The organism is Dactylosporangium sp. CA-152071, from assembly GCF_050936335.1.
Lineage (GTDB): Bacteria > Actinomycetota > Actinomycetes > Mycobacteriales > Micromonosporaceae > Dactylosporangium > Dactylosporangium maewongense.
Genome location: NZ_JBNJMZ010000001.1, coordinates 6815832 through 6871300, shown reverse-complemented (window position 1 = coordinate 6871300; position 55469 = coordinate 6815832). Strand labels below are relative to the sequence as shown.

Annotated in this window: 60 protein-coding genes and 1 pseudogene (2 of these 61 cut by a window edge); 5 read left to right on the top strand and 56 right to left on the bottom strand. The window is 69.8% G+C overall.

From position 1 onward, the window contains the following. From ACQEVZ_RS30985 to ACQEVZ_RS30975, 3 genes are all read right to left on the bottom strand, one after another. A protein-coding gene (locus ACQEVZ_RS30985) for an NAD(P)H-hydrate dehydratase (protein ID WP_433372982.1) crosses the window boundary here: on the bottom strand, nucleotides 1–1376 show its 5' portion. The gene continues 58 nt to the left of window position 1, outside the view; only the first 1376 of its 1434 coding nucleotides appear in the window; the start codon lies at nucleotides 1374–1376; its stop codon lies beyond the left edge, outside the window. 34 nt (nucleotides 1377–1410) lie between these two features. After that, complete coding sequence (gene glmS / locus ACQEVZ_RS30980; RefSeq protein ID WP_344501807.1) at nucleotides 1411–3276, bottom strand: glutamine--fructose-6-phosphate transaminase (isomerizing); 1866 nt, start codon at nucleotides 3274–3276, stop codon at nucleotides 1411–1413. A gap of 135 nt (nucleotides 3277–3411) precedes the next feature. Continuing rightward, nucleotides 3412–4170, bottom strand: a complete 759-nt coding sequence (locus ACQEVZ_RS30975) for an SDR family oxidoreductase (RefSeq protein WP_344501808.1) — start codon at nucleotides 4168–4170, stop codon at nucleotides 3412–3414. Between the two features lie 377 nt (nucleotides 4171–4547). Here ACQEVZ_RS30975 and ACQEVZ_RS30970 point away from each other — a divergent pair, with 377 nt between their 5' ends. Further along, the gene (locus ACQEVZ_RS30970) at nucleotides 4548–5828 is read left to right on the top strand and encodes an IS110 family transposase (protein WP_433370761.1); all 1281 of its coding nucleotides are present in this window, start codon (nucleotides 4548–4550) and stop codon (nucleotides 5826–5828) included. Between the two features lie 67 nt (nucleotides 5829–5895). Here ACQEVZ_RS30970 and glmM read toward each other — a convergent pair whose 3' ends face one another. The 5 genes from glmM to ACQEVZ_RS30945 form a co-directional block, all read right to left on the bottom strand. Further along, nucleotides 5896–7248 (bottom strand): phosphoglucosamine mutase, encoded by a 1353-nt coding sequence (gene glmM / locus ACQEVZ_RS30965; protein WP_433372979.1) that lies wholly within the window; start codon nucleotides 7246–7248, stop codon nucleotides 5896–5898. Nucleotides 7249–7355: 107 nt separating this feature from the next. Next, a complete protein-coding gene (gene rpsI / locus ACQEVZ_RS30960) occupies nucleotides 7356–7844 on the bottom strand; it encodes a 30S ribosomal protein S9 (protein ID WP_344501919.1) in 489 nt (162 codons plus the stop codon). Nucleotides 7845–7888: 44 nt separating this feature from the next. Then, nucleotides 7889–8332 (bottom strand): 50S ribosomal protein L13, encoded by a 444-nt coding sequence (gene rplM, locus ACQEVZ_RS30955; protein ID WP_344501810.1) that lies wholly within the window; start codon nucleotides 8330–8332, stop codon nucleotides 7889–7891. A 161-nt stretch (nucleotides 8333–8493) separates the two neighbouring features. Beyond that, nucleotides 8494–9846 carry a nitrate/nitrite transporter gene (locus ACQEVZ_RS30950; protein WP_433372975.1) on the bottom strand — a complete coding sequence of 451 codons (1353 nt, stop codon included), beginning with the start codon at nucleotides 9844–9846 and terminating at the stop codon, nucleotides 8494–8496. 131 nt (nucleotides 9847–9977) lie between these two features. Continuing rightward, nucleotides 9978–10688, bottom strand: coding sequence for a hypothetical protein (locus ACQEVZ_RS30945; protein WP_433372972.1), 711 nt, complete (start codon nucleotides 10686–10688; stop codon nucleotides 9978–9980). A gap of 203 nt (nucleotides 10689–10891) precedes the next feature. Between ACQEVZ_RS30945 and nirB the strand changes: the two genes are divergently transcribed. The 3 genes from nirB to ACQEVZ_RS30930 are packed head-to-tail and all read left to right on the top strand — an operon-like array spanning nucleotide 10892 to nucleotide 14831. Then, entirely contained in the window at nucleotides 10892–13342 is a 2451-nt protein-coding gene (gene nirB / locus ACQEVZ_RS30940) for a nitrite reductase large subunit NirB (protein WP_433372969.1), read from the top strand. Next, nucleotides 13339–13692 carry a nitrite reductase small subunit NirD gene (gene nirD / locus ACQEVZ_RS30935; RefSeq protein ID WP_433372966.1) on the top strand — a complete coding sequence of 118 codons (354 nt, stop codon included), beginning with the start codon at nucleotides 13339–13341 and terminating at the stop codon, nucleotides 13690–13692. Before nirB ends, nirD begins: the two co-directional genes overlap by 4 nt. 29 nt (nucleotides 13693–13721) lie before the next feature. After that, a complete protein-coding gene (locus ACQEVZ_RS30930; protein WP_433377091.1) occupies nucleotides 13722–14831 on the top strand; it encodes a uroporphyrinogen-III synthase in 1110 nt (369 codons plus the stop codon). A gap of 24 nt (nucleotides 14832–14855) precedes the next feature. Here ACQEVZ_RS30930 and ACQEVZ_RS30925 read toward each other — a convergent pair whose 3' ends face one another. Genes ACQEVZ_RS30925 through ACQEVZ_RS30910 form a run of 4 tightly spaced genes read right to left on the bottom strand, consistent with a single transcriptional unit; the run spans nucleotide 14856 to nucleotide 18272 of the window. Next, entirely contained in the window at nucleotides 14856–15101 is a 246-nt protein-coding gene (locus tag ACQEVZ_RS30925) for a DUF2630 family protein (RefSeq protein WP_344501816.1), read from the bottom strand. 28 nt (nucleotides 15102–15129) lie between these two features. After that, complete coding sequence (gene thiD / locus ACQEVZ_RS30920; RefSeq protein ID WP_344501817.1) at nucleotides 15130–15933, bottom strand: bifunctional hydroxymethylpyrimidine kinase/phosphomethylpyrimidine kinase; 804 nt, start codon at nucleotides 15931–15933, stop codon at nucleotides 15130–15132. 56 nt (nucleotides 15934–15989) lie between these two features. Continuing rightward, on the bottom strand, nucleotides 15990–17642 hold the full coding sequence (locus ACQEVZ_RS30915; protein ID WP_344501818.1) for an ABC-F family ATP-binding cassette domain-containing protein: 1653 nt from the start codon (nucleotides 17640–17642) through the stop codon (nucleotides 15990–15992). 3 nt (nucleotides 17643–17645) lie between these two features. Beyond that, nucleotides 17646–18272, bottom strand: a complete 627-nt coding sequence (locus tag ACQEVZ_RS30910) for a class I SAM-dependent methyltransferase (RefSeq protein ID WP_433372961.1) — start codon at nucleotides 18270–18272, stop codon at nucleotides 17646–17648. A gap of 1094 nt (nucleotides 18273–19366) precedes the next feature. On the opposite strand from ACQEVZ_RS30910, the gene ACQEVZ_RS30905 reads away from it, so the two are divergent. After that, nucleotides 19367–21553, top strand: a complete 2187-nt coding sequence (locus ACQEVZ_RS30905) for a hypothetical protein (protein ID WP_433372958.1) — start codon at nucleotides 19367–19369, stop codon at nucleotides 21551–21553. Nucleotides 21554–21606: 53 nt separating this feature from the next. On the opposite strand, the gene truA is transcribed toward ACQEVZ_RS30905, so the two are convergent. The 44 genes and pseudogenes from truA to ACQEVZ_RS30685 form a co-directional block, all read right to left on the bottom strand. Then, nucleotides 21607–22413, bottom strand: a complete 807-nt coding sequence (gene truA, locus ACQEVZ_RS30900; protein WP_433377088.1) for a tRNA pseudouridine(38-40) synthase TruA — start codon at nucleotides 22411–22413, stop codon at nucleotides 21607–21609. A gap of 76 nt (nucleotides 22414–22489) precedes the next feature. Next, on the bottom strand, nucleotides 22490–23038 hold the full coding sequence (gene rplQ, locus ACQEVZ_RS30895) for a 50S ribosomal protein L17 (RefSeq protein WP_344501821.1): 549 nt from the start codon (nucleotides 23036–23038) through the stop codon (nucleotides 22490–22492). A 29-nt stretch (nucleotides 23039–23067) separates the two neighbouring features. Continuing rightward, nucleotides 23068–24093, bottom strand: coding sequence for a DNA-directed RNA polymerase subunit alpha (locus ACQEVZ_RS30890; RefSeq protein WP_033357644.1), 1026 nt, complete (start codon nucleotides 24091–24093; stop codon nucleotides 23068–23070). Between the two features lie 85 nt (nucleotides 24094–24178). Then, on the bottom strand, nucleotides 24179–24805 hold the full coding sequence (gene rpsD / locus ACQEVZ_RS30885) for a 30S ribosomal protein S4 (RefSeq protein WP_033357645.1): 627 nt from the start codon (nucleotides 24803–24805) through the stop codon (nucleotides 24179–24181). Nucleotides 24806–24807: 2 nt separating this feature from the next. Next, nucleotides 24808–25218 carry a 30S ribosomal protein S11 gene (gene rpsK / locus ACQEVZ_RS30880; RefSeq protein WP_033357646.1) on the bottom strand — a complete coding sequence of 137 codons (411 nt, stop codon included), beginning with the start codon at nucleotides 25216–25218 and terminating at the stop codon, nucleotides 24808–24810. A 41-nt stretch (nucleotides 25219–25259) separates the two neighbouring features. Beyond that, nucleotides 25260–25640 carry a 30S ribosomal protein S13 gene (gene rpsM, locus ACQEVZ_RS30875; protein WP_344501822.1) on the bottom strand — a complete coding sequence of 127 codons (381 nt, stop codon included), beginning with the start codon at nucleotides 25638–25640 and terminating at the stop codon, nucleotides 25260–25262. A 181-nt stretch (nucleotides 25641–25821) separates the two neighbouring features. Next, nucleotides 25822–25938, bottom strand: a complete 117-nt coding sequence (rpmJ, locus tag ACQEVZ_RS30870) for a 50S ribosomal protein L36 (RefSeq protein ID WP_014687778.1) — start codon at nucleotides 25936–25938, stop codon at nucleotides 25822–25824. A 75-nt stretch (nucleotides 25939–26013) separates the two neighbouring features. Next, nucleotides 26014–26235 carry a translation initiation factor IF-1 gene (gene infA / locus ACQEVZ_RS30865; protein WP_007073013.1) on the bottom strand — a complete coding sequence of 74 codons (222 nt, stop codon included), beginning with the start codon at nucleotides 26233–26235 and terminating at the stop codon, nucleotides 26014–26016. Nucleotides 26236–26422: 187 nt separating this feature from the next. Then, nucleotides 26423–26944, bottom strand: coding sequence for a DUF1707 SHOCT-like domain-containing protein (locus ACQEVZ_RS30860; protein WP_344501823.1), 522 nt, complete (start codon nucleotides 26942–26944; stop codon nucleotides 26423–26425). Between the two features lie 237 nt (nucleotides 26945–27181). Next, nucleotides 27182–28021, bottom strand: coding sequence for a type I methionyl aminopeptidase (gene map / locus ACQEVZ_RS30855; RefSeq protein ID WP_344501824.1), 840 nt, complete (start codon nucleotides 28019–28021; stop codon nucleotides 27182–27184). 2 nt (nucleotides 28022–28023) lie between these two features. Further along, nucleotides 28024–28677: an adenylate kinase gene (locus ACQEVZ_RS30850; RefSeq protein WP_344501825.1), complete on the bottom strand. Its 654-nt coding sequence runs from the start codon at nucleotides 28675–28677 to the stop codon at nucleotides 28024–28026. Continuing rightward, entirely contained in the window at nucleotides 28677–30014 is a 1338-nt protein-coding gene (gene secY / locus ACQEVZ_RS30845; protein ID WP_344501826.1) for a preprotein translocase subunit SecY, read from the bottom strand. Before secY ends, ACQEVZ_RS30850 begins: the two co-directional genes overlap by 1 nt. A 259-nt stretch (nucleotides 30015–30273) precedes the next feature. Then, entirely contained in the window at nucleotides 30274–30735 is a 462-nt protein-coding gene (gene rplO, locus ACQEVZ_RS30840; RefSeq protein ID WP_344501827.1) for a 50S ribosomal protein L15, read from the bottom strand. Nucleotides 30736–30739: 4 nt separating this feature from the next. Beyond that, entirely contained in the window at nucleotides 30740–30922 is a 183-nt protein-coding gene (gene rpmD, locus ACQEVZ_RS30835) for a 50S ribosomal protein L30 (protein ID WP_033357651.1), read from the bottom strand. 2 nt (nucleotides 30923–30924) lie between these two features. Next, on the bottom strand, nucleotides 30925–31548 hold the full coding sequence (gene rpsE / locus ACQEVZ_RS30830) for a 30S ribosomal protein S5 (RefSeq protein ID WP_344501828.1): 624 nt from the start codon (nucleotides 31546–31548) through the stop codon (nucleotides 30925–30927). 14 nt (nucleotides 31549–31562) lie between these two features. Then, nucleotides 31563–31958 (bottom strand): 50S ribosomal protein L18, encoded by a 396-nt coding sequence (rplR, locus tag ACQEVZ_RS30825; protein ID WP_425552181.1) that lies wholly within the window; start codon nucleotides 31956–31958, stop codon nucleotides 31563–31565. Continuing rightward, nucleotides 31955–32497, bottom strand: coding sequence for a 50S ribosomal protein L6 (gene rplF, locus ACQEVZ_RS30820; RefSeq protein WP_344501829.1), 543 nt, complete (start codon nucleotides 32495–32497; stop codon nucleotides 31955–31957). Before rplF ends, rplR begins: the two co-directional genes overlap by 4 nt. Nucleotides 32498–32510: 13 nt before the next feature. Then, nucleotides 32511–32918, bottom strand: coding sequence for a 30S ribosomal protein S8 (rpsH, locus tag ACQEVZ_RS30815; protein WP_033357654.1), 408 nt, complete (start codon nucleotides 32916–32918; stop codon nucleotides 32511–32513). A 64-nt stretch (nucleotides 32919–32982) separates the two neighbouring features. Beyond that, nucleotides 32983–33168, bottom strand: coding sequence for a type Z 30S ribosomal protein S14 (locus ACQEVZ_RS30810; RefSeq protein WP_033342853.1), 186 nt, complete (start codon nucleotides 33166–33168; stop codon nucleotides 32983–32985). 13 nt (nucleotides 33169–33181) lie between these two features. Further along, nucleotides 33182–33745 carry a 50S ribosomal protein L5 gene (gene rplE / locus ACQEVZ_RS30805; RefSeq protein WP_344501831.1) on the bottom strand — a complete coding sequence of 188 codons (564 nt, stop codon included), beginning with the start codon at nucleotides 33743–33745 and terminating at the stop codon, nucleotides 33182–33184. Continuing rightward, nucleotides 33745–34059, bottom strand: a complete 315-nt coding sequence (gene rplX / locus ACQEVZ_RS30800) for a 50S ribosomal protein L24 (protein ID WP_033357656.1) — start codon at nucleotides 34057–34059, stop codon at nucleotides 33745–33747. Before rplX ends, rplE begins: the two co-directional genes overlap by 1 nt. Nucleotides 34060–34061: 2 nt before the next feature. Further along, nucleotides 34062–34430, bottom strand: coding sequence for a 50S ribosomal protein L14 (rplN, locus tag ACQEVZ_RS30795; protein ID WP_033357657.1), 369 nt, complete (start codon nucleotides 34428–34430; stop codon nucleotides 34062–34064). Nucleotides 34431–34506: 76 nt separating this feature from the next. After that, nucleotides 34507–34788, bottom strand: coding sequence for a 30S ribosomal protein S17 (rpsQ, locus tag ACQEVZ_RS30790; RefSeq protein WP_033357658.1), 282 nt, complete (start codon nucleotides 34786–34788; stop codon nucleotides 34507–34509). A gap of 2 nt (nucleotides 34789–34790) precedes the next feature. Then, on the bottom strand, nucleotides 34791–35030 hold the full coding sequence (rpmC, locus tag ACQEVZ_RS30785; protein ID WP_344501832.1) for a 50S ribosomal protein L29: 240 nt from the start codon (nucleotides 35028–35030) through the stop codon (nucleotides 34791–34793). Further along, nucleotides 35030–35455 carry a 50S ribosomal protein L16 gene (rplP, locus tag ACQEVZ_RS30780; protein WP_190249381.1) on the bottom strand — a complete coding sequence of 142 codons (426 nt, stop codon included), beginning with the start codon at nucleotides 35453–35455 and terminating at the stop codon, nucleotides 35030–35032. The genes rpmC and rplP overlap by 1 nt, the downstream gene beginning before the upstream one ends. Nucleotides 35456–35458: 3 nt before the next feature. Then, on the bottom strand, nucleotides 35459–36304 hold the full coding sequence (gene rpsC, locus ACQEVZ_RS30775; protein ID WP_344501833.1) for a 30S ribosomal protein S3: 846 nt from the start codon (nucleotides 36302–36304) through the stop codon (nucleotides 35459–35461). 89 nt (nucleotides 36305–36393) lie between these two features. Beyond that, nucleotides 36394–36843: pseudogene (gene rplV / locus ACQEVZ_RS30770) on the bottom strand (50S ribosomal protein L22); the annotation flags it as partial. A 26-nt stretch (nucleotides 36844–36869) separates the two neighbouring features. Then, nucleotides 36870–37151, bottom strand: a complete 282-nt coding sequence (rpsS, locus tag ACQEVZ_RS30765; protein ID WP_203845081.1) for a 30S ribosomal protein S19 — start codon at nucleotides 37149–37151, stop codon at nucleotides 36870–36872. Nucleotides 37152–37163: 12 nt separating this feature from the next. After that, nucleotides 37164–38003 carry a 50S ribosomal protein L2 gene (gene rplB, locus ACQEVZ_RS30760; protein ID WP_344501834.1) on the bottom strand — a complete coding sequence of 280 codons (840 nt, stop codon included), beginning with the start codon at nucleotides 38001–38003 and terminating at the stop codon, nucleotides 37164–37166. Nucleotides 38004–38015: 12 nt separating this feature from the next. Next, nucleotides 38016–38318 (bottom strand): 50S ribosomal protein L23, encoded by a 303-nt coding sequence (gene rplW, locus ACQEVZ_RS30755; protein ID WP_203845079.1) that lies wholly within the window; start codon nucleotides 38316–38318, stop codon nucleotides 38016–38018. Nucleotides 38319–38320: 2 nt separating this feature from the next. Further along, on the bottom strand, nucleotides 38321–38986 hold the full coding sequence (rplD, locus tag ACQEVZ_RS30750) for a 50S ribosomal protein L4 (protein ID WP_344501835.1): 666 nt from the start codon (nucleotides 38984–38986) through the stop codon (nucleotides 38321–38323). Beyond that, on the bottom strand, nucleotides 38983–39654 hold the full coding sequence (gene rplC, locus ACQEVZ_RS30745; RefSeq protein ID WP_344501836.1) for a 50S ribosomal protein L3: 672 nt from the start codon (nucleotides 39652–39654) through the stop codon (nucleotides 38983–38985). Before rplC ends, rplD begins: the two co-directional genes overlap by 4 nt. A gap of 11 nt (nucleotides 39655–39665) precedes the next feature. Further along, the gene (gene rpsJ, locus ACQEVZ_RS30740; protein ID WP_018347762.1) at nucleotides 39666–39974 is read right to left on the bottom strand and encodes a 30S ribosomal protein S10; all 309 of its coding nucleotides are present in this window, start codon (nucleotides 39972–39974) and stop codon (nucleotides 39666–39668) included. Nucleotides 39975–40345: 371 nt separating this feature from the next. After that, nucleotides 40346–41539 (bottom strand): elongation factor Tu, encoded by a 1194-nt coding sequence (gene tuf / locus ACQEVZ_RS30735; protein WP_344501837.1) that lies wholly within the window; start codon nucleotides 41537–41539, stop codon nucleotides 40346–40348. A 130-nt stretch (nucleotides 41540–41669) separates the two neighbouring features. After that, a complete protein-coding gene (gene fusA, locus ACQEVZ_RS30730; protein WP_363397279.1) occupies nucleotides 41670–43769 on the bottom strand; it encodes an elongation factor G in 2100 nt (699 codons plus the stop codon). 47 nt (nucleotides 43770–43816) lie between these two features. After that, the gene (rpsG, locus tag ACQEVZ_RS30725; protein ID WP_033357670.1) at nucleotides 43817–44287 is read right to left on the bottom strand and encodes a 30S ribosomal protein S7; all 471 of its coding nucleotides are present in this window, start codon (nucleotides 44285–44287) and stop codon (nucleotides 43817–43819) included. A 1-nt stretch (nucleotide 44288) separates the two neighbouring features. Next, complete coding sequence (gene rpsL, locus ACQEVZ_RS30720; RefSeq protein WP_033357671.1) at nucleotides 44289–44663, bottom strand: 30S ribosomal protein S12; 375 nt, start codon at nucleotides 44661–44663, stop codon at nucleotides 44289–44291. Nucleotides 44664–45050: 387 nt separating this feature from the next. Beyond that, the gene (locus ACQEVZ_RS30715) at nucleotides 45051–45530 is read right to left on the bottom strand and encodes a hypothetical protein (protein WP_433372937.1); all 480 of its coding nucleotides are present in this window, start codon (nucleotides 45528–45530) and stop codon (nucleotides 45051–45053) included. A 1-nt stretch (nucleotide 45531) separates the two neighbouring features. Further along, nucleotides 45532–45867 carry a hypothetical protein gene (locus ACQEVZ_RS30710; RefSeq protein WP_433372934.1) on the bottom strand — a complete coding sequence of 112 codons (336 nt, stop codon included), beginning with the start codon at nucleotides 45865–45867 and terminating at the stop codon, nucleotides 45532–45534. Between the two features lie 76 nt (nucleotides 45868–45943). Next, the gene (locus tag ACQEVZ_RS30705; RefSeq protein ID WP_344501841.1) at nucleotides 45944–49831 is read right to left on the bottom strand and encodes a DNA-directed RNA polymerase subunit beta'; all 3888 of its coding nucleotides are present in this window, start codon (nucleotides 49829–49831) and stop codon (nucleotides 45944–45946) included. 83 nt (nucleotides 49832–49914) lie between these two features. Beyond that, a complete protein-coding gene (locus ACQEVZ_RS30700; RefSeq protein ID WP_344501842.1) occupies nucleotides 49915–53340 on the bottom strand; it encodes a DNA-directed RNA polymerase subunit beta in 3426 nt (1141 codons plus the stop codon). 513 nt (nucleotides 53341–53853) lie between these two features. Beyond that, a complete protein-coding gene (rplL, locus tag ACQEVZ_RS30695; RefSeq protein WP_344501843.1) occupies nucleotides 53854–54237 on the bottom strand; it encodes a 50S ribosomal protein L7/L12 in 384 nt (127 codons plus the stop codon). Between the two features lie 42 nt (nucleotides 54238–54279). Then, nucleotides 54280–54843 (bottom strand): 50S ribosomal protein L10, encoded by a 564-nt coding sequence (gene rplJ / locus ACQEVZ_RS30690; RefSeq protein ID WP_344501844.1) that lies wholly within the window; start codon nucleotides 54841–54843, stop codon nucleotides 54280–54282. A gap of 247 nt (nucleotides 54844–55090) precedes the next feature. Then, nucleotides 55091–55469, bottom strand: partial view of a hypothetical protein gene (locus ACQEVZ_RS30685; protein WP_354890825.1) — the 3' portion only. Its footprint extends 311 nt past the window's final position; only the last 379 of its 690 coding nucleotides appear in the window; its start codon lies off the right edge, out of view; its stop codon occupies nucleotides 55091–55093.

The following is a 55469-nucleotide window of genomic DNA, read 5'->3' as shown; positions in this document are numbered from 1 at the left end:
ACCGGGCCGGTGGTGGCGGCCAGGCGGCCGGCGAGGCCGTGGGTGAAGGCGGCCCCGACCGCCGCCTGTTCGGCGGGCAGGCCGGCGGCGAGCAGGGAGCCGAGCAGGCCGGCGAGGACGTCGCCGGTGCCGCCGGTGGCGAGGGCGGGGGTGCCGGTCGGGTTGACGTACACGCGGCCGTCGGGGGTGGCGACGATCGTGCGGTTGCCTTTGAGCAGGACGACGCAGTCAATGCGCTCGGCGAGGTGCGCGGCGGCGGCCATGCGGTCGTCGCCGGGGGCGCCGCCGGCGAGGCGCTGGAACTCGCCGTCGTGGGGGGTGACGACGGTCGGGGCGTCGCGGTCGCGGAGCCAGTCCGCCATGCGGGCGTCGACGAGCAGGGTGAGGGCGCTGGCGTCGAGGCAGGCGGGGACGGGCGCGCCGAGGACGGTGCGCAGCTCGGCGTAGGCGCGCTCGTCGGTGCCCATGCCGCTGCCGCACGTCCAGGCCTGGACCCGGCCGGCGTCGGCGACCCGGTCGCTCGCGATGACCGTCGGGTGCTGGGTACGGACGAGTGGGGCCGCGCCGCCGGCATAGCGGACGAGGCCGGCGGGGCCGGCCAGGGCGCCGGCGACGGAGAGGACGGCGGCGCCCGGGTACTCGTCGGAGCCGGTCGCGACGCCGACCACGCCGCGGGAGTACTTGTTGTCGTCGGCGGTGGGGCGGGGCCACCAGGCGGCGACGTCGGCGGCGTCGGGCACGTAGCAGGCGGGGTCGCCGGTGAGGAAGGGCGTCAGGCCGATGTCGACGAGCTCGACGAGTCCGCTGTGGACGGCACCGGCGCCGACGAGCAGGCCGGGCTTGAGGACGCCGAAGGTGACGGTGATGTCGGCGTGGATGGCCATGCCGGTGACGGCGCCGGTGTCGGCGTCCACGCCGGACGGCACGTCGACGGCGATGACCGGGGTGCCGCGCAGCGCGCCGGCGACGTCGGCGACGCGGCTCGCGACCGGTTCGCGCAGGCCGCCGCGGCCACCGATGCCCAGGATGCCGTCCACCACGAGATCGAACCCGCCGGCGAAAGAAGACCCGATGACACCGCTGGCGGCCTGCAGGGCGGCGAGCGCCCCGGTGTGGACGCGGGAGGGGTCCAGGACCAGCGCCGAGACGTGTACGCCGCGGCGGGCGAGGAAGGCGCCGGCGTAGAGCGCGTCGCCGCCGTTGTTGCCCGGGCCGACGAGGAGCAGGACGCGGCTGCCGTACACCTTGGGCAGGGTCTGCGCGCAGCGCCTGGCGAGGCCGGCGGCGGCGCGCTGCATGAGCGCACCGCCGGGCAGGGTCTTCATGAGGGCCTCTTCGGCCGCACGGACTTGCGCCACCCGCCAGGCGGCTCTCATGACACGATCACAGCGCCAAGCCTGTCACATACGCCTATTCGACGGTAACCGACTTGGCCAGGTTGCGCGGCTGGTCGACGTCGTGCCCGCGGGCCGACGCGATCTCGCAGGCGAGGACCTGCAGCGGCACGGTCGTGACCAGCGGCGCCAGGAGCGTCGGGGTGACCGGCACGTGGAAGAGGTGGTCGGCGTAGGGTTCGACCGCCGTGTCGCCGTCTTCGGCGATCACGATCGTGCGAGCGCCCCGCGCCCGTACCTCCTGGATGTTGGAGACGACCTTGTCGTGCAGGACGCCGCGGCCCCGGGGCGACGGCACCACACACACGACGGGGGTGCCTTCGTCGATGAGGGCGATCGGGCCGTGCTTCAGCTCGCCGGCGGCGAACCCTTCGGCGTGCATGTAGGCGAGCTCCTTGAGCTTGAGCGCGCCTTCGAGGGCGACCGGGTAGCTGACGTGCCGGCCGATGAACAGGACGCTCTTGGCGTCGGCGAGCTCCCGGGCGAGCTTGCGGATCGGCTCCATCATCGCCAGGACCTGCTCGACCTTCTGCGGCATCTCCTGCAGCTGCGCGACGACGGCGCCGACCTCGTCGGCGTACTTGATGCCGCGGACCTGCGCGAGGTGCAGGCCGACCAGGTAGCAGGCGACGAGCTGGGTCAGGAACGCCTTGGTCGAGGCGACCGCGATCTCGGGGCCGGCGTGGGTGTACAGGACGGCGTCGGACTCGCGCGGGATGGTGGAGCCGTTGGTGTTGCAGATGGCCAGGACGCGGGCCTTCTGTTCCTTCGCGTGCCGCAGGGCCATGAGGGTGTCCATGGTCTCGCCGGACTGGGAGATGGCCACGACGAGCGTGGAGCGGTCCAGGACGGGGTCGCGGTAGCGGAACTCGCTGGCGAGCTCGACCTCGCAGGGGATGCGGGTCCAGTGTTCGATCGCGTACTTGGCGACCATGCCGGCGTGGTACGCGGTGCCGCACGCGACGATGAAGACCTTGTCGACGTCGCGGAGGTCCTGGTCGGTGAGGCGCACCTCGTCGAGCAGCAGGTCGCCCTGCTCGTTGAGCCGCCCGAGGAGGGTCTCGGCGACGGCGTGCGGCTGCTCGGCGATCTCCTTGAGCATGAAGTAGTCGTAGCCGCTCTTCTCGGCGGCGGAGATGTCCCAGTTGATGTGGAAGTCCTTGCCCTCGGCGGGGTTGCCGAGGAAGTCGGTGATCACGATGGCGTCGCCGGTGATCAGCACGACCTGGTCCTGGCCGAGCTCGACGGCCTCGCGGGTGTGTTCGATGAACGCGGCGACGTCGCTGGCGAGGTAGTTCTCGCCCTCGCCGCGGCCGACGACGAGCGGCGAGTTGCGGCGCGCGCCGACGACGGCGCCCGGGGCCTGGGCGTCGACGGCGAGCAGCGTGAACGCGCCTTCGAGGCGGCGGCAGACGGCCCGCATCGCGTCGGCCAGCCGCTCGGCGGGGTCTTCCACCGAGCTGCGGGAGACCTCGAAGCTCAGCAGGTGCGCCGCGCACTCGGTGTCGGTGTCGCTGGCGAACTCGATGCCCTGCTGCTCCAGCTCGGTGCGCAGCTTCGCGAAGTTCTCGATGATGCCGTTGTGGATGACGGCGACCCGGCCGTCGACGGAGCGGTGCGGGTGCGCGTTGCGGTCGGTGGGGCCGCCGTGGGTGGCCCAGCGGGTGTGGCCGATGCCGGTGGTGCCGGTGTCGAGGCCGTCCTCGCTCTGCAGGGCCTTCTCGAGGTTGGCGAGCTTGCCGGCGCGCTTGGCGGTGCGCAGGACGTCGTCGACGATGGCGACCCCGGCGGAGTCGTACCCGCGGTACTCCAGCCGGCGCAGGCCGTCGAGAACGATGGTCAGGGCCGGACGCGAACCGGCGTACCCCACGATTCCGCACATGTCCCGTACCGTAGCAGACATTCGAGCATGCCCGATGCTCGAAACTGTCGTGATTGCGCACGACGCCTGCGCACAGTGGGACGAAAGCGACGCGTGCCACCCCCGGGCCGGGGGTAGCACGCGTGACAGGCGAGGTCAGGCCAGCGAGGAGCGGATCTGGGCGCCGCCGTCGATGACGAGCGTCTGGCCCGTCATCCAGCGCGACGCCGGCCCGCCCAGGAAGGTGATGACGTCGGCGATGTCGTCGGGTTCGCCGATGCGCCCCAGCGGGAGGTGCTCGCTGAGGTACTGCTCGTTGTTCTCCCACAGCCCGCGGGCGAGCTTGGTGCGCACGATGCCGGGCGCGACGCCGTTGACCCGGACCGCCGGGGCGAGCTCGGCGGCGAGCTGGCGGGTGAGGTGGATGACCGCGGCCTTCGTCGCGTTGTAGTAGCCGATGCCGGGCTCGGTGAGCAGCCCGCCGACGGAGGCGACGTTGACGATCGCGCCGCCCCGGGACGACATCGACGCCTTCCAGGCCAGCTGGCTCCACAGCACGGGGCCGAACTGGTTGAGCCGCGCGGTCTTCTCCGCGCGGACCGGGTCGATGTCCATGAGCGGGCCGAAGTACGGGTTGGTGCCGGCGTTGTTGACCAGGACGTCGATCGCGCCGAACCGGGCCATGGCGGCGTCGACGGCGGCGCCGGCCTGGTCGGGCTCCGCGGCGTGCGCGGCGTGGGCGAGCACCCCCGCGGACGGGTGGGCGGCGCGGATCTCCTCCGCGACGGCGTCGAGCGCCTCCTGGTCCCGGGAGGTGAGCACGACGTTGCAGCCCTGCGCGGCGAAGGCGACGGCGGTCGCCTTGCCGATGCCGCGGGATGCGCCGGTGACGAGAACGGTGCGGGCGTCAGTCATGCGCCGCACGTTACTCCCGGGTAGACCCCTTCATGTCGACCATGGCGGCGTCGGTACGAGACGACCGCCGCCACCGCGCGTGACCCGGAAAGCGAGCTGAGCCGGGGGCTAGTCCCGTTCGCCGGTTGGCGGCCCGTTCCGGGCTGAAAACTGCATTCGTCTCTTGCGGTGTGTGGGTGGTTGGTGGTGCCGTGGTGGGGTCGCCCGCTGACGTCGTGTCTTCTTGGTTCGTTCCAGGCCGTGGGCTAGTCGGATGCTGGTGGTCACGCTGATGGGCCCTTCACTGTTGCTTCGAGCACGAGGACTAGATTCGCTGTCCCTCAGTGGCCGCCGCGGGCGACGCCTTGGCACGGTTCGGCGTGGGCAGGGAGGGCCACGTGTTGGAGGAGACGCAGGAGCGCGAGGAGATCATCGAGCGGATCGCCGCGCTGGACATTGGTAAGGCCACGCTCGTGTGCTGCGCCCGGCTGCCCGACCCGGCCAGGCCGGGTCGGCGGCTGCAGGAGGTCGACACCTACTCGACCATGACGAGGTCGTTGCTGCGGATGGCCGACCGGCTGCGGCAGCTCGGTGTGACGCGGGTGGTGATGGAGGCGACCAGCGACTACTGGAAGCCGGTGTTCTACCTCCTCGAGGCGGCCGGGTTCCAGACGTGGCTGGTCAACGCCCGTGACGTCAAGCATCTGCCGGGACGGCCCAAGACCGACCGGTTGGATGCGGTGTGGTTGTGCAAGGTCGCCGAACGGCAGATGCTGCGGCCCAGTTTCGTGCCACCGCCGGAAATTCGGATGCTGCGGGACCTGACCCGGTACCGGGTCGATCTCGTCGCTGCGCAGACAGCGGAGAAGAACCGGGCCGAGAAGCTGCTGGAGGACGCGCAGATCAAGCTGTCGGTGGTCGCCTCGGACATCTTCGGTGTCTCGGGCCGGGCCATGATGGCTGCACTGATCGCCGGTGAACGCGATCCGGGCCGGCTGGCGCAGCTGGCCCGCTCGACCCTCCGCCGCAAGATCGGCACGCTGGAGGAAGCGTTCGTCGGCCGGTTCAGCGAACATCACGCGTTCCTGCTGGCCAAGATGCTCACCCGGATCGACGCGATCGAGGCCGACATCGCCGACGTCGACGCCCAGATCGAGGTCCGCATCGCCCCTTTCGCGCAAGCGGCGACCCGGCTTGAGCAGATCCCCGGTGTCGGCGCGATCGCCGCCCGGGCGATCATCGCGGAGATCGGGACCGACATGAGCCGCTTCCCGACCCCGGCCCACCTGGCCTCCTGGGCCAGGTTTTCACCCAAGGTCAACGAATCCGCCGGCCGCAAGAAAGGCAGCAGCGCCACCGGACACGGCAACCCCTACCTGGCCCGCACCCTCGGCCAGGCCGCGGTCAGCGCCGCCCGGACCCCGACCTTCCTCGGTGAACGCTACCGTCGCATCGCCCGAAGACGCGGCGCGAAACGGGCCATCGTCGCTATCGGCCGGTCGACCCTCATCGTCATCTGGCACATCCTCGGCGACGCCCAGGCCACCTTCCATGACCTCGGCGCCGACTTCTACGACAGCCGGATCAACCCCGAGCGACGAGCCCGCAACCACATCCGCCAACTCGAAGCCCTCGGCTACACCGTCACCGCCGAACGACCCCAACCACAAGCAGCGTGAAGCAACATACGGCAGGTCCCGGCATCGCCGGGAGCTGCCGCACGCCCACTCACCCTCAGTTTTCGGACTAGACGGGAGAGACGGGAGAGACAGTGCGGACGATGGCGGCGATGCGCTCGGCGGCCTCGCGGGCGATCGCCAGGGTGGACGCCTCGACCATGACCCGGACGAGCTGCTCGGTGCCCGACGGGCGGAGCAGGACCCGGCCGGCGCCGCCGAGCTCCGCCTCGACCTGCTTCGCGGCGTCGAGGACCTGGGCGGCCTTGGCGGCCGCGGCACGGTCGCCGACGGGCACGTTGATCAGGACCTGCGGCAGCCGCTGGACGACGGAGGCGAGGTCGGCGAGGGTCCGGCCGGTGCCGGTCATGCGGCCCATGAGGTGCAGGGCGGTGAGCACGCCGTCGCCGGTGGTCGCGAAGGCGGGCATGACGATGTGCCCGCTCTGCTCGCCCCCGAGGGCGAGGCCCTTCGCGCGGAGCTCGTCGAGGACGTACCGGTCGCCGACGCGGGTCTCGAGAAGCCGGATGCCGGCGTCGGCCATGGCGATCTTCAGGCCGAGGTTGCTCATGACGGTGGCGACGAGCGTGTCGTCCTTGAGGTGGCCGCCGTCGCGCATGGCGAGGGCGAGGACGGCCATGATCTGGTCGCCGTCGACCTCGTCACCGTCGGCGGTGACGGCGAGGCAGCGGTCGGCGTCGCCGTCGTGGGCGATGCCGAGGTCGGCGCCGTGCTCGACGACGGCGGCGCGGAGCTGCTCGAGGTGGTTGGAGCCGCAGTTCTCGTTGATGTTGAGCCCGTCGGGGTCCGCGTTGATCGCGACGACGGACGCGCCGGCCCGCCGGTACGCCTCGGGGGCGGCGGAGGAGGCGGCGCCGTTGGCGCAGTCGACGACGACCTTGAGCTCGACGAGCGGGCCGGGCAGCGACGTCAGCAGGTGCCGGACGTAGCGGTCCTCGCCGTCGTCGAGGTCGGTGACGCGGCCGACACCGGCGCCGGTGGGGCGCACCTTGGTGCCTTCGGTCATGAGCCGCTCGATCTCGTCCTCGACCTCGTCGGGGAGCTTGTGACCGCCGGCGGCGAAGAGCTTGATGCCGTTGTCGGGCATCGGGTTGTGCGACGCGGACAGCATCACGCCGATGTCGGCGGACAGCACGCCGGTGAGGTAGGCGACGGCCGGGGTGGGCAGGACGCCGACGCGGATCACGTTGGCGCCGGCGCTGGTGAGGCCGGCGACGACGGCCGCCTCCAGCATCTCCCCGCTGGCCCGCGGGTCGCGGCCCACGACCGCCAGGGGCGCGTGGGAGTGGTCGCGCTCGAACAGCGCCTGGGTCGCGGCGATGGCGACGGCCATTGCCAGCTCGGGAGTCAGGTCGGCGTTGGCGCGTCCGCGGACGCCGTCGGTGCCGAAGAGTCGCCCCACTGCGATACCTCCGTTGAGCTTTTAGGCCGCGAACCGTCGATCCGAAAGGGCCGCGAACGCAAATCGGCCGGGTACACCTCCAGGGTGCACCCGGCCGCGAAGCTTGGTTAGCGCTTCGAGTACTGCGGAGCCTTACGGGCCTTCTTCAGACCGTACTTCTTGCGCTCGGTGGCGCGGGCGTCACGGGTGAGGAAGCCGGCCTTCTTCAGCGCCGGGCGGTCGTCGGGGTCGTTCTCGACGAGCGCACGGGCGATCGCGAGGCGCAGGCCGCCGGCCTGGCCGGTGGTGCCGCCGCCACGCAGGTTGGCGAACACGTCGAACTGCTCGAGCTTCTCGACGATCACCAGCGGCTCCTTGACGGACTGCTGGTGGACCTTGCTGGGGAAGTAGTTCTCCAGCTCGCGGCCGTTGAGGAGGAACTTGCCGGTGCCGGGAACCAGGCGGACCCGGACGATGGCCTCCTTGCGGCGGCCAACGGTCTGGATCGGCTGGCCGGCGCGGCGGGAACGGGTCGGGACCTTGGCCGTCGCCTCAACGGCGGGGGTCTCGACGGTGGCGACAGCAGCAGCGGCCGGCTCAGCGGCCTCGGTGTCGATGGTCTCGACGGTCTCGTCGGTCACGCTCAGTCCTTCGTCCGCGCTCACTGCGCGATCTGCTTGATCTCGAACGGCTGGGGCAGCTGCGCGGCGTGCGGGTGCTCGGCGCCCGCGTAGACCTTCAGCTTCCGGATCTGCCGGGCGCCGAGGCGGTTGTGCGGGAGCATGCCCTTGACGGCCAGCTCGATCGCCCGCTCCGGGTTCTTGGTCAGCAGCTCCTCGTAGCCCACCTTCTTGAGCCCACCCGGGAAACCCGAGTGGCGGTAGGCGACCTTGGTCTGCCGCTTGTTGCCGGTCAGCGCCACCTTGCCGGCGTTGATCACGATGACGAAGTCGCCGGTGTCAACGTGCGGGGCGAACGTCGGCTTGTGCTTACCGCGCAGCAGCGTGGCGGCGTGCGTGGCCAGGCGGCCGAGCACTACGTCCGACGCGTCGATCACGTGCCACACGCGCTCGATTTCACCCGGCTTCGGGCTGTACGTACCCACAGGTCTACCTTGTCTTCCACGTCGTCGGTTCTGGGGTGCGCTCTCATGGCGGCGCTAAAGGGGCGCACGACCACCTAGCGTACCCGAACAGTGGGGACGCCTTGTCATCGCACAACAGCGGTCCACGATACCGGGCCGCTGTTGTGCGAGTCAAAACGGCCTCAGACCCCTTCGAGCCTGCCGGGTGACCTGCGGAGGTAGACGAACCAGGTGACGGCGAAGCAGACGGCGTAGAAGGCGAGGAAGGCGATGTACGCACCGTCACCGGTCTTGTACGCGAGGAACGACTGCCGGAACGCGAGGTTGACCAGCACGCCCCCGGCCGCGCCGATCGCGCCGGCTACGCCGATGAGCGCGGTGGCGAGCCGCCGGGACTGGTTCTCGTCCGTGGGGTACTTGGCGCGGAAGATCGCCGGGATCATCTTGTAGGTCGACCCGTTGCCGATGCCGCTGAAGACGAACAGCGCGATGAACCCGGTCAGGAACAGCGGCAGGGAGTGCTGCCGCGACGCGGTGAGCACCAGGGTGGCGCCGAGGGCCATGCCGACGAAGTTCCAGAAGGTGATCCTGGCGCCGCCGAAGCGGTCGGCGAGGAGGCCGCCGACGGGGCGGATGAGCGAGCCGAGCAGCGGGCCGAGGAATGTGAGGTAGGCCGCCTTCACCGGGGTGTCGAAGTCGGACTTGAACTGCACGAGGAGCACCTGGCCGAACGCGAAGCCGAAGCCGATGAACGAGCCGAACGTGCCGATGTACAGCAGTGACATGATCCACGCGTGGCGGTCCTTGATCACGTCGCGCATGGCCCGCCGGTCGTTCGCGGCGTGCGCGAGGTTGTCCATGTACAGCGCCGCGAGGGTCGCCGCGATCACGATGAGCGGCAGGTAGATCAGGATGATGAGGCGCGGGTGACTGGCGCCGGCGGTCGCGAGGACGAGCAGGCCGACGAGCTGGACGGCGGGGACGCCGATGTTGCCGCCGCCGGCGTTGATGCCGAGCGCCCAGCCCTTCAGCCGCTGCGGGTAGAAGGCGTTGATGTTGGCCATCGAGGAGGCGAAGTTGCCGCCGCCGACGCCGGCGACGGACGCCACGATCAGCAGGGTGGTGAAGGAGACGCCGGGCTCCAGGATGATGCCGGCCAGGATGCTCGGCACCAGCAGCATGAGGGCGCTGAAGATGGTCCAGTTGCGGCCGCCGAAGGTGGCGACGGCGAACGTGTAGGGCAGCCGCAGCACCGCGCCGACGAGCGTCGGGGCGCTGGTGAGCAGGAATTTCTGGGCCGGGTCGAAGCCGTACTTCGGGCCGAGGAAGAGCACGAAGACCGACCACAGGCTCCAGATGGAGAAGCCGATGTGCTCCGACAGGATGGAGACGATGAGGTTGCGCCGCGCGATCTTCGCGCCGCCGTCCTCCCAGAAGGTGCGGTCTTCTGGCCGCCAGTCGCTGATCCAGCGGCCGCCGCGGCGGGGGGCCGGGGGCTGTGCGCCAGGCTCGGTGGTTTCCACGGCGAGAGTCATGACGCAGAAGTTAAGGACGCCACGTTTCGGTCGCGCGCACCGCTTCTTGTCCTGACCGAAACGTTTCCCCCACGTCGGCGGCCGCCCGGTTGTGAGAACCGGACGGCCGCCCGCGGAGCAGAGATCGGCTGCTAGGCCTTGGTGAAGATCCAGGTGCCGGTGTCCGGGCCGCCCTGCGGCGGGCCGAGCTTCAGGGTGGTGCCGCCCGAGCAGTCGTAGCTGCTCTTCTTCAGGACGGGCTGGGCGTCGACGGCGCCGCCGGTGTCCGCGGTGCCGGTGCCGGCGAAGTCGGCGATGGAGGCCTTGTCGGCCACCCGGACCGCGGCGGGGCTGGTCAGGTCGACGGTGACGGTGAGGGTGCTGAAGTCGACGGTGCCGACGGGCTCCCACGTGCCGGTCGCCGCCGACGGGGTCTTGACGGTGCCGTTGACCTTGCCGCCGTAGCCGAAGCTGCCCTTGACGTCGCCGCCGGAGACGGTGAACGCGAAGGTGACCGGCTTCATGGCGCCGAAGTCGACCTGGGCCTTGCCGGCGCTGTCGACGGTCAGCGTGGTGCCGCCGCCGCCGGTGAAGGTCCCGGTGACGGGCCCGCTGAGCTTGCCGTCGAGCCCGGTCGCCTTCCAGGTGCCGACGAGGCACGGCGCCGCGGCGCCGGTCCCGGACGTGCCGCCGGGGGTGCCGGACGTGGCGCCGGCCGAGCCGCCCGGAGCCCCCGCCGAGGCACCGGCCGAGGTCTTGCCGCTGGCACCGGCGCCGGGGGTGCCGGCTTCGCCGCTGCAGCCGGCGAGCCCGACGCCCAGCGCCGTCATGGCCACGATGGTGACCTTGGCGGTCGAGCGCATCTGGTTCCTCCTCATATTGGGGTCCGTTACTGTCTACCCCCGCGAGCAGATCGTCGAACCGTACCGTGGGACGATCTGGCACAACCTTCACCAGGCTGTGGCTGCGCCGTAACGTCCTGCTCAACGCTCTAGTGAGGCGCTCTTAGCAGGCGCGAAACATTTGGGACCCTGGAGCGAAACCGCCCGGCGTCAGCCTTTTGGCCATGAAGGTCGTCGTTGTCGGTCACGGCATGGTCGGGAACAGGTTCCTGGAGGCGCTCCGCGCCCGGGACACCGGGAACACCTGGGAGATCACGGTTCTCGCCGAGGAGAGCCGTTCCGCGTACGACCGGGTGCGGCTGTCGGCGTTCTTCGACGGCGTGTCCGCCGAGGAGCTCACCTACGACGTGCCGGACGGCGTCGACCTGCACCTCGGCGAGCCGGCCCTGGCGATCGACCGGGCCGCCCGCAAGGTCACCACCGCGCGGGCCATGTACGAGTACGACGCGCTGGTCCTGGCGACGGGCTCGTCGGCGTTCGTGCCGCCGATCACCGGCGTCGACCAGCCGGGCGTCTTCGTCTACCGCACCCTCGACGACCTGGAGGCGATCCGGGCACACGCCCAGGGTCGCGAGGTCGGCGCGGTCATCGGCGGTGGCCTGCTCGGCCTGGAGGCGGCGAACGCGCTGCGCCTGCTGGGCCTGCGCACGCACGTGATCGAGTTCGCGCCGCGGCTGATGCCGGTGCAGGTCGACGAGGCCGGCGGCGCGGTCCTGCGCAAGTACGTGGAGGACCTCGGCGTCCGGGTGCACCTGGGCGCGGCGACCACCGCGATCCGCCAGACCCAGACGGTCAACGCGACGCTCGCGCTGACCCTGTCCGACGGGGCGCACATCCCGGCCGACATCGTCGTGGTGGCGGCCGGCATCCGGCCACGCGACGAGCTGGCCCGCACGATGGGCCTCCCGACGGGGGCGCGCGGCGGGATCGTCGTCGACGAGGCCTGCCGCACCGAGGACCCGGCGGTGTACGCGATCGGCGAGTGCGCCGAGATCGACGGCCGCTGTTACGGCCTCGTCGCCCCCGGCTACGCGATGGCGGAGGTCGTCGCGGACCGGCTCCTCGGCGGCGAGGCGTCGTTCCCGGGCGCGGACACGTCGACGAAGCTGAAGCTGCTCGGCGTCGACGTCGCCAGCTTCGGCGACGCGCTGCGCACCGACCTGCTCGACGTCGTCTACCTCGACCCGGCGAGCGGCACGTACGCGAAGCTGATCCTGTCCGACGACGCGCAGACGCTGCTCGGCGGCATCCTCGTCGGCGACGCCGGCTCGTACCCGGCGCTGCGGGCCAGCGTCGGCGGCCCGCTGCCCGCGTCGCCCCTCGCGCTGCTCGCCGGTGACGCGCCCCGCGCGGCGCTGTCCGAGGACGCGCAGATCTGCTCCTGCAACGCCGTCACCAAGGGCCAGATCACCACGGCGATCCACGAGCAGGGCTGCACCAACGTGGCGGAGTTGAAGGCGTGCACCCGCGCCGGCACCAGCTGCGGCTCGTGCGTGCCGCTGCTGAAGCAGCTGCTCGCCGAGGGCGGCGTCGCGCCCAGCAAGGCGCTGTGCGAGCACTTCACCCAGTCGCGGGCGGAGCTCTTCGACATCATCCGGGTCCGCGGCATCCGCACGTTCTCGCAGCTCGTCGCCGAGCACGGCACGGGGCGCGGCTGCGACATCTGCAAGCCGACGGTCGCCTCGATCCTCGCGTCGCTGCACAACGACTACGTCCTGGACGGCGAGCAGGCGGCGCTGCAGGACACCAACGACCACTTCCTGGCCAACATCCAGCGCAACGGCACCTACTCGGTGATCCCGCGGATCCCCGGCGGGGAGATCACCCCCGACAAGCTGATCGTCATCGGCGAGGTCGCCCGCGACTTCAACCTGTACACGAAGATCACCGGCGGGCAGCGCATCGACCTGCTCGGCGCCCGCGTCGAGCAGCTGCCGGCGATCTGGCACCGGCTCGTCGCCGCCGGCTTCGAGTCCGGGCACGCCTACGGCAAGGCGCTGCGGACCGTGAAGTCGTGCGTCGGGTCGACCTGGTGCCGGTACGGCGTGCAGGACTCCGTCGGGCTCGCCGTCGAGCTGGAGCTGCGGTACCGCGGGCTGCGCGCGCCGCACAAGCTGAAGTCGGCCGTGTCCGGCTGCGCGCGGGAGTGCGCGGAGGCGAAGGGCAAGGACTTCGGCATCATCGCCACCGACAACGGCTGGAACCTGTACGTCGGCGGCAACGGCGGCTTCCGGCCCCGCCACGCCGACCTGATCGCGGGCGACCTCACCACCGAGGAGCTGATCCGGCTCGTCGACCGGTTCCTGATGTTCTACATCCGCACCGCCGACCGGCTGCAGCGCACGTCGGCGTGGATCGAGGCGATGGACGGCGGCCTGGACTACCTGAAGGCCGTCATCGTCGAGGACTCCCTCGGCATCGCCGGCGAGCTCGAATCGATGATGGCGCACCACGTCGGGTCCTACGTCGACGAGTGGCGGGCGACGATCGGCGACCCTGAGCGGCTCGCCCGGTTCGTGTCGTTCGTCAACGCGCCGGACACCCCCGACCCGACGATCACGTTCGCTTCCGAACGCGGCCAGCCCGTCCCTGTCGTCCTTGGAGTGCGCTCATGAAGTGGACCGTCGTGTGCCCCTTCCCCCGCCTGGAGCCGGAGCGTGGCGTCGCCGCGCTGGTCGACGGGGCGCAGGTGGCGCTGTTCCGCACGTACGACGGTGACGTGCACGCGATCGGCAACCTCGACCCGATCAGCGGCGCCGCGGTGCTGTCCCGCGGGATCGTCGGCAGCCGTGGCGACGTGCCGACGGTCGCGTCGCCGATGCACAAGCAGGCGTTCGACCTGCGCAGCGGCGAATGCCTCGACCAGCCCGGGGTGCGGGTGCCCGTCTACCCGGTGCGCGTCCGCGACGGCCTCGTCGAAGTGGCCGCGGTCGAGCTGGCGGCGGCGGCCGAGGCGATTACGTGAGCGCGGCCAGTGCGCTGGAGGCCAAGCCGATGTCGGGTGAGGACCTGCCCCTCGCCGGGTTCACGGTCGCGGTGACCGCCGACCGGCGGCGCGACGAGCTCAGCGCCCTGCTGGAGCGCCGCGGCGCCCGGGTCGTGCTCGCGCCGGCGCTGCGGATCGTGCCGGTCGCCGACGACACCGAGCTGAAGGCCGCGACCGTGTCCTGCGTCGACGTCGCGCCGGAGATCGTGATCGCGACGACCGGCATCGGGCTGCGCGGCTGGTTGGAGGCCGCCGAGGGCTGGGGGCTCGCCGAGTCGCTGCGGGCCCGGCTCAACGACGCGTTCCTCATCGCCCGCGGCCCGAAGGCGAAGGGTGCCGTCCGCGCCGCCGGCATGCTCGAGGCCTGGTCCCCGGACACGGAGAGCTGCGACGAGGTCCTCGACTTCCTCCTCGGCGGCGGGTTCCCGGGCGGGATCGCGGGCCGGCGGATCGCGCTGCAGCTGCACGGTGAGCCGCACCCCGAGTTCACGACCGCGTTGCGCGACGCCGGGGCGATCGTGGTGGAGATCCCGGTGTACCGGTGGGCCCCGCCCGTCGACCCCGCGCCGCTGCGGCGGCTCGTCGACCTGATCTGCTCGCGGCTGGTCGACTCGGTCACGTTCACGTCCGCGCCCGCCGTCAGCTCGCTGCTGCGGGTGGCCGGCCCCGACGCCCCCGACGTCCTGGAGGCGCTGCGGACCGACGTCCTGGCCGCGTGCGTGGGCCCGGTCACCGCCGCGCCGCTGCAACGCCTCGGCGTGCCCGTGGCGGCGCCGCAGCGGGCCCGCCTGGGCGCGCTCGTGCGCATCCTCGTCGACGAGCTGCCCAAGCGCGCCCCGACGCTGCACGTCGCGGGTGCCGCGGTCACGCTGCGCGGGCACGCCGCGATCATCGACGGCACGCTGAAGCCGCTCGCCCCCGGCCCCATGGCGGTGCTGCGGGCGCTCGCCGCGTCGCCCGGGCGGGTCCTGTCCCGGGCGGCGCTGCTGCGTGAGCTGCCCCGCGGTGCCGACGAGCACGCCGTCGAGATGGCCGTCGCCCGCCTGCGTGCCGCCCTCGGCGGCCCCGCGTTCGTGCAGACGGTCGTCAAGCGCGGCTACCGCCTCCGCATCGACTGAGGCAGGCGGCCGGCGACGGCCCCGCTACTGCAGGTAGTGCTCGACCTCGTCGACCGCGTGCGGCTCGACCTCGTCGGGGGCGACACCCTGCAGCTTCGCCGCCCGGCGGCGGCGCAGCAGGTCCCACAGCTGGTCGAGCTGCTCCTCGATGGCGCGGAGCCGCTCGTGCTCCTCGTCCTCGGAGATCTTGCCCGCCTGCAGCTGGGTCCTCAGCTTGTGCTCGTCGTCCACAAGCGCCGAGATCTGGTGGATCAACGTCTTCTCGTCCATCCCGTCATCATGCCCGGTCGTGCCGGCGTCAGCGGAGGGTGAGTGACGACCACCCGAACTGGTCGATGGGTCCGGTGCCGGCGCCGATCCGCCAGTCCGCGGCGTCGCTGATCGCCCTGCCGACGAACCCCTTCGACCACGTGACCGCCTCGACCGGGTCGTCACCCATGGCGAGCCGCGCCGCCACCGCCGTCGCGAACGTCGCGCCGGAGCCGTCGGTGTTGCGGCTGGCGACCCGCGGGCTGTGCAGCAGCCGCGCCGCGCCGTCGGCCCACATCATGTCGACCGCGTCGTCGCCGGTGACGAAGTCACCCCCGGTGATCACCACGTACCGCGGACCCCCCGACGACAGCTGCGCCGCCGCCTTCGCCATGTCGGCGGGCGTCACGACCTCCCAGCCGACCAGCAGCGACGCCTCCTCCCGGTTGGGGGTGGCGACCAGCGCGTGCGGCAGGAGCCGCTCCACCGCCGCGGCGAGGCCCCTCCTGGACCCGCCGCCGGCCGCCTCCAGGACCGGGTCGACGACGAGGTTCGGCAGCGCGCCCGACCGGGCCCTCGCGGCGACCGCGACCGCCGTCTCCGGGTTGGGGAACATGCCGGTCTTGACCGCCGCGACCGGCAGGTCCTCCAGGACGCTGCCGAGCTGCCCCGACACCACGGTCGTCGGCTGGGGGAACACATCGGTGGTGCCGCGCGTGTTCCGCGACACCACCGCCGTCACGACCGACGCCCCGTGCATCCGCATCGCGGCGAGGGTGCGCAGGTCAGCCTGTATTCCGGAACCACCGGACGAGTCGGACGCGCCGACGGTGAGCACAACAGAGGGATTCACCGGGCTATGTGAGCACGCGGTGACGCAGCGCCACGGACAACGCGTCCGTCAGGACGTCAGCCGCGCCCCTCCCACACCGGCTCCGGCACCTCCACGACCTCACCGTCGGCCCGGAACAGCACGAACCGGTCGAACGACCGGCTGAACCAGCGGTCGTGCGTCACGGCGATCACCGTCCCGTCGAAGGTGCGCAGCCCCTCCTCCAGGGCCTCGGCGCTGGCCAGGTCCAGGTTGTCCGTCGGCTCGTCGAGCAGCAGCAGCGTCGCCCCGGACAGCTCCAGCAGCAGCACCAGGAACCTGGCCTGCTGGCCGCCGGACAGGGTGCCGAAGCGCTGGTCGGCCTGCGCCGCCAGCTCGTACCGTGACAGCGCCGGCATCGCCTGCGGCCGCGGCAGCCCGGTCCGCCAGTCGTCGCCCCGCCAGAGGATCTCCACGAGCGTCTTGTCGAGCAGTTCCGGACGGTCGTGCGTCTGCGAGAAGTGGCCCGGGCGCACCCGCGCGCCGAGCCGCACCTGCCCGCCGTGCGCGACCGGCGCGATCTGCACGCCGATCGGGGTCTGCGTCGGGTCCGGGTCGGTGCCGCCGCGGGCGAGCAGCCGCAGGAAGTGCGACTTGCCGGTGCCGTTGCCGCCGAGGACCGCGACCCGGTCGCCGTACCAGATCTCCAGGTCGAACGGGTACGTCAGGCCGTCCAGCTCGAGCTGCTCGCACATGACGGCGCGTTTGCCGGTGCGCCCGCCCGACAGCCGCATGCGGATGTCCTGGTCCTTCGGCGGGGTCGGCGGCGGTCCCGCCTCCTCGAACTTCTTCAGCCGCGTCTGCGCCGCCTGATACCGCGAGGCGAGCCCGTCGTTGTAGGCGGCCTTCGTCTTGTACATGAGGACCAGGTCCTTGAGCTTCTGGTGCTCCTCGTCCCAGCGGCGGCGCAGCTCGTCGAGGCGCTCGTGCCGGGCGACCCGCGCCTCGTGCCACGAGGCGAACCCACCCGGATGCACCCACGCCGAGCCGCCCTCGACCGCGACGACCCGGTCCGCGGACCTGGCGAGCAGCTCACGGTCGTGCGACACGTACAGGACGGACTTCGCCGACTCGCGCAGCCGATCCTCCAGCCAGCGCTTCCCCGGCACGTCCAGGAAGTTGTCGGGCTCGTCGAGCAGCAGCACCTCGTCGTCGCCGCGCAGCAGCAGCTCCAGGGCGAACCGCTTCTGCTGCCCGCCGGACAGGGTCCGCACCGGCCGGTCCCGGGTCTCGTCCCACGGCTTGTTCAACGCGGCGACACTCACCGTGTCGAAGAGGACCTCGGCGTCGTACCCGCCGGCCTCACCCCACGCGGCGAGCGCGTTCGCGTACCGCAGCTGCGCCTTCTCGGTGCCCTCGGCGTGCATGGCGACCTCGGCGGCGTGCAGCCGCTCCCCCGCCTTCCTGAGGCCGTCCGGGGCGAGCTGCAGCGCCAGGTCGTACAGGGTGCGGTCGTCGCCGATCATGCCGATGAACTGGCGCATCACGCCGAGCCCGCCGGAGCGCGCGATCGCACCGGTCCGCACCGGCAGGTCACCGGCCACCATCTTCAGCAGCGTCGTCTTGCCCGCGCCGTTCGGCCCGACGAGCGCGACCTTGGCGCCCTCACCGACCCTGAACGACACCTCGGCGAACAGCTCACGACCGTCCGCGAGCGTGTGCCCGACCCCTGCCACGTCCACGTATCCCACGAGTCAGGAATTCTGCGCCGCGCCAGCCGGTCCGTCGCCCGCTTTTCTGACTTCGAAGATCCGGAAGCCCTTGTGATTGGCGTGCCGGGCGGCGCTGAACCCCTGTTCTTCCAGCCACCGCTGGAGCGAGTCGGCGCCGAGGTTCTTGGCCACGACCAGCCACGCGACGCCGTCCGGGGCCAGCCGGGGCAGCCAGCGCAGCAGCAGCGCGTGCAGCTCCGGCTTGCCGATCCGGATCGGCGGGTTGGACCAGATCTGCGTGAACCCGACAGTGTCCGGCACGTCGCCGGGCAGCGCGGTGACCACGTTCGGGCCCGTGTTCTCCCGCGCGAGCTCCAGGGCCCGCTGGTTGACGTCGACGGCGTAGATCGTCGCCCGCGGCGCGTTGCGGGACAGGACCGCGGCGATCGGGCCGTACCCGCAGCCGAGGTCCAGCAGCGGCCCGGTCTCCGCCGCGTCCGGCAGCGGGGCGCGCTGCAGCAGCACGGCGGTGCCCGGGTCCAGACGGTTCGCGGAGAACACCCCGGCCGACGCCACCAGGCGAAACTCCTGGTCGTCGACGGTGAACTCGACGGCGTGCCGGGTTTCGGCGGCCGCCGGCTCCGCGGTGAAGTAGTGCTCGCCGGACACGATGCCCCTCCTTCGACCGGTGACGCAACGCATTGTCCCCAAGGAGGTGAACGCCCCTGCTCGCGGCCCACTCGTTCGGATAGTGCGAAACATCGCCGACACGCCACCTCCCAGGAGTCTCGGCTACCCTGTGCGACATGACTTCTGGGAACGAGCAGCGCCGGAAGCGGCGCTCCGACTCGTTCCGCCGGGACGAGGCGGACGAGGCCGACAACTGGTTGGCCGGTCTCCGCGGCAGCGGACCCGACCCGTTCACGGCGCCGCCACCGCCGTCGTACGACGAGCCGGCCTTCGACGATCTCCGCGGCGGAGGACGGGGTGGTCGTTCGCGTCCGGACGATTCGCCGAGCGGGTCGTTCCGCGCTCCCCGTGACGACTCGCCCAGCGGATCCTTCCGAGCGCCGCGTGACGACTCGCCCAGCGGGTCGTTCCGGGGGCCGCGCGACGCCACCGGGGGGCCGGGACGTTCCCCCCGCGACGACTCACCCAGCGGGGTGTTCCGGGCCTCTGCCGTGCCGCCCCCGGCCGGGCCCCGAGGCCCGGAGGGCGGCCGGCGCCGGGCGCCGGGCGACGACTCCCCCAGCGGTTCCTTCCGCGCTCCTCGCGAAGACTCGCCTAGCGGGTCGTTCCGGGCACCTCGCGAAGACCCGCCCAGCGGCTCCTTCCGGGCACCTCGCGAAGACCCGCCCAGCGGGTCGTTCCGGGCACCTCGCGAAGACCCGCCCAGCGGCTCCTTCCGGGCACCTCGCGAAGACCCGCCCAGCGGGTCGTTCCGGGCACCTCGCGAAGACCCGCCCAGCGGGTCGTTCCGGGCACCTCGCGAAGACCCGCCCAGCGGGTCGTTCCGGGCACCTCGCGAAGACCCGCCCAGCGGGTCGTTCCGGGCACCTCGCGAAGACCCGCCCAGCGGCTCCTTCCGCGCGCCGCGCGACTCCGTCGGCGGCCCGGGCCGCTCCCCCCGCGAAGACTCGCCCAGTGGGTCCTTCCGGGCACCGCGTGACGACTCGCCCAGCGGGTCGTTCCGGGGGCCGCGGGACGAGCCGACGTCGTTCCGGCCGTTGCGGGACGACTCGGCCGGTGGAGCGTTCCGGCCGGTGCGCGACGAGCCCGCCGGGCCGCGGGCCGGGCGCGGCGACTCGCCGAGCGGGGTGTTCCCCAGGCCGGCCACCATGCCACCGCCGGCACGCGCCGCGATCGAGCCGCCACCGCCCGTGGAGACCACCGAGTCGCGCGGCGGCCGCCGCCGGGCGCGCACCGACGACGAGCCCGCCGGCCGGCGCGCCGCGGAAGGTCGCCCTTCGGAGTCGTACGCGCACGGGCCCGCCCTCGAGCCGATCATCAAGCCCCTCGCGGACTACACGCCGCCGGGGACCTCGACCGAGCCGCCGCCGCTCGTGCCGATCTTCCCGACGATGCGCCCCGACAGCAGCCCCACCAGCGGCTCAGGCGGCTCCCGCGGCCCTGTCAGCGGCCCCCCGGGCAGCCCGACCAGCGGCTCGGGTGGTGGCCGCCGGGCCCGTCGCGCCGCGGAGGAGGCCGACTCGCCGACGGGCGCCCGCCGCCGGTTCGACGACCCCGACAGCACCGGCCGCCGCGCCGCCGGCGGGGCCGGTGGGGGCGCGGAGAGCCCGACGGCCGGGCGGCGTGCCCGCGACGCCGGCCCCGAGACGACGTCGGGGCGCCGTGGGTTCGACACCGGTACACCAGCCGCCGCCGCAACGGAGACTGGCCCTGGCCGGCGGTCCCGCGGTGCCGAGGACCCGGCCGCGTTCCGGCGCGACGACACCGGCACGGCCCGGCGGGAGCGCGGTGGCTTCGAGCCAGCGGGCCCCGAGCCCGGCGTCGGCCGGCAACGCTCCGGCCCCGGGTTCGTCGGCGGCCCCTCCACCGGGTCGGGCTACGGCCCCGGCTCCACCGAGCCGGGCACCGGCACCGGCCGCCGCGGCGGCTTCTACACCGGCGCCCCCTCCGGCGCGGACCGCGACGACACCTCCGGCCTCCGCCGCGACGACACGTCCGGGCTCCGGCGGGAGGAGACCTCCGGGTTCCGGCGGGACGACACGTCCGGGCTCCGCCGTGACGACACCGGCGTGCGGGGGCGCGGGTTCGACGACATGCCACTGCGGCGGGACGACAGGCGCGACGACAGGCGGGACGACACCGGCACCGCCCGGCGGCGCGGTTTCGAGCCCACCGGCCCCGGCTTCGACCGGACCGGCAACGGCTACGAACCGGCGAGCGCCGCGTTCGAGGCGAGCGGCACCGCGACCCGCCGCCGCCCCGGCGCCGACGAGGCACCCCACCAGCGCCGCCCGCTCGACGACGGCCTGCCGTTCGACGAGCCGTCGGGCACCGGCCGCCGCGGGCGTCCAGGCGGCGGCTCGGCCCGCGGCACGGGCGAGTACACCACCGGCGGCACCGAGCGGGCGCTACGGGAGCCACCCGGCAACCGGCCCGCGGACCGCCCCGACAGCCGGCGCCCGGGCGGCGCCCGCACCGCCAAGGCCGAGCCGGCCCGCGGCGTCGAGCACCGCCCGCACCGCTGGATCGCCGCGCTCAGTGTCATCGGCGTGATCGTGCTGCTCGGCGCGTGCGGCCTGGGCTCCTGGTTCATCTTCAAGGACGAGAAGAACGGCCCCGAGTCGGCCCGCTCGACCGCCAACGCCGGCCCGAAGAAGCGCGACATCAGCAGCCGGCAGGTCGACCCCAACCCGCTGACCGAGGCCGAGGTCTTCCCGCAGAACAACATCATCGCGGTGCCGGACGAGCCGCCGTACCTGATCCTGAAGACGCAGGCCTCCCCCGACTGCAAGACCGCGGCCACCGACCAGCTGGCGACCCTGCTCGCCGGCGCCGGCTGCTCCGAGGTCGTGCGGGCGACGATGAAGTCGCCCAACGAGGAGTACCTGATCACCGCCGGCATCTTCAACCTCGACACCGAGAAGTCCGCCGCCACCGCGTTCGAGGGCGTCAAACCCATCGTCGACGGCCAGAAGGGCCGCTTCGCCGGGATGAGCGTCGGGGCGGGCACCGGCACCGACGCGATCGTCCGCGCCCCCACCCAGCTCGGCTGGAACTACCGGGGGCACTTCATCGCGTTCGTCGTGATCGCCAGGGTCGACGGCAAGGACTTCGCGCCCGACGACCCGTACCCCAACCAGATCACGTACGACATCGTCGAGACCTACCTGGAGAACGGCATCATCGGCAACCGGGCCATCATCCAGCCGGAAGCCACCCCCGCCGCGTCCCTCCCCGGCTCGGTCCCGCCCCCGTCTTGATCAGGTAGCGGATCCGGTCGTCATGGCGGCCGGATCCGCCACTGGATCACCGGTCAGTCGGCGTCGCGGCGGCGGCGGGTCTGCTCCGAGCGCAGGCGGAGCTCCGAAGGGTCGTCGGGGTACCTGACCTCGACCAGTGCCAGGCCGTGCGCCGGCGCGACCGTCACCTCGTCGGCGCGGACCCTCCGGCTGAGCAGCCCGGCGGGCCACGAGGGGTCGCGGCGGCCGTCGCCCACGAAGAGCTGGGCGCCGACGAGGCTGCGGACCATCTGCTGGCAGAACGCGTCGGCCTGGACGGTCGCCACGAGGATGCCGTCCGGGTCGCGGCGCCAGTCGAGGCGGTTGACGGCCCGGATCGTCGTGGCGTGTTCCTTGCGGCGGCAGAAGGCCGCGAAGTCGTGCTCGCCGACCAGGCCGGCGGCGGCGGCGTTCAGGGCGTCGAGGTCCAGCAGCCGGGGCCAGGCCACCGTGTCGTGCCGGCGCAGCGGCTCGGCGCCCGCCACGGCGTCGGTGACGCGGTACTCGTACCGGCGCGACAGGGCCGAGAAGCGGGCGTCGAACTCCGGTGGGACCTCCGCGGCCGTGTGGACGCGCACGTCGAGCGGGAGCAGGCCGGCGAGCTTGCGCAACAGCGTGGACGACAGGGCCGCCCAGCGCTCGTCAGGGACGTCGACGTGGCAGACCTGGCCGGTGGCGTGGACCCCGGCGTCGGTGCGGCCCGCGACCGTCAGCCCTTCGACCGTGCCGAACAGGCGGGTCAGGACCGTGGTCAGCTCGCCGGCGACGGTGCGGCGGGTCGGCTGGACCGCCCAGCCGGAGAAGTCGGTCCCGTCGTACGCCACGTCGAGGCGGACACGGATCAACGCACACCCTCCAAAAGAACCAGCCCGGCACCCCGTCGCGCGGGGTGCCGGGCCGTCGATTTCAGGCCTGTGGTCAGGCCTTCTTCTCGTCCTCGTCCGCGGCCGGCTCGTCCGTCGACTCCGCCGTGGCGGCCTCGTCGGAGGCGGTCGCCGACGCGGCCGCGGGGGCCTCGTCGGTGTCCTCGCCGGCCAGGACCGCGATCGAGTCGGCCTTGGCGGCCTTCCGGGCGGCGGCCTTGCGCGGCGCCGGCGCGGCGGCGACCTCGAGCTCCTCGACCAGCTCGATGATCGCCATGGGAGCGGCGTCACCCTTGCGCGGGCCGGTCTTCACGATCCGGGTGTAGCCACCCGGCCGGGTGGCGAACCGCGGCGCGATCTGGTCGAACAGCTGGAACACCACGTCCTTGTCGCGCACCACGGCGAGCGCTTGACGGCGCGCGTGCAGATCGCCGCGCTTGGCCTTGGTGATGAGCTGCTCGGCGAGCGGGCGAAGCCGCTTGGCCTTCGTCTCGGTGGTCTGGATGCGACCGTGCTTGAACAGCGACGTGGCGAGATTCGCCAGCATCAGCTTTTCATGCGCGGGGCTGCCGCCGAGGCGGGGACCCTTGGTGGGCGTGGGCATTGGGGCTCCTCAAATCGAACAGCAGCCGGTTAGAGCTGCTCGGTCTCGCGGTAGTCGTCGGTGTCGTCGTAGGAAACATCGGCGAACGAGTCCACGACGTGTGCCGGGTCGAACGTCGGGGCGGAGTCCTTGAGACCCAGACCCATCCCGGCGAGCTTCATCTTGACCTCGTCGATCGACTTCTGACCGAAATTCCTTATATCGAGGAGGTCTGCTTCCGTGCGGCTGATCAGCTCCCCGACGGAGTTGATGCCCTCGCGCTTGAGGCAGTTGTACGAGCGGACGGTGAGGTCGAGCTCCTCGATCGGCAGTGCCAGGTCGGCAGCGAGCTGCGCGTCCTGCGGCGACGGGCCGATGTCGATGCCTTCTGCGGTCTCATCCAGCTCACGGGCCAGGCCGAAGAGCTCGACGAGGGTGGAGCCGGCGGAGGCCAGCGCGGTGCGGGGGGTCAGCGACGCCTTGGTCTCGACGTCGATGATGAGCCGGTCGAAGTCGGTGCGCTGCTCGACGCGGGTGGCTTCGACGCGGTACGTGACCTTCAGCACCGGGGAGTAGATGGAGTCGATCGGGATACGACCGATCTCCTGGCCCTGCTGCTTGTTCTGGTTCGCGGTCACGTAGCCGCGACCCCGCTCCACGGTCAGCTCCATGTCGAGCCGGCCCTTGCCGTTGAGCGTGGCCAGCTTCAGGTCGGGGTTGTGCACGGAGACGCCGGCCGGGGGCTGGATGTCGCCCGCCGTGACGTCACCGGGGCCCTGCTTGCGCAGGTACATCGAGACCGGCTCGTCGTGCTCGGAGCTGACGCACAGCTCCTTGACGTTCATGACGAGCTCGACGACGTCCTCTTTGACACCGGGGATCGTGGTGAACTCGTGGAGCACACCGTCGATCTTGATGCTGGTCACCGCGGCACCCGGGATGGAGCTGAGCAGGGTGCGACGCAGCGAGTTGCCGAGGGTGTAGCCGAAGCCGGGCTCAAGCGGCTCGATGGTGAACTTTGACCGGGTCTCGCTGATCGACTCTTCGGCGAGGCTCGGACGCTGGGAGATGAGCACTTGCGGTTCCTCCAGTTCGTTGCGCGCCCGCTATTTGACGCGCTCCGAGAGGGCGGAGCGTGATCGCCCCGCCCCCACAACACAACTACTTGCTGTAGAGCTCGACGATCAGCTGCTCCTGGACCTGGGTGTCGATGACCTGCCGCGCGGGCAGGCTGTGCACCAGGACCTTGAGCTCGCTGGGGATGAACTCGAGCCACGCCGGGACGGTCTTGCTGCCCGCGAGGCCCTGCGCGATCTGGAACGGGGTGAGCTCCCGCGACTTCTGCCGCACCTGCACGATGTCGTGCTCGCGCAGCCGGTACGACGGGATGTCGACCTTCTTGCCGTTGACCTGGATGTGGCCGTGGCTCACCAGCTGGCGGGCCGCGTCACGCGAGGTGGCGAGGCCGGCGCGGTAGACCACGTTGTCGAGGCGCGACTCGAGGATCTTGAGCAGCTCCTCACCGGTCTTGCCGGGCTTGGCCACAGCCTCGTCGAAGTAGCCGGCGAACTGCCGCTCGAGGACGCCGTAGATGCGGCGGGCCTTCTGCTTCTCGCGCAGCTGGAGCAGGTACTCGGTCTCCTTCGGGCGACCGCGGCCGTGCTGGCCGGGCGGGAAGGGGCGCGACTCGAACGGGCACTTCGGCCCATCGCACTTGCTGCCCTTGAGGAACAGCTTCATCTTCTCGCGACGGCAGCGGCGGCAGTCAGCCCCGGTGTAACGAGCCATCGTCAGACCCTCCTGCGCTTCGGCGGACGGCAACCGTTGTGCGGCTGCGGCGTGACGTCACTGATCTGCCCGACCTCGAGGCCCACGGCCTGAAGGGAGCGGATCGCGGTCTCCCGGCCGGAGCCGGGGCCCTTGACGAACACGTCGACCTTGCGCATGCCGTGCTCCATCGCGCGGCGAGCGGCGGCCTCGGCGGCCAGCTGCGCGGCGAACGGGGTCGACTTGCGCGAGCCCTTGAAGCCCACCTGGCCGGCGGAGGCCCAGGAGATGACAGCACCGGTCGGGTCGGTGATCGACACGATGGTGTTGTTGAAGGTGCTCTTGATGTGCGCCTGCCCGTGGGCGACGTTCTTGCGTTCCTTGCGCCGGACCTTCTTGACAGCGGTCGCGCCGGCGCGAGCCTTCGGCGGCATTCTCTATGCGCTCCTAGATTGTTTTCTCTACCGACCAGCTACTACTTCTTGCCCGGCTTCTTCTTGCCGGCGACCGTGCGCTTCGGACCCTTGCGGGTGCGGGCGTTGGTCCGGGTGCGCTGACCGCGCACGGGCAGGCCCTTGCGGTGCCGGATGCCCTGGTAGCAGCCGATCTCGACCTTGCGGCGGATGTCCGCGGCGACCTCGCGGCGCAGGTCGCCCTCGACCTTGAAGTTCTGCTCGATGTAGTCGCGCAGCTGCACGATCTCTTCATCGGTGAGGTCACGAGCCCGCTTGTTGCCGTCGATACCGGTGGCGGCGAGCAGCTCGATGGATCGGGTGCGCCCGATGCCATAGATGTAGGTGAGTGCGATCTCGGTGCGCTTCTCGCGCGGGAGATCGACACCAACGAGACGTGCCATAGGTGGGCGTGCTCCTTGCGTGTGCGGAGGTCTGAGCCCGCTCCACTCCCGTCTGCCCACAGACGGGCCCCGGCCTCCGACCGGGGGTGCAGCCCACGCGCTCCGCACGCGTCGCGCGCGGTGGCCCGGGGCTGGAACGGGCTAAAACATGGTGGTGCCGTGGATCTGGCGACGCCGGGACTCAGCCCTGGCGCTGCTTGTGGCGCGGGTCAGTGCTGCAGATGACCATGACCCGGCCATGCCGCCGGATGATCCGGCAGTTGTTGCAGATCCGCTTGACGCTCGGCTTGACCTTCACGGTTTGCCTAACTCTCGCTGCGCACCCCTACATGGGAGCGACAGTCCCGACCGTTTCCTGGGAACCGACACCGATTTACTTGTAGCGGTAGACGATGCGCCCGCGAGTCAGGTCATAAGGCGACAGCTCGACGACCACTCGGTCCTCGGGCAGGATGCGGATGTAGTGCTGCCGCATCTTCCCGCTGATGTGCGCCAAGACCTTGTGGCCATTGGCGAGCTCCACCCGGAACATCGCGTTCGGGAGTGGCTCGATCACTCGGCCCTCGATCTCGATGGCCCCGTCTTTCTTCGGCATGTCCTCCGCTACCTGACGATCGGGTTGGGTGTCGACGCTCGCATCCTTTTCACGGGCCCTGTTGGAGGACCCGCGCCAGCCGCGGCTCAGGCCTGCCACTAGAAGCGCGTGGGGGCATGCCTGAGTGGACGCTTTGCGCCAATGGACGAGTCTACGCGCGGTGAGCGCGATGCACCAAATCGGGGTCTCAACCCCCGCGCCGCTGCCGCCTGCGCTCCCGCTTCAGCTCCCGCGCGGCGTCCGGCCCGCCCGCGAGATAGGTGCTCACCGACGTCGCGAGCAGCACCGCACCGAGCGGCCCGGCGACCCACATCGGCCAGAAGTACACCGCGTCGCCCTTGGAGATGCTGACCAGCGCCCAGATCACGACGTTGACGGTGACCGCGATCAGCCAGCCGCTCCAGATCCCGAGCAGCCAGTGCGGCTGCCGCCCGAACTGCGCCCTGGCCTCGGGCTCGGCAGGCGCGGGCGCCGACGCATACCCGCTCGCGGGCGCCACCGCGCCGCTGTCCACGGGGCGGAAGCCGGGCAGGTCGCTGAGGATCACGTCGAGGTCGCCATAGGTCCGCGCGGCGTAGGTGTCCTTCAGCCGCTCGTCGTACTCGCCGAGTGACAGCCGGCCCTCGTCGACCGCGGCCTTGAGCCGCTCCGCCACGAACTGCCGGTCGACGTCGGCCGCGCGCAGGTGCTCCCGCCGGTCCACCGCCATTTGCCACCCTCCCCGAGTCGCGTTCCCCGCAAGAAGCATCCCATCCGCGCACGCCGTTCTTCCACCCTGGCCCGCCACGGTACGACTGCCGCTCACCCTCCCCGTCCGCCCCGTTCCGTGATCCGGAAGACTTTGTGCAGTCATAGCTACACAAGGTCTACCGGATCATGAAAGAGCCCGGCGGGGAGCAACGGCTGTGCGTCGCACTGACGCCAGCGGTGGGCCAGGCGCGATGAGCTAGGCGTTGACCTGCTGGCGGGCGGTGACGAGCTCGCCGAGGCGGGACCTGCCGCCGTCGGGGGCGGTGAGGACCCAGACGCCGTCGTCGCAGATGGCCATCGTGTGCTCGACGTGGGCGGCGACGGAGCCGTCGACCGTCACCACGGTCCAGCCGTCGTCGAGCTCGGCGACCTTCGGCTTGCCCTTCGTGATCATCGGCTCGATGGCGAGGGCCATGCCGGGGCGCAGCGCGGGGCCCTTGCCCGGGCGGCCGGAGTTCTCCACGAACGGGTCCTGGTGCATGGCGCTGCCGATGCCGTGGCCGCCGTAGCCGTCGACGATGCCGTAGCGGCCGGCCTTGCGGACGGCGGACTGGATCGCGAAGGAGATGTCCGTGAGGCGACCCTTGCCGGAGCGGACGCCGCGGGCGGCGGCGGCGATACCGGCCCACATCGCGTCCTCGGCGACGGTGACCAGGCGGCGCAGGTCGTTGCTGATCTCGCCGACGCCGACCGTGATAGCCGCGTCGCCGTGCCAGCCGTCCAGCTCGGCGCCGCAGTCGATCGAGATCAGGTCGCCGGCGCGCAGCACCTGGCGGGCGCTGGGGATGGCGTGGACGACCTGGTCGTTGACCGAGGAGCAGATCGAGGCCGGGTAGCCGTGGTAGCCCTTGAAGGACGGGATGGCGCCGGCGGCCCGGATCGTCTCCTCCGCGATCGCGTCCAGGTCGGCGGTGCTGACGCCGGGCGCCACCGCGGCCCGCATGCGGGCCAGGGCGTCGGCGACGACCAGGCCCGCGCGCCGCATGTGGCCGATCTGCTCGGGGGTCTTGAGCTCGATCTCGACCTGGTGCGCCACGGTCAGCCGCCGTAGGAGCGCAGGGCGTCGATCGCGCGGACCGTGATGTCCTCGACCGGTCCGGTGGCGTCGATGCCCACCAGCTTGCCCTGAGCGCCGTAGTAGTCGACGAGGGGCGAGGTGTCCCGGGCGTAGACCTTCAGCCGCTCGGCGATCGTCTCAGCCTTATCGTCGTCGCGCTGGAAGAGCTCGCCGCCGCAGCGGTCGCACACGCCCTCGTGGGTCGGCGCGTCGAACTCGACGTGCCAGATCTTCCCGCAGCCGCGGCAGGTCCGGCGGCCGGAGAGCCGCCGGATGACCTCTTCGTTCTCCACGACGAGCTCGAGCACGATGTCGAGCCCGGTGCCGAGGTCGGCGAGGAGCTTGTCGAGGGCGTTGGCCTGCGGGACGGTGCGCGGGAAGCCGTCGAGGAGGAAGCCGTCGGCCGCATCGCCCTCCGACAGGCGGTCGGACACCATGTTGATGGTGACCTCGTCGGGGACGAGCTGGCCGGCGTCCATGTAGCGCTTCGCCTCGACGCCGAGCGGGGTGCCCTGCCCGACGTTGGCCCGGAAGATGTCTCCCGTGGAGATTTTGGGCACGGCGAGGTGCGCGGCGATGAACTCGGCCTGGGTCCCCTTGCCCGCCCCGGGGGGACCTACCAGCACCAGCCTCACTACCGGAGGAACCCTTCGTAGTTGCGCTGCATGAGCTGGCTCTCGATCTGCTTCACCGTTTCGAGGCCCACACCAACAATAATGAGCACCGCGGTGCCGCCGAACGGGAAGTTCTGCAGAGCCTGTCCGCCACCGACGACCCCGATGAGCAGGTTGGGCAGGATCGAGATGATGCCCAGGTAGAGCGCGCCGGGGAGGGTGATGCGGCTGAGGATGAAGTCAAGATACTCGGCGGTCGGCTTGCCCGGCCGGATACCGGGGACGAACCCGCCGTACTTGCGCATGTTGTCCGCGACCTCAGTGGGGTTGAACGTGATCGACACGTAGAAGTACGTGAAGAAGATGATCAACATGAAGTAGAGGATGATGTGCGCCGGCTTGTCCTGGGCGACGATGTTGCGCTGGATCCACAGGACGGTCTTGTTGGTCGTGTCCGACCCGGCGAACCTGGTGATCAGGTCGGGCAGGTAGAGCAGCGACGAGGCGAAGATGACCGGGATGACACCCGCCTGGTTGACCTTCAGCGGGATGTAGGTCGACGTCCCGCCGTACATGCGGCGGCCGATCATGCGCTTCGCGTATTGCACCGGGATGCGACGCTGGGCCTGCTCCAGGAAGACCACGAAGGCGATGACGACGACCGCGAGGCCCACGATGACGAAGAACGTGGTCTTGTCGTCCTGGAAGATCGAGAGGCCCTCGTTGGGGAGCCGGGCGGCGATCGAGGTGAAGATCAGGACGGACATGCCGTTGCCGACGCCGCGGTCCGTGACCAGCTCGCCGAACCACATGACCATGCCGGTGCCGGCGGTCATCGTGATGACCAGCACGGTGAGCGTCAGCCACAGCGGGATCTTGCCGGTGTCCGGGATGACCGGGAACTGCGTCTGGTCGCACGCGCCGTTGAAGAGCTGGCCGGACCGCGCCAGGGCGACGATCGCCGAGGCCTGCAGCACGCCGAGCCCGAGGGTGAGGTAGCGCGTGTACTGGGTGATCTTCGCCTGGCCGGACTGGCCTTCCTTGCGCAGCTGCTCCAGGCGCGGGATCACGACCGTCAGCAGCTGCAGGATGATGCTCGCGGTGATGTACGGCATGATGCCGAGCGCGAAGACTGAAAGTTGCAGCAGCGCGCCACCGGAGAACAGGTTGAGCAGCGTCGCGACGTTGCTGCTGTCACCGCTCTCGACGATGTCGAGGCACTTCTGCACATTGCCGAACGACACACCGGGGCTGGGGAGCGTGGCACCCACCCGGTAGAGCGCGATCATCAGCAATGTGAACAGGATTTTGTTGCGCAGGTCAGGCGTGCGAAACGCGCTGGCAAAGGCGGAGAGCAACGTTCTTCCTCCTGCGCAAGGCGGCCGGTCGGCCGACGAGGTGGGGTCCTGGTGGTGCGTTTGGTGCGGGTGGTGCGACTGAACGGCTGAGCAGAGCGTGTTACTGCGCAACGGACTCTAACAGGATGCCCGCAGCACATCACGCCCCGGCGATCCCTCAGCTTTTCAGGTGGTCCTTCAGGTGGTGCTCCGACTGTCCTTGAGGCACCGCGTGGCGCCCACCAAAGATGCTCCGGTGGACGCCACGGTAGCGCGTTCTCTACTCCGCTGCGGAGCCGCCGAGCAGCGTGGCGGAGCCGCCCGCTGCTTCCAGCTTCTCCTTGGCCGTCGCACTGAACTTGTGCGCACTGACCTGCAGCTTCACGCCGCCGAGCTCCCCGTCGCCGAGGACCTTGACCAGCTCGCCCTTACGGACGGCGCCGGCGTCGACGAGCTCGTCGACCCCGATGGTGCCGCCCTTCGGGAACAGCTCCGCGAGGCGGGCCAGGTTCACGACCTGGAACTCGATGCGGTTGCGGTTCTTGAAGCCCTTGAGCTTCGGCAGGCGCATGTGGAGGGGCATCTGCCCACCCTCGAACGCCGCCGAGATGTTCTTGCGGGCCTTGGAGCCCTTGGTGCCACGACCGGCGGTCTTGCCCTTGGAGCCCTCACCGCGACCGACACGGGTCTTCGCGGTCTTGGCGCCCGGGGCGGGCCGCAGGTGGTGCAGTTTGATCGTCATCGGATTACTCCACCTCTTCCACGGTGACCAGGTGCGTCACGGTGTGGATCATGCCGCGGATCTCCGGACGGTCTTCCTTGACGACGACGTCGCGGATCCGCTTCAGACCGAGCGAACGCAGCGTGTCCCGCTGGTTCTGCTTGGTGCCGATCTCGGACCGGATCTGGGTGACCTTCAGGCGCGCCATGGTCATGCACCGACCCCGGCCCGCTGGGCCAGCATGGCCGCCGGAGCGACGTCCTCGACCGGCAGACCGCGACGGGCGGCCACGGCCTCCGGCGCCTCGAGCTTCTTCAGCGCCGCCACCGTCGCGTGGACGATGTTGATCGCGTTCGAGGAGCCGAGGCTCTTAGAGAGCACGTCGTGGATGCCCGCGCACTCCAGGACGGCACGCACCGGGCCACCGGCGATGACGCCGGTACCGGCGGAGGCCGGCTTGAGCAGCACGACGCCGGCGGCGTCCTCGCCGATCACCGGGTGCGGGATCGAGGCCGCGATCCGCGGCACCTTGAAGAAGTGCTTCTTGGCCTCCTCGACGCCCTTGGCGATGGCCGCGGGCACCTCCTTGGCCTTTCCGTATCCGACGCCGACGGTGCCGTCGCCGTCACCGACGATGACGAGGGCGGTGAAGCTGAAGCGACGACCACCCTTCACGACCTTGGCGACACGGTTGATCGCGACGACCCGCTCGAGGTGCGGGGTCTTCTCGGCGGGCGCGTTGCCGCGGCCGCCTCCTTCGCGACGATTCTCGCGACGGCCGCCACCTTCGGTGTTCCCACCGGACCCGCCGCCCCTGCGCTGAGGACCAGGCATGAACGTTCCCTTTCCTAGAATTCGAGTCCGGCTTCGCGGGCGGCGTCAGCCAGGGCCGCGATGCGGCCGGCGTAACGGTTTCCGCCACGGTCGAAGACGACCTTGCCGACACCCGCGGCCTTCGCCCGCTCGGCGAGGAGGGTGCCGACCTTGGTGGCCAGCGCCTTCTTGTCGCCGTCGGTGCCGCGGATGCTCGCGTCGAGCGTCGACGCCGAGGCCAGCGTGTGGCCCTTGAGGTCGTCGACGATCTGCGCCGTGATGTTCCGCAGCGTGCGGGTGACGACCAGGCGCGGACGCTCGGCGGTGCCACTGACGTGCTTGCGGATGCGGAAGTGCCGGCGTGCGCGCCCGACTCGGCGCGCCGCGGCGGTGCCGCCTGCGTTGCGGCGCTTGAGCAGCGTGGCGCTCACTTCTTGCCTGCCTTTCCAGCCTTACGGCGGATGACCTCGCCCTGGTACTTCACGCCCTTGCCCTTGTACGGCTCCGGCGGGCGGATCTTGCGGATGTTGGCGGCGACCTCGCCCACCTGCTGCTTGTCGATGCCGGCGATGTGGAACAGCGTCGGCCGCTCGACGGTGAACGTGATGCCCGCGGGGGGCGTCACGAGCACGGGGTGGGAGAACCCGAGCGCGAACTCCAGGTCGGCGCCCTTCGCGGTGACGCGGTAACCGGTGCCGGCGATCTCGAGGCTCTTGCGGTAGCCCTCGGTCACGCCGATGACCATGTTCGCGATGAGCGTGCGGGTCAGGCCGTGCAGCTCCTTGGCCTTGCGCTCGTCATTGGGGCGCACGACGCTGAAGGAGCCGTCCTCGGCCTTCTCCAGCGTGATGGGCTCGGCGATCGTGTGGTTCAGCTCGCCCTTGGGTCCCTTGACGGTGACGACCTGACCGTCGACCCGCAGGTCAACGCCGGCGGGCACCGCGATGGGCTTACGTCCGATTCGAGACATTGAAGGCTCTCCCTTACCAGACGTAGGCGAGGACTTCCCCGCCCACCCCTCGCTTGCGGGCCTGCCGGTCGGTGAGCAGCCCTTGGGACGTCGAGATGATGGCCACACCGAGGCCACCGAGCACGCGCGGCATCTCCACCGACTTCGCGTACACCCGGAGACCGGGCTTCGAGACGCGGCGGATGCCGGCGAGGCTGCGCTCACGGCTCTGGCCGTACTTGAGTTCAACGATCAGCGTCTTGCCGACCTTGCCCTCTTCCGGCTCCTGAACCTGCCACGAGGACACGTAGCCCTCGGACTTGAGCACCTCGGCGATGTTCGCCTTGATCTTCGAGTAGGGCATCGACACCCGGTCGTGGTACGCCTGGTTGGCGTTGCGCAGACGCGTCAGCATGTCTGCGATCGGGTCGGTCATGGTCATTGCTTTGTCAGCCTTTCTCGCCGCGGTTCCTCGCCGCTGTGGGCGGGCCTACGGCGAAGGAGGTTTACCAGGAGGCCTTGGAGACGCCGGGCAGCTCGCCGCGGTGCGCCATCTCACGGATGCACACGCGGCACAGCCCGAACTTCCGGTACACGGCCTTGGGCCGGCCGCAGCGCTGGCAGCGGGTGTAAGCGCGGACCGCGAACTTGGGCTTCGCGGCGGCCTTGAGGATGAGGGCCTTCTTCGCCATTGGTCAGTTCTCCCTAGTTCTCACGGAAGGGGAAGCCGAGCAGCTTGAGCAGCGCGCGACCTTCCTCGTCCGTGCGAGCGGTGGTGACCACGGTGATGTCCATCCCTCGCGGCCGGTCGATGCGGTCCTGGTCGATCTCGTGGAACACCGACTGCTCGGTGAGACCGAAGGTGTAGTTGCCGTTGCCGTCGAGCTTGCGCCCGTCGAGACCGCGGAAGTCGCGGATACGCGGCAATGCGATCGACAGCAGCCGGTCGAGGAACTCCCACATCCGGTCGTTGCGGAGGGTGACCTTCGCGCCGATCGGCATGCCCTCACGCAGCTTGAACTGCGCGATGGACTTGGTGGCGCGACGGATCTGCGGCTTCTGGCCGGTGATCGTGGCCAGGTCGCGGACCGCGCCGTCGATCAGCTTCGAGTCGCGGGCCGCCTCGCCGACACCCATGTTGACGACGACCTTGACGACGCCCGGGATCTGCATCACGTTGGCGTACTTGAACTGCTCCTGCAGCTTCCCGGCGATCTCGTCGCGGTAGCGCTGCTTGAGGCGCGGGTTCACCTTGTCGACCGTCGTCATCACAGATCCTTACCGGAGCGACGCGACGTGCGGGTCTTGACGCCGTCCTCGTCGATGCGGGCACCGACGCGGGTCGGCTTGTTGTCCGAGTCGATCACCATCACGTTGGACACGTGGATGGCGGCTTCCTGGGTCACGATGCCACCGGTCTTCGAACCACGCTGGGTGGTGCGGATCCGGGTGTGCTTCTTGACGCGGTTCACGCCCTCGACGATGACCTTGTCCTCGCGCGGGAGGGCGGTGAGGACCTTGCCCCGGGTGCCCTTGTCCTTGCCCGCGATGACCAGGACGGTGTCGCCCTTTTTGACCTTCATGGTTACAACACCTCCGGCGCGAGCGAGATGATCTTCATGAAACGCTTGTCCCGGAGCTCACGCCCGACCGGGCCGAAGATGCGGGTACCACGGGGGTCACCGCCGTCCTTGATGATCACGGCGGCGTTCTCGTCGAACCGGATGTAGGACCCGTCCGGCCGGCGCCGTTCCTTGGTGGTCCGGACGACGACGGCCTTGACCACGTCGCCCTTCTTCACGCCGGCGCCCGGGATGGCGTCCTTCACGGTGGCCACGATGATGTCGCCGATGCCTGCATAGCGGCGACCCGAGCCACCGAGCACACGGATGCACAGGATCTCCCGGGCACCCGTGTTGTCGGCGACGCGCAGCCGCGACTCCTGCTGAATCACGCTTGTCTCCTAATGTCTGCCAGTTCTCGGCACCGGCGCTTCGAGGGCCGGTGCCGAGCTTGGCGGAACGACGGCCTTACTTGGCCTTTTCGAGGATCTCCACGACCCGCCAGCGCTTGGTGGCGGACAGCGGCCGGGTCTCCATGAGCAGCACCCGGTCGCCGATACCACACGCGTTCTGCTCGTCGTGCGCCTTGAGCTTGTTGGTGCGGCGCATGACCTTGCCGTACAGCGGGTGCTTGACCTGGTCCTCGACCGCCACGACGACGGTCTTGTTCATCTTGTCGCTGACCACGAGGCCCTCGCGGACCTTGCGGCGGCCGCGCACCTCGGTGCTCTCGGTCGTCTGCTCGCTCATGCTCATGCCACCTCAGCCACAGCGTCGGGCGCGGCTGAGAGACCCAGCTCACGCTCGCGCATGATCGTGTAGATCCGGGCGATGTCCTTGCGGATGATCTGCAACCGCCCGTGGTTGTCCAGCTGGCCGGTGGCCGACTGGACGCGGAGGTTGAACAGCTCCGCCTTCGCTTCCCGGAGCTTCTCGACCAGACTCTCGTCGGACAGCTCGCGCAGCTCGGTCGCCTTGATTCCGGCGGCCATCAGACATCAGCCCCTTCACGCGTGACGATCCGGCACTTCAACGGAAGCTTGTGGATCGCGCGGCGCATTGCCTCGCGGGCGATCTGCTCGTTCGGGAACGACATCTCGAACAGGATCCGGCCCGGCTTGATGTTGGCCACCCACCACTCGGGGGAGCCCTTGCCGGAACCCATGCGGGTCTCGGCCGGCTTCTTGGTGATGGAGCGGTCCGGGAAGATCGTGATCCAGACCTTGCCGCCACGACGGATGTGCCGGGTCATGGCGATACGGGCCGCCTCGATCTGGCGGTTCGTGATGTACGCGGGCTCGAGGGCCTGGATACCGAACTCACCGAAGACCACGCGGGTGCCGCCCTTGGCCGGACCGTGACGGTCCGGGTGGTGCGGCTTGCGGAAGCCCTTCGGGGGCTTACGAGGGATCAGCATTCGTCAGCCCTCCTGAGGCGTCTCTGCCGGAGCGGACTCCGCCGGGGCCGCGTCGGGCGTCACCTCGGCGGCCTGCGCCGCAGCGGCGGCCCGGCCGGCCTCGGTGCCACCGGCGGTCGTGCCGGAGGAGCCGGAGCGCCCGCGACGCGGCCGCTCGGGCCGGTCGGTGCGCTCGCGACGGCCACCGCGCGGAGCGGCGGCCTCGGCCGGCGCCTCGCGACCCGGGACGGCGTCGCCCTTGTAGATCCAGACCTTCACGCCGATGCGGCCGAAGGTGGTACGGGCCTCGAAGAAGCCGTACTCGATGTTGGCCCGCAGCGAGTGCAGCGGAACACGACCCTCACGGTAGAACTCCGTGCGGCTCATCTCGGCGCCGCCGAGGCGGCCGGAGACCTGCACCCGGATGCCCTTGACGAGCGTGTTCTTCATCGCGGACTGCATCGCCTTGCGCATCGCACGGCGGAAGCTGACCCGGCTGGACAGCTGCTCGGCCACGCCCTGCGCGACGAGCTGCGCGTCCGACTCGGGGCTCTTCACCTCAAGGATGTTGAGCTGCACCTGCTTGCCGGTCAGCTTCTCGAGCTCGTTGCGGATGCGGTCGGCCTCGGCGCCCTTGCGGCCGATGACGATGCCCGGGCGGGCCGTGTGGATGTCCACGCGGACCCGGTCGCGGGTGCGCTCGATGTCGACCTTGGCGATGCCGGCGCGCTCAAGGCCCTTGGACATCATCCGACGGATCTTGACGTCCTCGGCGATGTAGTCCTTGTAGAGCTTGTCGGCGTACCAGCGGGACTTCCAGTCGGTGCTGATGCCGAGCCGGAACCCGTGCGGGTGAACCTTCTGACCCATTACTCGGTCCCTTCCTCGGCGTCAGCCTTCGGCGTCGCCTTCGTGGCCTTCTTCGCCGGAGCGGCCTTCTTCGCCACGGGCGCCTCGACCTCGTCGGTCTCGTCGGTCTCCGGCGTCACGGCCTTCGCCGCCTTGGTCGCCTTCGCCACGCCGGCCTTGGCCGCGCGGGCCTGGGCGGCGGGGACACTCTCGACCACGATGGTGATGTGGCTGGTCCGCTTGCGGATCCGGTACGCGCGACCCTGCGCCCGCGGACGGAACCGCTTGAGCGTCGGGCCCTCGTCGACGTACGCCTCGGCGACCAGGAGCGAGTCCGGGTCGAGCCGCTCGTTGTTCTCTGCGTTGGCGATGGCGCTCGCCAGCACCTTGTAGACCGGCTCGCTCGCCGACTGCGGGGCGAACTGCAGCACCGTCAGTGCGTCGCGCGCGGGCAGGCCGCGGACGAGGTTCACCACCCGGCGGGCCTTCATGGGCGACACGCGCACATGGCGCGCGATCGCCCGGGCACCGGGCAGCGCCGCCGCTGCTTTCGTTGGCATTGGGAAATCCCCTTTAGTTGGCTGCCTTAGCGGCGGCGGCTCTTCCGGTCGTCCTTCTCGTGACCCTTGAACGTGCGGGTCAGCGCGAACTCGCCGAGCTTGTGCCCGACCATCGCCTCCGTCACGAAGACGGGAACGTGCTTACGCCCGTCGTGGACGGCGATCGTGTGCCCGAGCATGTCGGGGATGATCGTCGACCGGCGCGACCAGGTCTTGATGACGTTCTTGGAGTTCTTGGCGTTCTGGACTTCCACCTTCTTGATGAGGTGGTCGTCGACGAACGGGCCCTTCTTGAGGCTGCGAGGCATTGCTCAGGCTCCTTAGCCGCGCTTCCGGGTGGCGTAACGCCTACGGACGATGAGTCGGTCGCTCGGCTGGCCCTTGCGCCGCGTGCGGCCCTCCGGCTTGCCCTTCGGGTTGACCGGGTGGCGACCACCCGAGGTCTTACCCTCACCACCACCGTGCGGGTGGTCGATGGGGTTCATGGCGACACCACGGACGGTCGGGCGCTTGCCCTTCCAGCGCATGCGGCCGGCCTTGCCCCAGTTGATGTTCGACTGGTCGGCGTTGCCGATCTCGCCGACGGTCGCCCGGCAGGTGACCTCGACGCGCCGGATCTCGCCGGACGGCATGCGCAGCGTCGCGTACTGGCCCTCACGGCCCAGCAGCTGGATGCCCACGCCGGCCGAGCGGGCCAGCTTCGCGCCGCCGCCCGGGCGCAGCTCCACCGCGTGCACGGTGGTGCCGACCGGGATGTTGCGCAGCGGGAGGTTGTTGCCCGGCTTGATGTCGGCGCCGGCCCCGGCCTCGACGCGGTCGCCCTGCTTCAGGTCCTTCGGCGCGATGATGTACCGCTTCTCGCCGTCGGCGTAGTGCAGCAGCGCGATGCGCGCGGTGCGGTTGGGGTCGTACTCGATGTGCGCGACCTTGGCGGGGATGCCGTCCTTGTCCGCCCGGCGGAAGTCGATCAGCCGGTACTGACGCTTGTGGCCGCCGCCCTGGTGGCGCGCGGTGACGCGGCCGTGGACGTTGCGTCCGCCCTTGCTGGGCAGCGGAACGAGGAGCGACTTCTCGGGCGTCGATCGGGTGATCTCGGCGAAGTCGGCGACGCTCGAACCACGACGACCCGGGGTCGTCGGCTTGTATTTACGGATAGCCATCGTCTATACCCCTCAGCTGACCGGTCCGCCGAAGGCTTCGATCCGGTCACCGTCGGCGAGCTTGACCATCGCCCGCTTCGTGTCCTTGCGCTTGCCCCAGCCAGTGCGGGTCCGCTTGCGCTTGCCTTCGCGGTTGATGGTGTTGACCGACAGGACGCGGACGTTGAAGATCTGCTGAATCGCGATCTTGATCTCGGTCTTGTTCGCGTCCGGGTGCACCAGGAACGTGTACCAGTTGCGGTTGAGCTCGCTGTAGCTCTTCTCAGAGACCACCGGCTGGATGATCACGTCGCGTGGATCGGCGATCGTCGCCATGATCAGGCCTCCTCGGTGGTCTCGGCGGCGTCGGCAGCGCCGGCGGCCGGCACGCCGAGGAACTCGTCCAGCGCCGCGGTCGTGAAGATGACCTGGTCGGCGAGGAGCACGTCGTGCGTGTTGAGCTGGTCGGCGACCAGGAGGTGCACCGACTGCTCGTTGCGCAGGCTCAGCCAGTTGGCCTCGTCGTCGCGCGGGAGGACCACGAGGACCCGGCGCGCGTCGGTGATGCCGCGCAGCACCTTCAGGGCGTCCTTGGTCTTCGGGGTGTCGCCGTTGATGAAGTTCTCCACGACGTGGATGCGACCCTCGCGGGCCCGGTCGGAGAGCGCGCCACGCAGGGCGGCGGCCTTCATCTTCTTGTTCACCCGCTGGGTGTAGTCACGCGGCACGGGGCCGTGCGTGACGCCACCGCCGGTGAACTGCGGCGCGCGGATCGAGCCCTGGCGGGCACGGCCGGTGCCCTTCTGCTTGTAGGGCTTCTTGCCGCCGCCGGACACCTCCCCGCGGGTCTTGACCTTGTGCGTGCCCTGGCGGGCCGCGGCGAGCTGCGCGACGACGACCTGGTGCAGCAGCGGGATGCTGGCCTGCGCGTCGAAGATGTCGTCCGGCAGCTCAACGGTGCCGTTGGTGGCGCCGTCTGCCGTCTTGATGTCAACGGTGGTCACTTGGTGATCCCACCTTTCTGCGCCTTCACCGCGACCTTGGCGGCACTCCGCAGCAGCACGAGGCTGCCCTTCGGACCGGGGACCGCACCCTTGATGAGGATCAGGCCCTGCTCCAGCTCGACCGCCTGGACGGTCAGGTTCTGCACGGTGAAGCGCGCCCCACCCATGCGACCGGCCATCTTCACGCCCTTGAAGACGCGACCCGGGGTCGCGCAGGCGCCGATGGAGCCGGGCGAGCGGTGCTTGCGCTCGACACCGTGGCTCGCGCGGAGGCCGTGGAAGCCGTGCCGCTTCATGACACCGGCGTAGCCCTTGCCCTTGGTCCGGCCGGTGACGTCGATCCGCTGGCCGGCGGCGAAGAGGTCCGCGGTGATCTCCTGGCCGAGCGAGTATTCGCCGGCGTCGGAGGTCCGCAGCTCGACGACGTGCCGACGGGGAGCGACGTCCGCCTTGGCGAAGTGGCCCGACCGCGGCTTGTTGACCTTGCGCGGGTCGATCTGGCCCCACGCGAGCTGGACCGCGGAGTAGCCGTCGTTGTCAGCCGTGCGCACCTGGGTCACGACGCACGGGCCGGCCTGCACCACAGTCACCGGGACGACCTTGCCGTTGTCCCAGATCTGGGTCATGCCGAGCTTCTCACCCAGGATGCCCTTGACTTGCCTGTCCATAAGTCCGGTCCCTACAGCTTGATCTCGATGTCGACACCAGCCGGCAGGTCGAGCCGCATGAGCGAGTCAACCGTCTTCGGGGTCGGGTCGATGATGTCGATCAGACGCTTGTGCGTGCGCATCTCGAAGTGCTCGCGCGAGTCCTTGTACTTGTGCGGCGAGCGGATCACGCAGTAGCGGTTGATCTCAGTGGGCAGCGGCACCGGCCCAGCGACCTGAGCCCCGGTGCGCGTGACCGTCTCGACGATCTTCCGCGCCGAGGAGTCGACGACCTCGTGGTCGTAGGCCTTGAGCCGGATGCGGATCTTCTGTCCCGCCATGGTGGCTTCAGTTCCCTCTCTCATGCGAGGTCTCTCGACCTCGCGGAACCCCGAAGGGTCCGGTGCCGCCTATTTGGTTTGTCCGACCCCCGCGGTCGGGCGTGTCGCGGCCAAGGGCCAGGCTCCGCCGCCGACGTCCTTCGCAGGACCGCTGGTGGCTCAGGAGACCTACCCCAGGGCGTGCCACGCCCGGTTCGCGGAGGTGAGCGCCAGCCGCTTGGACTGACGCCGCGCGGAAGCGGTCGAGACTTCTCAGAGCTGCCGATATGGCGTGACAGCTGGATATAGAGCAGTCTCGACCGCCCCGCGACGCAACCCGACCATTATGCCGCATGACTTGCGACAAAGTGAAATCGGGGTGCTTCAGGTCCTTACTTGAGGATCTTCGTCACACGGCCGGCGCCGACGGTGCGGCCACCCTCGCGGATCGCGAAGCGGAGGTTCTCCTCCATGGCGATCGGCTGGATGAGCTGCACGGTCATGCCGGTGTTGTCGCCGGGCATGACCATCTCGGTGCCCTCGGGCAGCGTGACGACGCCGGTGACGTCCGTGGTGCGGAAGTAGAACTGCGGACGGTAGTTCTGGAAGAACGGGGTGTGCCGGCCACCCTCCTCCTTGGAGAGGATGTAGACGGTCGCCTCGAACTCGGTGTGCGGGGTGTTGCTACCCGGCTTCACCACGACCATGCCGCGCTCGACGTCCTCGCGCTTGATACCACGCAGGAGCAGGCCGACGTTCTCACCGGCGCGCGCCTCGTCGAGGATCTTGCGGAACATCTCGATGGCGGTGCAGGTGGTCTTCATCGACTTGGCCTTGATGCCGACGATCTCGACTTCCTCGTTCGGCTTGAGGATGCCACGCTCGACACGACCGGTGACGACGGTGCCACGACCGGTGATCGTGAAGACGTCCTCGACGGGCATGAGGAACGGCTTCTCGGTCTCACGCTCGGGCTGCGGGATCGCGCTGTCCACGGCGCCCATGAGCTCCATGAGGGCGTCCGACCACTTCGGGTCGCCCTCGAGGGCCTTCAGGGCCGAGACGCGCACGACCGGCGCGTCGTCGCCGGGGAACTCCTGGCTCGACAGGAGCTCACGGACCTCGAGCTCGACGAGCTCCAGGAGCTCCTCGTCCTCGACCATGTCGCTCTTGTTCAGCGCCACCACGATGTAGGGGACGCCGACCTGGCGGGCCAGCAGCACGTGCTCGCGGGTCTGCGGCATCGGGCCGTCGGTCGCCGCGACCACCAGGATCGCGCCGTCCATCTGCGCGGCACCGGTGATCATGTTCTTGATGTAGTCGGCGTGGCCCGGGCAGTCAACGTGGGCGTAGTGCCGGGCTTCGGTCTGGTACTCGACGTGCGCGATCGAGATCGTGATGCCGCGGGCCTTCTCCTCCGGCGCCTTGTCGATCTCGTCGAACGGGGTGTAGGGGTTCACGTCCGGCATGCGGTCGTGGAGCACCTTGGTAATGGCCGCCGTCAGCGTCGTCTTCCCGTGGTCGATGTGACCGATGGTGCCGATGTTGACGTGCGGCTTAGTCCGCTCGAACTTCGCCTTCGCCACTGGTGTCCTCCTGTGGACTTCTGGTTCGCGGTGCGTCGACGCCTGAAGCGTCGACGCACCCTGTCGACTTGGGTCTGGCGGCTGAAGCCTTCAGGCCCGCTGATGCAGCCTCGCGGCCGCGGACCGGGAACTACTCCCCGGTCGCCTTCGCGATGATCTCCTTGGCGACGTTCGCGGGAACCTCGGCGTAGGAGTCGAACTGCATCGAGTAGCTCGCCCGGCCCTGGGTCTTCGACCGCAGGTCGCCGACGTAGCCGAACATCTCCGACAACGGCACCGTGGCGCGGACGACACGGGCACCGCCACGCTCCTCCATCGCCTGGATGGTGCCACGCCGGGAGTTGAGGTCGCCGATCACGTCACCCATGTTCTCTTCCGGGGTGGTGACCTCGACGGCCATCAACGGCTCGAGGAGAGCGGGGGTAGCCTTGCGGGCCGCCTCCTTCATCACCATCGAACCAGCGATCTTGAACGCCATTTCCGACGAGTCGACCTCGTGGTACTGCCCGTCGAGCAGCGTCAGCTTCACGCCCACCATCGGGTAGCCCGCGAGCACGCCGTACTGCATCGCGTCCTGGGCGCCGGCGTCGACCGAAGGGATGAACTCCTTCGGGATGCGACCGCCCGAGACCGCGTTGACGAACTCGTACGTCGGGCCGTCCGCCGTCACCTCGAGCGGCTCGAGCTTGACGATGACCTTCGCGTACTGACCCGAGCCACCGGTCTGCTTCTTGTGCACATAGTCGATCTTGTCGACGATGCCCTTGATGGTCTCGCGGTAGGCCACCTGCGGCTTGCCGATGTTGGCCTCGACGCTGAACTCGCGGCGCATCCGGTCGACCAGGATGTCCAGGTGCAGCTCGCCCATGCCGGCGATGATGGTCTGCCCGGTCTCCTCGTCGTTCTTGACGCGGAAGGTCGGGTCCTCCTCGGCCAGCCGCTGGATGGCGGTGCCCAGCTTCTCCTGGTCGGCCTTGCTCTTCGGCTCGATGGCGACCTGGATGACCGGCTCCGGGAAGGTCATCGACTCGAGGATGACCGGGTGGGCCGGGTCGCAGAGGGTGTCACCCGTGGTGGTCTGCTTGAGACCCTGCACGGCGATGATGTCACCCGCCTGAGCGCTTGGGCGCTCCTCACGCTTGTTCGCGTGCATCTGGTAGATCTTGCCGATCCGCTCCTTGCGGTCCTTGGTGGAGTTGACCACCTGGGAGCCGGACTCGAGCGTGCCGGAGTAGATGCGCACGTAGGTGAGCTTGCCGAGGTGCTTGTCCGTCTGGATCTTGAAGGCCAGGCCGGAGAACGGCTCGCTGTTGGACGGCTTGCGCAGCAGCGGCGTCTCGCCGTCGGTCGCCACGCCCTCGACGGCCGGGATGTCCAGCGGCGACGGCAGGAACTCCACGACGGCGTCGAGCATGGGCTGGACGCCCTTGTTCTTGAACGCCGAACCGCAGACGACCGGGTTGAGCTTGCCGGCGATGGTCGCCCGGCGGATCGCGGCCTTGAGCTCCTTGACGTCGAACGTCTCACCGTCCAGGTAGCGGACCATGATGTCGTCGTCGGTCTCGGACAGCGTCTCCAGGAGCTTGTCCCGGTACTCGTTGGCCTGGTCGACGAGATCCGCGGGGATCTCCTCGATGGCGTAGTCCTCACCCTTCTGGGTCTCGCCGCGCCACGTCAGCGCGCGCATCTCCAGCAGGTCGACGACGCCGATGTGGTCGCCTTCCAGACCGATCGGGATCTGCAGCACCAGCGGGGTCGCGTTGAGCCGGTCGACCATCATCTGCACGCAGCGGAAGAAGTCGGCACCGGTGCGGTCCAGCTTGTTGACGAAGCACATACGCGGGACGTTGTACTTGTCGGCCTGCCGCCAGACGTTCTCGGTCTGCGGCTCCACGCCGGCGACGCCGTCGTAGACCGCCACGGCACCGTCCAGGACCCGCAGCGACCGCTCGACCTCGACCGTGAAGTCGACGTGGCCGGGCGTGTCGATGATCTGGATGACGTGGCCCTTCCACTCGCACTTCGTGGCGGCGGAGGTGATGGTGATGCCCCGCTCCTGCTCCTGCTCCATCCAGTCCATGACGGCTGCGCCCTCGTGGACCTCACCGATCTTGTACGTGATACCGGTGTAGAAGAGGATGCGCTCGGTCGTCGTCGTCTTACCGGCGTCGATGTGCGCCATGATGCCGATATTGCGGACCTTGGCGAGGGCAGCGTCTACGGCAGCCACTTCGAATCCCTACTTCGCTCTCGTCGGATTGCTTGGTAAAGCGTCGCTTACCAGCGGTAGTGCGCGAAGGCCTTGTTGGACTCCGCCATCTTGTGGGTGTCCTCGCGGCGCTTCACCGAAGCACCGAGCCCGTTGCTGGCGTCGAGCAGCTCGTTCATGAGCCGCTCCACCATGGTCTTCTCACGACGGGCGCGCGAGTAGGTGACCAGCCAGCGCAGGCCCAACGTCGTCGCCCGGGGAGGGCGCACCTCGACCGGCACCTGGTAGGTCGCGCCACCGACGCGGCGGCTGCGGACCTCGAGGGTCGGCTTGACGTTGTCCATCGCGCGCTTCAGCGTGACGACGGGGTCCGTGCCCGACTTCTCCCGGCAACCCTCGAGAGCGCTGTAGACAACGCGCTCGGCGAGCTGACGCTTGCCCTCGACCAGGATCTTGTTGATCAGCTGGGTGACGAGCAGGGAGTTGTAGACCGGGTCCGCCACCAGGGGCCGGCGCGGCGCGGGGCCTTTACGCGGCATGTCAGCTCTTCTCCTTCTTCGCGCCGTACCGGCTGCGAGCCTGCTTGCGGTTGCGGACACCCTGGGTGTCCAGCGAACCACGAATGATCTTGTACCGGACGCCGGGGAGGTCCTTCACACGGCCACCACGGACCAGCACGATCGAGTGCTCCTGAAGGTTGTGACCGACACCGGGGATGTAGGCCGTCACCTCGATACCGTTGCTCAGTCGCACGCGGGCCACCTTGCGCAGGGCCGAGTTCGGCTTCTTCGGCGTGGTGGTGTACACACGCGTGCAGACGCCACGCCGCTGCGGGCTGCCCTTGAGCGCCGGCGTCTTGGTCTTGCTCAGCTTCGCCTGGCGGCCCTTGCGGACCAGCTGCTGGATCGTAGGCACTGGGCCTGTCTCCCTTCGGCCTCGCGGCCGCACGTCTTCTTCTTCGCTGTCTCCACGGCGTGACCGGCACCCGCGGTCGGGCGTGTCGCCCGCCGCGCGAACCCGGTCCAAGAAGTGCCAACCGGGTTTCGCGGTTTGCGTCCACCCTCAACCCGCGGAGGCGGGCCGTTGTGGACGCACGCACGAGTTGCCCGGCAAAGCCGGGCACGAGGGGAAAGAGTACCCACCGTGAGGACGCTGGTCAAAATCGACGGCTCGGCCCCATGACGGAACACTCTTCACACCAAGAGTACCTGGTGTCTGATCCGTCCGTCCCGGGGGTCGCGTTCTCGGCGTCGGGGCCGGTCAGGGCCGGTCGGGGGCGCTCTCGCGGGCGCTCACGGGCCCTCATGGGCTCGTGGAGGTGGCCGCGGCCACAAAGGCCAGCAGCAGGGACAGCACGCCGACGCCCGCGCCGGTGGAGCCCAGCACCACCCCGGTGATCGCCATCCCGCGGCCGCTGACCAGCCGGCCCGCCTGGCGGACCTGGCGCATGCCGAAGACGCCGAGGCCGATCGCGCCGAGGCCGAGGAACACGGCCAGCACGGTGAACGCGCCGCCGGCGAGCGGGCCCCACCCCTCGGGCGCGCCGAGCAGGCCGAGGCAGCCCACGAACAGGCCGACGAAGACCGATGCGATGCCGGCGACGAGGCTGCCGATGGCGGGGCCGCTCGGGGTCGCCTGAACGAGGGGGTAGGCCACCCCGAAGGGGGTCCCCTGGACGACGTCGATCCGCATGCCCTGCTGCGCGACGGGCTGGGCCGGCGGCTGGTGCTGGTAGGGCTGCTGGTGCTGGTGGGGCGGCTGCTGTTGGTAGGGGTAGGTCACGTCAGTTCACCAGCGGGTCGAAGTCCGTGCCGCGGCCCCGGGCATAGGCCAGCAGGCCCAGGATCGCCAGGACGACCAGCGTGGCGATCGACAGCACGATGCCGGTCCAGGCGAGCCGCACGCCGTTGCGGAGCCTCCTGGCGCCCAGCAGGAAGCCCTCCGCGGCCACCAGCTCGCGGTGCGACTGCCGGGCCATCAGCAGCGCCAGGGTCGCCGGGATCGCCCCGCCGAGGAACGGCCCGGTCACCACCGACAGCAGGCCCAGCCCGAACACGGCCGAGGCCTTGGTGGCGCGGACCGGGTCGGGGTCGAGCGGATGGCGCGTCGAGGACGTCACCACCCGAGCCTATCCGGTCCACGGGAAGAGGGCGGGGCCCCGTGGGGTCCCCGCCCTCTTCGTCGTCCGGTGGTGCTTAGCGGAAGGAGCCCAGGTCGAAGTCGTCCAGGGGGACCGCCTGCCCGCTGGCCGGGCCGAAGCCGTAGTCGGCCTCCGGGTAGCCGGTCATCGAGTAGACCTTCGCCTTCGCCTCCTCGGTCGGCTCGACCCGGATGCTGCGGTACTTGCTGATGCCCGTACCGGCCGGGATGAGCTTGCCGATGATGACGTTCTCCTTCAGACCGATCAGCGAGTCGCTGCGCGCGTGGATCGCCGCGTCGGTCAGCACCCGGGTCGTCTCCTGGAACGAGGCCGCGGACAGCCACGACTCCGTCGCGAGGGACGCCTTGGTGATACCCATGAGCACGGGACGGCCGGCCGCCGGCTCGCCGCCTTCGGCGACGACGCGACGGTTCTCCGCCTCGAAGAGCGCACGGTCGACCAGCACACCGGGCAGGAACTCGGTGGAGCCGGAGTCGATGACCGTGACCCGCTTGAGCATCTGCCGGATGATGATCTCGATGTGCTTGTCGTGGATGAGCACGCCCTGCGAGCGGTACACCTCCTGGACCTCGGACGTCAGGTGGACCTGGACCGCCCGGGGACCCATGATGCGCAGCAGCTCGTGCGGGTCGATCGTGCCCTCGGTGAGCTTCTCACCGACCTCGACGTGCTCGCCGTCCTGGTAGCGCAGCTTGACGCGCCGGCTGAGCTTGTCGTGGACGATCTCCTCGCTGCCGTCGTCCGGCACGATGATGATCTTCCGCATCCGCTCGCCGTCTTCGATGCGCACGCGACCGGGGGTGTCGGCGATGGGCGCCTTACCCTTCGGCACGCGGGCCTCGAAGATCTCCTGCACACGGGGCAGACCCTGGGTGATGTCCTCACCCGCGACACCACCGGTGTGGAAGGTACGCATCGTCAGCTGCGTGCCCGGCTCACCGATCGACTGGGCGGCGATGATGCCGACCGCCTCGCCGACGTCGACGGTCTTGCCCGTGGGCAGCGACCGGCCGTAGCAGGCGCCGCAGACGCCGAGCTTCGACTCGCAGGTGAGCACGCTACGGACGCGGACGGTCTCGGTCCCGGCGGCGACCAGCAGGTCGACCGTGATCGAGTTGATGTCCGTGCCACGCTCGGCGACGAGCTTGCCGTCCTTGTCACGGACGTCGTCGGCGAGGGTACGGGCGTGCACGCCCGTCTCCGCGTGCTGGTGGATGCGCATGACGCCGTCGTGCAGCTCGCCGACCGTCATCGGGATGGCGCGGTCGGTGCCGCAGTCCTCCTCGCGGATGATGACGTCCTGCGACACGTCGACCAGACGACGGGTCAGGTAACCCGAGTCGGCGGTCCGCAGCGCGGTGTCGGCCAGACCCTTACGGGCACCGTGCGTGGAGATGAAGTACTCCAGCACGGACAGACCCTCCCGGTAGCTGGCCTTGATCGGCCGCGGGATGATCTCACCCTTCGGGTTGGCCACCAGGCCACGGATCGCGGCGATCTGGCGGAGCTGGAGCAGGTTACCGCGGGCGCCCGAGTTGATCATCTTCCACAGCGGGTTCTCCTGCGGCAGCGCGCTTTCCATCTCCTTGGCGACCTCACCGGTCGCCTTGGTCCAGATCTCGATGAGCTCGCCGCGGCGCTCCTCGGCCGTCATGAGACCGCGCTGGTACTGCTTGTCGATCCGCTCGGCCTCCTTCTCGTAGCGCTCGAGGATCTCGCGCTTGCGAGGCGGCTGGATGACGTCTTCCATGCCGATGGTGACGCCGGACCAGGTGGCCCAGTGGAAGCCGGCCAGCTTGAGCGCGTCCAGGGTCGCCGCGAGGGAGACCTTCGGGAAGCGCTCGGCGAGGTCGTTGACGATCGCCGACAGCTGACCCTTGCGGATCTCGTAGTTGACGAAGCGGTACCCCACCGGGAGCGTCTCGTTGAAGAGCACCCGGCCGAGGGTCGTCTCGACCGTGACCGTGTCGCCGGACTGCCAGCCCTCGGGGGCCTCCCACGGCTGGCCGGAGGCGCCGTTGTCGACCCCGATGATGCCCCGGAGCCGGATCTTCACCGGTGCCTGCAGGTGCAGCTCGCCGTTGTCGAACGCCATCCGCGCCTCGGCGTCGGAGCTGAAGGTGCGCCCCTCGCCCGTCAGGCCCTTCTGGATGTGCGTCAGGTGGTACAGGCCGATGACCATGTCCTGGGTGGGCATGGTGACCGGCTTGCCGTCGGCCGGCTTGAGGATGTTGTTGCTGGACAGCATGAGGATGCGGGCCTCGGCCTGCGCCTCCGCGGACAGCGGCACGTGCACGGCCATCTGGTCGCCGTCGAAGTCGGCGTTGAAGGCGGTGCAGACGAGCGGGTGGATCTGGATGGCCTTGCCCTCGACCAGCTGCGGCTCGAAGGCCTGGATGCCCAGGCGGTGCAGGGTCGGCGCGCGGTTGAGCAGCACCGGGTGCTCCGCGATGACCTCCTCCAGCACGTCCCACACGACCGGACGCTGACGCTCGACCATGCGCTTGGCCGACTTGATGTTCTGCGCGTGGTTGAGGTCCACCAGGCGCTTCATCACGAACGGCTTGAACAGCTCCAGCGCCATCTGCTTCGGCAGGCCGCACTGGTGCAGCTTGAGCTGCGGGCCGACGACGATGACCGAACGGCCGGAGTAGTCGACGCGCTTGCCCAGCAGGTTCTGACGGAAGCGACCCTGCTTGCCCTTGAGCATGTCGGACAGCGACTTCAGCGGCCGGTTGCCCGGGCCGGTGACGGGACGACCGCGGCGGCCGTTGTCGAACAGCGCGTCGACGGCCTCCTGCAGCATCCGCTTCTCGTTGTTGACGATGATCTCCGGGGCACCCAGGTCGATCAGGCGCTTGAGCCGGTTGTTGCGGTTGATCACGCGCCGGTACAGGTCGTTGAGGTCGCTGGTGGCGAACCGGCCACCGTCGAGCTGCACCATCGGACGCAGGTCCGGCGGGATGACCGGGACGCAGTCCAGGACCATGCCCAGCGGCGAGTTGGCGGTGTTGAGGAACGCCGCGACGACCTTGAGCCGCTTGAGGGCCCGGATCTTGCGCTGGCCCTTGCCGCTGCGGATGGTCTCGCGCAGCGACTCGGCCTCGTCGTCGAGGTCCAGGTTCTCCAGCAGCGCCTTGATCGCCTCGGCACCCATGGCGCCGGTGAAGTACTCACCGAACCGGTCGCGCAGCTCGCGGTAGAGCAGCTCGTCGGTGATGAGGTTCTTGCGGTCCAGCTTGCGGAACGTGTCCATGACCTCGTCGAGACGGTCGATCTCACGCTGCGCGCGGTCCCGCATCTGGCGCATCTCGCGCTCGCCGGACTCCTTGACCTTGCGGCGCACGTCGGCCTTCGCGCCCTCGGCCTCGAGCTCGGCCAGGTCCTGCTCCAGCTTGGCGGCGCGCTTCTCGATCTCCGAGTCGCGGGCGTTCTCCGCCTGGCGCTTCTCCGCCGAGACCTCGTTCTCGAGGGTGGCGAGGTCGCGGTGGCGGGCCTCCTTGTCGACGCTCGTGATCACGTACGACGCGAAGTAGATGATCTTCTCGAGGTCCTTCGGCGCCAGGTCGAGCAGGTAGCCGAGCCGGCTGGGCACGCCCTTGAAGTACCAGATGTGCGTGACCGGGGCGGCGAGCTCGATGTGGCCCATGCGCTCGCGGCGGACCTTGGCCCGGGTCACCTCGACGCCGCAGCGCTCACAGATGATGCCCTTGAACCGGACCCGCTTGTACTTGCCGCAGTAGCACTCCCAGTCCCGGGTCGGACCGAAGATCTTCTCGCAGAAGAGCCCGTCCTTCTCCGGCTTCAGGGTGCGGTAGTTGATCGTCTCGGGCTTCTTGACCTCGCCATGCGACCACTGGCGGATGTCGTCGGCAGTGGCCAGACCGATGCGCAGTTCGTCGAAGTAGTTGACGTCGAGCACTTCGTCTATGTCCTCACGATTCAGTTGCTCGGGTAATTGCTAGGTCGTGGAGCGGGCGCCTTCGCGGGGCGCCCGCCCACGGATCAAACTTCCTCGACGCTGCTCGGCTCACGCCGGGAGAGGTCGATGCCGAGTTCCTCGGCGGCGCGGAACACCTCGTCGTCCGTCTCGCGCATCTCGAGGGCCACGCCGTCGCTGGAGAGCACCTCGACGTTCAGGCACAGCGACTGCAGCTCCTTGAGGAGCACCTTGAAGGACTCCGGGATGCCCGGCTCCGGGATGTTCTCGCCCTTGACGATCGCCTCGTAGACCTTGACGCGTCCGAGGACGTCGTCGGACTTGATCGTCAGCAGCTCCTGCAGCGCGTAGGCGGCGCCGTAGGCCTGCATCGCCCAGCACTCCATCTCACCGAAGCGCTGACCACCGAACTGCGCCTTACCACCCAGCGGCTGCTGCGTGATCATCGAGTACGGGCCGGTGGAACGGGCGTGGATCTTGTCGTCCACCAGGTGGTTGAGCTTGAGGATGTAGATGTAGCCCACCGCGATCGGGTCCGGCAGCGGCTCACCGGAGCGGCCGTCGAACAGCCGCGCCTTGCCGCTGGCACCGATGAGCTGGTTGCCGTCCCGGTTGGGCAGCGTGCTGCTCATCAGGCCGGCGATCTCTTCCTCCTTGGCGCCGTCGAAGACCGGGGTCGCGACGTTGGTGTCCGGCTCGGACTCCCCCGCGTTGATGGCCTTCAGCGCCCGCTTCCACTCGGTGTCGTCACCGTCGATCTTCCAACCTGTCTTGGCCACCCACCCCAGGTGGGTCTCCAGGACCTGGCCGATGTTCATCCGGCTCGGCACGCCGAGCGGGTTGAGCACGATGTCGACCGGGGTGCCGTCCTCGAGGAACGGCATGTCCTCGACCGGGAGGATCTTCGAGATGACGCCCTTGTTGCCGTGGCGGCCGGCGAGCTTGTCGCCGTCCTGGATCTTCCGCTTCTGGGCCACGTAGACGCGCACCAGCTCGTTGACGCCCGGGGACAGTTCGTCGCCGTCCTCCCGGCTGAACGTGCGCACGCCGATGACCGTGCCGGTCTCGCCGTGCGGCACCTTGAGGCTGGTGTCGCGCACCTCGCGGGCCTTCTCGCCGAAGATCGCGCGGAGCAGGCGCTCCTCCGGGGTCAGCTCGGTCTCACCCTTGGGGGTGACCTTGCCGACCAGGATGTCGCCGGTCACGACCTCGGCGCCGATCCGGATGATCCCCCGCTCGTCGAGGTCGGCGAGCATCTCCTCGCTGACGTTCGGGATGTCGCGGGTGATCTCCTCCGGCCCCAGCTTGGTGTCGCGCGCGTCGACCTCGTGCTCCTCGATGTGGATCGAGGTGAGGACGTCGTTCTGCACCAGCTTCTGGGACAGGATGATGGCGTCTTCGTAGTTGTGACCCTCCCAGGGCATGAACGCCACGAGCAGGTTGCGCCCGAGCGCCATCTCGCCCTCGTCGGTGCACGGACCGTCGGCGATGACCTGCCCCGCCTCGACCCGGTCGCCCTCGAAGATCACCGGCTTCTGGTTGACGCAGGAGCCGGAGTTGGAGCGGCGGAACTTGTGCAGCAGGTAGGTCCGGCGGTGGCCGTCGTCCTGGTGGATCGTGACGTAGTCGGCGCACATGTCCTCGACCACGCCGGCGACCTCGGCCACGACCACGTCACCGGCGTCGACGGCGGCACGGTACTCCATGCCGGTGCCGACGAGCGGGGCCTCGGCCTTGACCAGCGGCACCGCCTGGCGCTGCATGTTGGCGCCCATGAGTGCACGGTTGGCGTCGTCGTGCTCGAGGAACGGGATCATCGCGGTGGCGACCGAGGTCATCTGCCGCGGCGACACGTCCATGTAGTCGACCTGGTCGGCGGGGACGTTGTCGACCTCACCGCCCTTCCGGCGGACGAGGATGCGGTCCTCGGCGAAGTTGCCGTCGCTCTTGAGCGGAGCGTTGGCCTGCGCCTTGACGAACCGGTCCTCCTCGTCGGCGGTCAGGTAGTCGATCTGGTCGGTGACCCGGCCGTCGACAACCTTCCGGTACGGCGTCTCGACGAAGCCGAACGGGTTGACCCGCGCGAACGTCGAGAGCGCGCCGATGAGACCGATGTTGGGACCTTCAGGGGTCTCGATCGGGCACATGCGGCCGTAGTGCGACGGGTGCACGTCGCGGACCTCGAAGCCAGCCCGCTCACGCGACAGACCGCCCGGGCCGAGCGCGCTGAGGCGCCGGCGGTGGGTCAGGCCCGCGAGGGGGTTGGTCTGGTCCATGAACTGCGACAGCTGCGACGTGCCGAAGAACTCCTTGATCGCCGCCACGACGGGACGGATGTTGATCAGGGTCTGGGGCGTGATCGCCTCGACGTCCTGCGTCGTCATGCGCTCGCGGACGACGCGCTCCATCCGGGACAGGCCGACGCGGACCTGGTTCTGGATGAGCTCGCCGACCGTGCGCAGGCGCCGGTTGCCGAAGTGGTCGATGTCGTCGGCCTCGTAGCCCTCTTCGCCCGTGTGCAGGCGGCAGAGGTACTCGACCGTGGCGACGACGTCCTCTTCCGTCAGCACACCCTGGTTGATCGGGAGGTCCAACTCGAGCTTCTTGTTGAACTTGTATCGACCGACCTTGGCGACGTCGTATCGCTTCGGGTTGAAGAAGAGGTTGTCGAGGAGGGTCTGCGCGTTCTCACGCGTCGGCGGCTCGCCGGGGCGGAGCTTGCGGTAGATGTCTAGCAGGGCCTCGTCCTGGCCGGCGATGTGGTCCTTCTCGAGCGTCGTCATCATGAGCTCGGACCAGCCGAACTTCTCACGGATGCGCTCGGCGGACCAACCGATGGCCTTGAGCAGGACGGAGACGGCCTGCCGGCGCTTGCGGTCGATGCGGACACCGACGGTGTCGCGCTTGTCGATGTCGAACTCCAGCCAGGCACCCCGGCTCGGGATGACCTTGACGCTGGTGAGGTCGCGGTCGGAGGTCTTGTCCGGCTGCTTGTCGAAGTACACGCCCGGCGACCGGACGAGCTGGCTCACCACGACGCGCTCGGTGCCGTTGATGATGAAGGTGCCCTTGGGCGTCATCATCGGGAAGTCACCCATGAACACCGTCTGGCTCTTGATCTCGCCAGTGGTGTGGTTGGTGAACTCCGCCGTCACGAACAGCGGCGCGCAGTAGGTGAGGTCCTTCTCCTTGCACTCCTCCATGGGAGCCTTGACCTCGTCGAAGCGGGGCGCGGAGAACGACAGGGACATCGTGCCGGAGAAGTCCTCAATGGGACTGATTTCATCGAGGATCTCCGCCAGCCCGGAACGGGCGTGCGGATCACCGGCCGAGCGGCTCTGCCACTTCTCGTTGCCAACCAACCAGTCGAACGAGTCGGTTTGGATGGCAAGGAGGTTGGGAACCTCAAGGTGTTCGGTGATCCTGCCGAAGGAGACCCGGCGGGGAGCGTATGCGCTCGAACTGGTCTTCGCAGGGCGGGAAGCTGCCAAGATGCGTCCTTCCGAGGACCGGTGGTGCAGACAGGCCGTTTTGCGTGCAGCCTGACGACCCCCGATGCAAAGTGCCCACGAAGAGGCACTCCACGCCAGAGGTGAAGTCAGAAGACAGCGCAAACTAGCAGTGTAGCCGAAAGGCTAACCGCTGTCGAGCGGCCCCGTGCACGATGTTTCAACGATCTTTTTGAAGATCGCTGTTCCACCGGCCGAGCCGCTCGCGTCGGTCGAGGCCTGGGGCTCATCGGTCGATGTGCGCTGAACCAGACCCAAGAAGGATCGGGGCACATCTGTCGGGCCACCGGCCGCCGCGTCCGCGGAAGGCAGTGCCTGATTAGCGTGCCTGCCACCAGGTCATCGCGTCAAGGGTTCCCACGCGCGTCGGGCCACCGTGACGGAAATCTCGCACTCCGATCACAAGGTGTTGTGGTGGCCACCCCTAGATCTTGGGTCCTTACACACAAAGGGGCGGCCGCCGGTTTCCCGGCGACCGCCCCGCTGTGGTGCAAGTTACTTGAGGGTAACCTTGGCGCCCTCGGCCTCGAGCTTGGCCTTGGCCTTGTCCGCGGTCTCCTTGTTGGCCTTCTCGAGGACGGCCTTCGGCGCGGCCTCGACGAGGTCCTTCGCCTCCTTCAGGCCCAGGCCGGTCAGCTCGCGCACGACCTTGATGACCTGGATCTTCTTGCCGCCGTCGCCCTCGAGCACGACGTCGAACTCCGACTGCTCTTCCTTCTCCTCGACCGGAGCGGCAGCGGCGCCGCCGCCACCCATCATGACCGGCGCGGCAGCGGTGACGTCGAACGTGGTCTCGAACTCCTTCACGAACTCGGAGAGCTCGATCAGGGTCATCTCCTTGAACGCGTCGAGGAGTTCGGCGGTGCTCAGCTTCGCCATGTTGGCGTTCCTTTCGAAAAAAGTGATGTGGAGCGCGCGGGCCTATTCGGCCGCGTCGCTGCCGGCTTCCTGCGCGCTGCCGGAGTCCTGCTTGTCGGCGAGAGCCTGGATGGTGCGGGCGGCCTTGGACAGCGGCGCCTGGAACAGCGACGCGGCCTTGGACAGGCTGCCCTTCATCGCGCCGGCCAGCTTGGCCAGCAGCACCTCACGGGACTCCAGGTCGGCCAGGCGACGGACCTCGTCCGCGCTGATGGCCTTGCCCTCGAAAACGCCGCCCTTGATGACGAGCAGCGGGTGGGCCTTCGCGAACTCACGAAGGCTCTTCGCCGCCTCGACCGGGTCGCCGGAGACGAAAGCGAGCGCGGTAGGACCGGAGAACAAATCGTCGAGCCCGCTGATGCCCGCGTCCGTCGCGGCACGCTTCGCGAGCGTGTTCTTCGCGACGGCGTACGTGGTCTCGCGGCCCAGGCTGCGGCGCAGGGTCTTGAGCTGCGCCACGGTCAGGCCGCGGTACTCGGTCAGCACGGTGGCCGTCGAGCCCCGGAAGCTCTCGGTGAGCTCCGCGACCGCGGTGGCCTTGTCGTCTCGAACCGGCTTGTCCGCCATGTCCCTCCTCTCTCTTGCTACGGTGCTGGCCACGCTCTCGGGCGCACTCGCGGCAACGAAAAACGCCCCGGGCGCAGGGGCGCACGGGGCGGAGCGACATGTGTCGGCAACGCTTGTCCGGCCCTGCGCGGGTCGCCTGCGTTGACACAGGGCCTTCGATGTCCACTCACGCGGACATGACCAGCGGTCTTCGGGTTTCGATGGAAACTGTACTTGACTCGCCGTGCGCAACCAAATCGCGGCGCGTCTACGGCCTGGTCCGCCGCAGGTGGGCGTAGGCGGCGACGGCGAGCGCGGCCCACACGACGCCCCAGCCGGTGGTGACGGCGACGGCGGTCAGGTCGGCACCGCCGACGGTGTCGCGGGCGGTGGTCATCAGCGGCGGGGCCAGCCACGGCGCCGGCGAGCTCTTCAGGCCGAGCACGACCGCCATGACCACGCCGCCGACGAGGATCGCCAGGCCGCGGGCCGCCTGCCCGGACACCGCGCGGCTGGCCAGGGCACCGAGGCCGACGGCGGGCAGGAGCAGCAGCAGGTGCGCCCACAGGCCGAGCGCGATGCCCTCCCCCAGCGGCGGGTCGCCGACCTTCTGCGGTCCGGTGACGCCACCGACGAGCCACGGCAGG

Excerpts from the sequence above, each read along its gene's own strand:
- glmS (WP_344501807.1), bottom strand. The coding sequence starts at position 3,276 with ATGTGCGGAATCGTGGGGTACGCCGGTTCGCGTCCGGCCCTGACCATC.
- ACQEVZ_RS30975 (WP_344501808.1), bottom strand. The coding sequence starts at position 4,170 with ATGACTGACGCCCGCACCGTTCTCGTCACCGGCGCATCCCGCGGCATC.
- ACQEVZ_RS30950 (WP_433372975.1), bottom strand. The coding sequence starts at position 9,846 with ATGACTCTCGCCGTGGAAACCACCGAGCCTGGCGCACAGCCCCCGGCC.
- ACQEVZ_RS30945 (WP_433372972.1), bottom strand. The coding sequence starts at position 10,688 with ATGCGCTCGACCGCCAAGGTCACCATCGTGGCCATGACGGCGCTGGGC.
- nirB (WP_433372969.1), top strand. The coding sequence starts at position 10,892 with ATGAAGGTCGTCGTTGTCGGTCACGGCATGGTCGGGAACAGGTTCCTG.
- nirD (WP_433372966.1), top strand. The coding sequence starts at position 13,339 with ATGAAGTGGACCGTCGTGTGCCCCTTCCCCCGCCTGGAGCCGGAGCGT.
- ACQEVZ_RS30930 (WP_433377091.1), top strand. The coding sequence starts at position 13,722 with ATGTCGGGTGAGGACCTGCCCCTCGCCGGGTTCACGGTCGCGGTGACC.
- ACQEVZ_RS30925 (WP_344501816.1), bottom strand. The coding sequence starts at position 15,101 with ATGGACGAGAAGACGTTGATCCACCAGATCTCGGCGCTTGTGGACGAC.
- rplQ (WP_344501821.1), bottom strand. The coding sequence starts at position 23,038 with ATGCCCACGCCCACCAAGGGTCCCCGCCTCGGCGGCAGCCCCGCGCAT.
- rpsD (WP_033357645.1), bottom strand. The coding sequence starts at position 24,805 with ATGGCTCGTTACACCGGGGCTGACTGCCGCCGCTGCCGTCGCGAGAAG.
- rpsK (WP_033357646.1), bottom strand. The coding sequence starts at position 25,218 with ATGCCGCCGAAGGCTCGCGCCGGCGCGACCGCTGTCAAGAAGGTCCGG.
- rpsM (WP_344501822.1), bottom strand. The coding sequence starts at position 25,640 with ATGGCACGTCTCGTTGGTGTCGATCTCCCGCGCGAGAAGCGCACCGAG.
- infA (WP_007073013.1), bottom strand. The coding sequence starts at position 26,235 with ATGCCGAAGAAAGACGGGGCCATCGAGATCGAGGGCCGAGTGATCGAG.
- ACQEVZ_RS30860 (WP_344501823.1), bottom strand. The coding sequence starts at position 26,944 with ATGGCGGTGGACCGGCGGGAGCACCTGCGCGCGGCCGACGTCGACCGG.
- rplO (WP_344501827.1), bottom strand. The coding sequence starts at position 30,735 with ATGACGATCAAACTGCACCACCTGCGGCCCGCCCCGGGCGCCAAGACC.
- rpmD (WP_033357651.1), bottom strand. The coding sequence starts at position 30,922 with ATGGCGCGCCTGAAGGTCACCCAGATCCGGTCCGAGATCGGCACCAAG.
- rpsE (WP_344501828.1), bottom strand. The coding sequence starts at position 31,548 with ATGCCTGGTCCTCAGCGCAGGGGCGGCGGGTCCGGTGGGAACACCGAA.
- rplF (WP_344501829.1), bottom strand. The coding sequence starts at position 32,497 with ATGTCTCGAATCGGACGTAAGCCCATCGCGGTGCCCGCCGGCGTTGAC.
- rpsH (WP_033357654.1), bottom strand. The coding sequence starts at position 32,918 with ATGACCATGACCGACCCGATCGCAGACATGCTGACGCGTCTGCGCAAC.
- ACQEVZ_RS30810 (WP_033342853.1), bottom strand. The coding sequence starts at position 33,168 with ATGGCGAAGAAGGCCCTCATCCTCAAGGCCGCCGCGAAGCCCAAGTTC.
- rplE (WP_344501831.1), bottom strand. The coding sequence starts at position 33,745 with ATGACGACGGTCGACAAGGTGAACCCGCGCCTCAAGCAGCGCTACCGC.
- rplX (WP_033357656.1), bottom strand. The coding sequence starts at position 34,059 with ATGAAGGTCAAAAAGGGCGACACCGTCCTGGTCATCGCGGGCAAGGAC.
- rpsQ (WP_033357658.1), bottom strand. The coding sequence starts at position 34,788 with ATGAGCGAGCAGACGACCGAGAGCACCGAGGTGCGCGGCCGCCGCAAG.
- rpmC (WP_344501832.1), bottom strand. The coding sequence starts at position 35,030 with ATGGCCGCCGGAATCAAGGCGACCGAGCTGCGCGAGCTGTCCGACGAG.
- rplP (WP_190249381.1), bottom strand. The coding sequence starts at position 35,455 with ATGCTGATCCCTCGTAAGCCCCCGAAGGGCTTCCGCAAGCCGCACCAC.
- rpsC (WP_344501833.1), bottom strand. The coding sequence starts at position 36,304 with ATGGGTCAGAAGGTTCACCCGCACGGGTTCCGGCTCGGCATCAGCACC.
- rpsS (WP_203845081.1), bottom strand. The coding sequence starts at position 37,151 with ATGCCTCGCAGCCTCAAGAAGGGCCCGTTCGTCGACGACCACCTCATC.
- rplB (WP_344501834.1), bottom strand. The coding sequence starts at position 38,003 with ATGGCTATCCGTAAATACAAGCCGACGACCCCGGGTCGTCGTGGTTCG.
- rplW (WP_203845079.1), bottom strand. The coding sequence starts at position 38,318 with ATGGCGACGATCGCCGATCCACGCGACGTGATCATCCAGCCGGTGGTC.
- rplC (WP_344501836.1), bottom strand. The coding sequence starts at position 39,654 with ATGGACAGGCAAGTCAAGGGCATCCTGGGTGAGAAGCTCGGCATGACC.
- rpsJ (WP_018347762.1), bottom strand. The coding sequence starts at position 39,974 with ATGGCGGGACAGAAGATCCGCATCCGGCTCAAGGCCTACGACCACGAG.
- rpsG (WP_033357670.1), bottom strand. The coding sequence starts at position 44,287 with ATGCCGCGTAAAGGCCCCGCGCCGCGCCGGCCCCTGGTGGCGGACCCG.
- rplL (WP_344501843.1), bottom strand. The coding sequence starts at position 54,237 with ATGGCGAAGCTGAGCACCGCCGAACTCCTCGACGCGTTCAAGGAGATG.
- rplJ (WP_344501844.1), bottom strand. The coding sequence starts at position 54,843 with ATGGCGGACAAGCCGGTTCGAGACGACAAGGCCACCGCGGTCGCGGAG.